The organism is Sphaerisporangium melleum (genome assembly GCF_014646695.1).
Classification (GTDB): Bacteria; Actinomycetota; Actinomycetes; order Streptosporangiales; family Streptosporangiaceae; genus Sphaerisporangium; species Sphaerisporangium melleum.
Genome location: NZ_BMNT01000025.1, coordinates 19,932 through 77,602, shown reverse-complemented (window position 1 = coordinate 77,602; position 57,671 = coordinate 19,932). Strand labels below are relative to the sequence as shown.

Genomic DNA, 57,671 nt, shown 5'->3' with positions numbered 1-57,671 from the left:
GGAGCCGAGCCCGCTGTTCGGCTTCGGAGTGGGCTCGGGCAACGGCAGGGGCGGCAACACGATCACCATCCCCGACCCGATCGCCAACCTGCGCGGCCAGCTCATCCAGCCGCGCGACTTCACCGTGCTGACCTACACCAACAACGACGGCGTCCCGCGCTACCTGCGGGTCTACTCGCTGGACACCTTCGACGGCGAACGCTGGACGATGTCACAGCCCAAGGGCCGTCCCGAGGACCGCGTGTCCCTGGGGCCGATGCCGCCGCCGCCCGGCCTGACCGAGCAGGTCCCGGTCAAGCAGGTGCGCACCGAGGTCAGGGTGAACGACGACGTGGAGGGGCTGAGCTTCCTGCCGCTGCCCTACCCGTCCACGACCGTGGAGATCGACGGCGACTGGCGCGCCGACCGCGGCACGCTCATGGTGTTCTCCACCCGGGACACCGCCGGCGGGCAGTCCTACACCGTCACCGGGCAGGATCCGCAGCCGGCCTACGACGATCTGCGCGCGCTGCCCAGCGCCACCGACCCGAGGTTCGACGCCCGCTACCTGGACCTGCCTCCCGACCTGCCGCCGATGATCAGGGGGATGGCCCGCGACGTGACCGCGGACGCCGGCTCGCCGTACGAGGCGGCGGTCAGGCTGCAGTCGTGGTTCACCGGAGGCGACTTCCTCTACAGCCTGCAGACCCAGGGCAACGGCAACCAGGCGCTGGCGGACTTCCTGCGCAACCGGACCGGCTACTGCGAGCAGTTCGCCGCGGCCATGGCGGTGATGGCCCGGGTCCTCGGCATCCCCGCGCGGGTGAGCATCGGCTACACCGGGGGCAGCTACGCCGACGGCGCCTGGCAGGTGCGCACCCATGACCTGCACGCCTGGCCCGAGCTGTACTTCCCGGGGGCCGGATGGCTGCGGTTCGAGCCCACTCCGGCGGGCGGCCTCGGCCAGGCCACGGCCCGGGTGCCGGACTACAGCCGGCCGCCGGTCACCGGTCCGACCGGGGACACCCCGAGCGCCGGGCCGAGCGAGGACCCCGCCACCAGTGACCCCACCGGCGACCCGGCCGCCACCCGGCGCGACCCGCGTGATCCCGACGCCGAGGGACTCGCCGGTACGCAGGAGCCGGCCGCGGGCACGTCACCGGCGCTGACGATCGCCGCCGGCGTGGGCGTCCTGCTGCTCATCGGGCTGATCCCCGCGGTGTGGCGGGCGGCGCTGCGCCACCGGCGCCGCCGGGCCTGGATGCGGGCCGGCGCCACCGGGCCCGCCGGGGCTCACACGGCGGCGGCCGACGCCCGGCCGGCGGCGCGGCTGGGCATGGCCGTGCACGCCTCCTGGCAGGAGCTGACCGACACGCTGTACGACCTGGGCCTCGGGTACGAGCCGAGCGAGACTCCGCGCGCGCTGGCCCGGCGGCTCGTGGCCCAGTGCGGGCTGGAGGGCGAGGCCGCCGCCTCGATCACCGCGATCGCGGCGGCCGAGGAGCGCATGCGGTACGCCCGGACGCCGGGCGCGGTCGGCGCGCTGGACGGCGACCTGCGGCGGGTGCGGGACACACTGCGCGGCCAGGCGCCGCGCGGGCGGCGGCTGCGCGCCACCCTGTTGCCGCCCTCCACGCTGCGCAGGCTGCGCGGGGCGGGTGAGAAGGTCCTGGACACCTTCGACCTGCTGGAGACGCTGCGGCCCTGGCCCGCGCGCCGCCGGGGCTCCGCCGAGCCTGTGGACCCGGAGCGGCGGGCCGACGGGCCGGTGCTCACCGGCTCCCGGCGCTGACCGCTCCCCTGCCCGGGCCCGCACCGGCCCGGGCAGGACGGGACGGGCGGAGGTGAGCGGTCACAGCGTTGAAGGCCCGCAGATATCTGCGGGCCTTCAACGCGTCGCGGTCGATCATGGATCGTCATGGTGGTGCCCGTGGGCCGTCAGGCGGGCACGCCGCGCCGCCGGGGAAGATGAGGTCTCGCCGTCACCGGAGGCGGGCGGTGCGCCGTGCGGGGCACGGCGGGACCCGCCGGACAATCAGCGTTCCTCGCCCCTGCGGCGCCAGCGCTCCTCCATGCGCTCCATGAAACCGGGCCGTGCGGCACGCCGGCGATCCTGCTTGCCGGTCGCGCCCGGCCTCGCCTCACCACCGAACCCGTTCATGCGTTTCCAGCTGGACAGGCCCCACAGACACGCGGCGAGCATGACCACAAAGCCGCCGACACCGAGTGGGATGATCGGTGCCACCACGCCGACCATCAACAGCACGACGCCCAGGACGAAGCCGATGGAGGCTTTGACCAGGCGGCGCTTGTAGTGGTTGCGTGGATCACTGATCCGAACGGTATTGGCCCACTTCGGGTCCTCGGCGTAGAGGGCCTGCTCGATCTGGTCGAGCAAGCGCTGCTCGTGCTCAGAGAGCGGCACGGCGCCTCCCAAGGACGGCCCCTAGTCGGGGAAGACGGCAACGGGCACCACAAGGTGTCCGGACCTCGCGGTCGGTTATCCCCAGAATACGAGGCTGTAGACGTAGGCGAAAGAAAACGTCCAACGTAGACCAAACCGGAGGTGACGTCATAGATCCATTCCATCAAACCTGGGGCGAACAAGCGAGGCCGGGCGGACGGCTTCCGGCCCGAATCTGCGAGCGGCCCTGTCCATCGCCATTTCGGCCTCCCGCCAGCCGGTTTCCCGCTCGCCGAGGCCGAGCTGGTGGGTCGCCGTGCCCGCGGGACGGAGGTTCTCGACCCGCACGCCGACCAGGCGAAGCCGCACCCGATCGAGCCCTGCGGCGTGGTACAGCTCACAGGCAGTGGCATATATCTCTTTCGCCACATCTGTGGCCTCCCGCAGAGTGCGGGCACGAGTGATCGTCGTGAAGTCGGCCCGGCGGAGCTTGACGCTCACCGTGCGGCCGATGTGCCCCCCGGCGCGCAGCCGGGCGGCCACCCGCTCCGACAGCCTCAGCAACTCGCGGCGGATGGCGTCGGGGTCGTCCACGTCGTAGGGGAAGGTCTCTTCGGCGCCGATGCTCTTGTCGGGGGCGTGCGGGGTGACCCGGCGCTCGTCGCGCCCCCAGGCGAGCTCGGCCAGATGGGCACCGACGGCCCCGAACTCGCGCTGGAGCGTCGAGGCGGGCACATGGGCGAGGTCGCCCACCGTCTTGATGCCGAGGCGCACCAGGGCCTGCTCGGTGCGCTCGCCGACGCCCCACAGGGCCGCGACGGGCAGCGGATGGAGGAACTCCACCACCCGGTCGGCGGGGACGACCAGCAGGCCGTCCGGCTTGCAGTGCCGGGAGGCGAGCTTGGCGACGAACTTGGTGCTCGCCACGCCCACCGAGCAGGTGATGCCGTGGCGCTCGGCGACCTCGGCCCGGATCAGCGCGGCGATGCGCGCCGGGGAGCCGAGCCGGCGCACGGCCCCGCGCACGTCGAGGAACGCCTCGTCGGAGGCGATCGGCTCGACCTCGGGGGTGATCGCGCGGAAGATCTCCATCACGCCTTTGGAGACCTCGGCGTACTTGCCGTGGCTGGGCGGGATGACGACCGCCTGCGGACACAGGCGGCGGGCGCGGGTCATCGGCATGGCCGAGTGGACCCCGAACCTCCTGGCCTCATAGGTGGCGCTCAGCACGACGCCCCGCGCGCCGGCCGCGCCGACGATGACCGGCGTGCCCCTCAGCTCGGGGCGGTCGAGCAGCTCGACGCCGGCGTAGAAGGCGTCCATGTCGACGTGCAGGATCGGGCAGCCGGTGTCGTCGGCCGGCGCCTGGCCGGGGACGGGGACCTGCCCGGGATCGGACCGCAGGACCTGCTTGCGCGACACGATGACATCCTAGCCGAACAGGCGTTCTAGCGGCCAGGCTCGGCACGGGGGCCGGGACGTCCCGGCCGGAGCGCTCACCGGTGGCCGAGGAGATGGAGCTGGGTGGCGATGTCACGCAGCACCGGGTGGGCGGCGGCGGCCTGCTCGAGCGCGATCAGGGCCCGGGCCGCCCTCGGCTCGCCGTCCAGCAGCCGGCCGGGCACCAGGTCGGCGAAGACCCGCACGCCGCTGGTCTCGCCGGGCACGAACCCGGCCGCCGTCAGCAGCCCGGCGAGTGCCTCGGCGCTGAAGCGGCGGGGCGTGGGATCCTGCTCGCCCCAGCGGCCGGCGGGGTCGGTGAGGACCTGCCTGGCCTCGTCGAAGTGGCCCGACAGCGAGCGGTGGATCGCCGTGGCGACCGGGTTGGCCGCCAGCACGCTGATCACCCCGCCCGGTCTGAGCAGCGCCGCGACGGCCGACAGGGCGCCCGCGGGGTCCTCGACGTACTCAAGGACGCTGTGGCACAAGACCAGGTCGGCGCAGCGGGGCTCCAGCAGGTCGCGCAGGTCGGAGGCGTCGCCCTGGATGCCCTTGACGCCGACCCCCGCCTCCGCGGCGCGGCGTTCCAGGGCCGCCAGCGAGTCGGGGCTGGGGTCGACGACGGTGACCGCGTGGCCGAGCTCGGCCAGCGGCACCGCGAACCCGCCGGTGCCGCCGCCGGCGTCGACGATGTCGAGCCGCTCACGCCCGGTGGCGCGCGCGCGAGCGGCCAGCGTGGCCCGGAGAACGTCCCACACCACGGCGGTGCGCACCGCCGGAGAGGTGGCCGCCTGGCGCGCGGCGCCTTCGGTGCGCAACTTCAGCTCGCCTCCTGCGAAAGCGTGTCGATCGGCCTCAAGCCTACGCCAGGCGGGCGGCGCGCCGGTCGCCTCAGAGGGCCAGTGACGGCTTCAGCTGCTTGAACCGGGCGAGCAGGCCGTTGACGAACTGCGGCGACTCGTCGGTGGACAGCTCGGCGGCCAGCTGGACCCACTCGCTGATCACCACGGCCTCCGGGACGTCGGTGACCCACAGCAGCTCGTACGTGCCGGCCCGCAGCAGGTTACGGTCGACGGCGGGCATGCGGTCGAGGGTCCACCCCTCGGCGTAGGTCGAGATGAGCTCGTCGATGCGCGGCCGATGCCGGCTCACGCCCTCCACCAGTGTGGCGGTGTACTCGTTGACGGGCGGTTCCGCCCGCTCCACTCGCTCGGCGAGCACGCTGACCGGAGGCTCCTCGCGCAGCTCCGCCTCGAAGAGGATGTCGAGAGCGCGCCTGCGAGCCTTTCCGCGAGCCGACACCTCAGGCCCGGCCGAGGTACTCGCCGGTGCGAGTGTCGACCTTGACCTTCTCACCCGTGGTGATGAACAGCGGCACCTTGATCTCGGCGCCGGTCTCGAGCGTCGCGGGCTTGGTGCCGCCGGTGGAGCGGTCGCCCTGCAGGCCCGGCTCGGTCTGGGAGATGGTCAGCTCGACGGCCGCCGGGAGCTCGACGTACAGGACGTTGCCCTCGTTGACGGCCACCGTGGCGAGGCCGTTCTCCAGCAGGTAGTTGGCGGCGTCGCCGACGGTCGCGCGGGCGACGTTCAGCATGTCGTAGGTCTCGGTGTCCATGAAGACGAAGTCGTCGCCGTCGAGGTAGGAGAACTGCATCTCGCGCTTGTCGACGTTGGCCACCTCGACCTTGACGCCGGCGTTGAAGGTCTTGTCCACGACCTTGCCGGAAAGCACGTTCTTCAGCTTGGTGCGGACGAACGCGCCGCCCTTACCCGGCTTGACGTGCTGAAACTCCACCACGCTCCAGAGCTCGCCGCCGTCGAGCTTGAGCACCAGGCCGGTCTTGAGGTCGTTGGTCGTCGCCACTCGTACTCTCCTGCATCGTCATGATCGCGCTTAGCCGCCCCTGCCTCACAGGACCAGCAACTCCTTGGTGGTGCGGGTGAGGAGCTCCGGGCCGCCGACGCGTGTCACGAGAGTGTCCTCGATCCGGACGCCGCCCCTGCCTGGCAGATAGACGCCGGGCTCAACGGTGATCGGAACCCGATCGTCAAGTCTACCGGTCCCGGCAGCACGCAGGAACGGGTCCTCGTGGATCTCCAGGCCGACGCCGTGGCCGAGCCCGTGCCCGAAATGCTCGGCGTGGCCGGCGGCGGCGATCACCTCACGCGCCGCGGCGTCCACCTCGGCGAGGCCGGCTCCGGGGGCGAGCGCGTGCCGTCCGGCGCGCTGCGCGGCCCGCACCAGGTCGTACAGCTCGCGCTGCCAGCCGGCGGCCGTGCCGACGGCGACGGTCCTGGTCATGTCGGCGTGGTAGCCGCCGTACAGAGCGCCGAAGTCCATGGTGACCAGGTCGCCGCGTTCGATGGGCCGCTCGCCGGGGACGTGGTGCGGGACGGCGCCGTTGGGGCCGCTCGCCACGATCGTCTCGAAGGCCGGGCGGTCGGCGCCCAGCTCCACCATGCGGGCCTCGAGCGCGCGGGCCAGCCGCCGCTCGGTCATGCCCGGCGCGACCGTCGCGACGACGTCGGCGAAGGCCTGGTCGGTGAGAGCGCAGGCGGTGCGCAGCGCCTCGATCTCGGTGTCGTCCTTGACGACCCGCACGCGCTCGACCAGTCCTTCGGTCACCGGCAGGTCGCCGCCGCCGAGCCTGCGGTAGCGGGCCACGGACATGTCGCGCGCCTCGACGGCCGGCCGCCCGGCGAGTTCCACCAGCGTGGCCTCGACGTCCCGCGCCTCGACGATCTCGACGCCGCCGATGTCGCGGCGGGCCGTCTCGATATAGCGGGAGTCGGTGGCCAGCACGGCCGAGCCGTCCACCCGCACCAGCATGGCGGCGTTGGAGCTGGCCAGGCCGGTCAGGTACCGGACGTTGACGCCGCGGGTGACGAGCAGTTCGCCGACACCCTCCTCGCCCAGCAGTGCGGCGACCCGGGCGCGGCGCGGCTGGTAGATATCGGTCATATCCCGAACTGTACGGTCAGCCGGCGTCGGCCGTCCCGCCACCGGCCGAGCGCAGCGGCAGCTCGCGCAGATAGACGACCGCGAAGAAGCCGACGGCCGCCAGCGGGACGCAGGCCAGGAAGACCGACTGCATGGCGTGGGTGAAGGACTCCACCACGACGTGCTGGAGTGCCGGTGACAGCTCCCTGACGGCCTCGGGGGTGCCGAGGGCCAGATCATGCGCGCCCTGGGGCACCCGCAGCCGCGCCGCCGCGAGCATGGCGGCGATCTCGCCCTCGACCCGGTTGGTGAGGATGGCCCCGAGCGCCGCGACCCCGACCGCCCCGCCGAGGTTGCGGAAGAAGGAGACACCGGAGGTGGCCACGGCCATGTCACGCCGCTGGGCGGCGTTCTGCGCGGCGAGGATGAGCATCTGCATGCTGAAGCCGAAGCCGGTGCCGAGCAGGGCGATGTCGAAGCCGATCATCCAGCCGCTGGAGTCGGGACGCATGAGCGACAGCAGCGCGCTGCCGGCGCAGATCAGCAGCAGCCCGGCGACCGGGAAGACCTTCCAGCGGCCGGTGCGCACGACGACCCGCCCGGAGGTCACCGCCGACAGCAGCAGGCTGAGCACCAGGGGGATGGTCATGACGCCCGACATGGTGGGGCTCATGCCCTTGACGATCTGGAAGTACTGCGGCAGGTAGGTCATCGCGCCGTACAGCGCGAGGCCGACCAGCAGCGACGCGCCACCGGCCAGGACGAAGGTGCGGTCGCGGAACAGCCGCGGCGGCAGGATCGGCTCGGCCACGTGCCGCTCGACCAGGACGGCGAAGGCCAGCAGCAGCACCGCGGCCCCGCCCAGGGCGTAGGTCCAGCCGGAGTTCCACGCGAACTCGTGGCCGCCGAACGACAGCAGCACCATGACCGCGCTGGCGCACCCGGTGATGGCGAAGGCCCCCCACCAGTCGATGCGGGCGTCGCGCGCCTCGTACTCGTAGCGCAACATCCGCTGGACGACGGCGAAGGCCGCGACGGCGAAGGGGACGCACATGTAGAAGGTCCAGCGCCAGCCGAGCAAGGGGGCGTCCACGATGAATCCGCCGAGCAGCGGGCCGCCGACGGTGGAGACGCCGAAGACGACGCCGATGTAGCCCGAGTAGCGGCCCCGCTCCCTCGGCATGACCACGTCGCCGAGGATGACCTGGGTGAGGGCGGAGATGCCGCCGGTGCCGACGCCCTGCAGCGCGCGGGCGAAGACCAGCATGCCGACGCTCTGCGACATCCCGGCCAGGATCGATCCGGCGATGAACACCAGCAGGGAGAGCTGGAACATCCACTTGCGGCCGAACAGGTCCGACAGCTTGCCCCACAGCGGGGTGGAGGCGGTCAGCGTGAGCAGCGACGCGCCGGTGACCCAGGCGAGCTGGTCCTGCGCGTTGAACTCGCCGACGACCGTGGGCAACGCGGTGCCGACCACGGACGTCGAGATCATCGAGGTCATCAGGGCCAGAAGCAGCCCGGACATGATCTTGAGGATCTCGCGATGGGTGTAGCTCCGGCGGTCCCCCGACTCGCCGTGTGCGTCCGCTCGGGTGTCCCCCTGCACCGCCACTACCGGCCCCCAGTTTTCTTCTTTTACCAACTATTTGTATTAGAGACCTGTTTACCTGTCAAACGGTAAGCCGATGTCATATAGCGGGAAATTAGTTGCGAACGTGCCCTAAGTCGGCACTGGTCAGCGGCCATGGGGCACGTGGGCGACCGGACACTCCCGAACGCCCCGGGTGCGGCGAGGAGATCGGGCCTGCGCGTGCCGCAGGGCCCGTCCCGGCCACGGCGGGGCCGCGGCCGGGAGGCGTGGCACCTCGGCGACGCGGTCAGGCGGCCATTTCCCTGACCTTCTCGATCAGGGCCAGGCGTTCCTTGTGCGAGCCGGCGAGCGGAGCGACGTTGATCGTGGTCACGCCCGACTCCCTCATGGCCGCGATGCGGTCGCGGACGAAACCCTCCGGGCCGACCAGCGACATCTTCTCCAGCAGCTCCATCGGCACCATCGCGGCCGCCTCGTCCTTTCGGCCCGACAGGTACAGCTCCTGGATCCGCTCGGCCTCTTTCTCGTAGCCGTAGCGGCGGGCCAGGTCGTTGTAGAAGTTCTTCCCCTTGGCGCCCATCCCGCCGATGTACAGCGCCGCCATCGGCCGCCCGAGCTCCAGCAGGCCCGACACGTCGTCGCCGATGGCCAGCGCCGCCTGGGCGATGACGTCCAGCTCCCCGAGCGCGGGGTCGCGCTTGGCCCTGCCCGCGGCCAGCGACGCGCCCCACACGTCGGCGGCCTTCTCGGGGACGTAGAAGATCGGCTCCCACCCCTCGGCCAGCTCGGCGGTCAGCTCGACGTTCTTCGGGCCGATGGCCGCGACCACGATGGGGATGCGCTCGCGGACCGGGTGGTTGATCAGCTTCAGCGGCTTGCCCAGTCCGGTGCCCTCACCGGCGGGCAGGGGCAGCCGGTAGTGCCGGCCGTCGTAGGTCAGCCGCTCGCGCCGCCACACCTTGCGGCAGATCTCGATCACTTCGCGGGTGCGGCCCAGCGGGGCGGTGTACGGCACCCCGTGGAAGCCCTCGATCACCTGCGGGCCCGAGGCGCCGAGGCCGAGGACGAAGCGCCCGTCGGAGACGTAGTCCATGCCGGCCGCCGTCATGGCGAGCAGGGCGGGAGTGCGCGAATAGATCGGCAGGATGCCGGAGGCGATCTGCAGACGGCTGGTCTTGGCCGCGATGTACCCCATCTGGCTCACCGCGTCGAAGCTGTAGGCCTCGGCGACGAACACGATGTCCAGCCCGGCGCTCTCGTAGTCGGCCAGCTCGGCCACGGTCTCCTTGAAACCCCCGGCGTAGTTCAGTGCCATGCCGATGCGCATCCCAGTCCTCCTACTCGTGGGTAACAGAAGGATGTTCCCCCATTTCGGCGGCCAAGGCCAACAGCGGTGCGGCCATCGCGGCACCCGCACGCCAGGGGACGCCAGGGGACGCTAGGGGACGCTAGGGGACACGGCCCACGCCGCCCAGCACCGGCAGGGACGCCCCGCGCAGCGGCAGCGCGTCGGGGGCGGGCCGCCACTCGTTGAGCGGGACGACGCCCGGATCGACGACCCGCAGCCCGTCGAACAGCCGCACGATGGACGCGCTCGGCCGGGCCTCCAGCATGGCGTTGGCCGCGCCGTAGACCTCGCGGCCCTGGGCCATCTCCGCAGGGAACGCGTCGGAGCCCAGATGTGAGATCACGATGTGGCTGCCGCTCGGCAGCGCCCGGGCGTAGGCGGCGACCAGGCCCCAGGGGTCCTCCTGGTCGGAGACGAAGTGCAGGCACGACACCATGAGCACGCCGACCGGCCGGTCGAGGGCGAAGGCGGCGGGCAGCGCCGAGATGACCTCGTCGGGGCGCCGCAGGTCGGCCTCCAGGAAGGACACCTGCGGCGTCGTGGCGAGCAGCGCCCTGCCGTGGGTGGCCACGACCGGGTCATTGTCGACGTAGACGACCTGGGCGTCCGGCGCGGCGGCCAGCGCCACCTCGTGCACGTTGCCCTGGGTCGGCAGGCCGGCGCCGAGATCGAGGAAGCCGCGCACGCCGGCCTCTCGGGCCAGGAACCTGACCGCCCTGCCGAGGAAGTCGCGGTTCTCGCGCACCGCCTCCCGCACGTGCCCCCGCGAGATCGCGATGACCTTCTCGGCGGCGGCGCGGTCGGCGGGGAAGTGGTTCTTGCCGCCGAGGTAGTAGTCGTACATCCGGGCGACATTCGGGCGGCTCACGTCGAACTCCCGGAGAGGATGCCGCTCGTCCACCATCACCCGTCCTCCTCTCCGCCGGTGACATGATCGTAGTGCCCGAGCGGGTGGCCGGGAAGGCGCAGGTCGCACCGGATCAGCCGTCGCGGGCGCCGAGTGCGTCCAGATCGCCCGGGGTGTCGACGTCCGCGGGGTCGCCGGCATCGTCGCAGGGCACCAGCGTGACCAGCTCGGGATGGGCCCGCAGGAACGGCCGGGCCCCGACGTCGCCCTCGGCCAGCGCCCCCACCAGCGCGAAGTGCTCGCGCCCGATCAGCACCGGGTTGCGCGGCACGCCGCCGTAGGCGGCCACCGCGACGGTGGCGCCGGCCCGGAAGGCGGCGACCAGGCGGCGTACGGCCTCCGGGCGGATCAGCGGCTGGTCGGCCAGGGCCACCACCACCGCCCCGGCCTCGCCGGGCACCGCCGCCAGCCCGGCGCGCAGGGACGACCCCATGCCCGTGGCCCAGTGCGGGTTGTGCACCTCGACCGCGCCGGGGACCCCCGTGGGCGCCGCGCCCAGCACCACCAGCACCGGATCGCACCCGCCGTCGCGCAGCAGCCGCACGCCGCGGTCGGCGAGCCGCTCCCCCGCGTACTCCACCAGGGCCTTCGGCGCGCCGAAGCGGCTGCCGCCGCCGGCGGCGAGCAGCAGGCCCGCCACCGGGGTCACGCGTGCTCCTCGTGGGGGCCGGCGCCGTGGATGCGGCCGGTGGTCTCGGTCAGCGCCCGCCCCGACCCGCCCCAGCGGAGCTGGATCAGCTCGGCGGCGATCGACACCGCGGTCTCCTCGGGGGTGCGCGCGCCGAGGTCCAGGCCGATCGGCGAGCGCAGCCGCGCCAGCTCCTCCTCCGGCAGTCCCGCCTCGCGCAGCCGCGCCAGGCGGTCCTCGTGGGTGCGGCGCGACCCCATGGCGCCGACGTACCCCGCGCGGGTGCGCAGCGCCACCTCAAGGAGCGGCACGTCGAACTTCGGGTCGTGGGTGAGCACGCAGATCACGGTCCTCTCGTCGACGTGGGCGGTGGACAGGTAGTCGTGCGGCCACTTCACCACCACCTCGTCGGCCTCGGGGAAGCGCTTGGCGGTGGCGAACACCGGGCGGGCGTCGCAGACCACGACGTGGTAGCCGAGGAACTTGCCGAGGCGGGCCACGGCGGCGGCGAAGTCGATCGCGCCGAAGACGAGCATGCGCGGCGGCGGGGCGAAGGAGTGGACGAACACCGCCAGGTCGTCCAGCCGCCGCTCGCCGTGCGGCCCGTACCGGCGCACGCCGGTCAGGCCCTGGGCGAGCATCCCCCGGGCGTCGTCGTCCACGGCGGCGTCCAGTCGCGGCACGCCGAGCGAGCCGGAGACGCGGTCGGGCCAGACGACCCGGCGCGCGCCGGTCCGCCCGGGGCCGGATATGACGGTGGCGACCGCGACCGGCTCGTGCCCGCGCACCGACGCGGCGATCTCCCCCAGCTCGGGGAAGTCCTGCGCGGACACCGGCTCGACGAGGATGTCGATGATGCCGCCGCAGGTCAGCCCGACCGCGAAGGCGTCGTCGTCGCTGACGCCGTACCGCTGGAGCACCGGGCGGCCCTCGGCGGCGACCTCGCGGGCCAGCTCGTACACCGCGCCCTCCACGCAGCCGCCGGACACGCTGCCGACGGCCTCCTCCCCGAGCACCGCCATGGCGGCGCCGGGCGGGCGTGGCGCGCTGCGGAAGGTGCCGACGACCGTCGCCAGCCCGAAACGCTCCCCCGCCTCCCACCACCGCACGATCTGCGACAGCACGTCACGCATGCGACAGCCTTTCCGCGAGCTCCTCGAAGGCCGCCAGGCTGTGCCCGGCGACGAACGCCCCGACGTGGGGCAGGGCCGCCCGCATGCCCCCGGTGAGCGGACGGTACCCCTCCCGTCCCTTGTGCGGGTTCACCCAGATCACCCTGCGGGCGAGCCGGGACAGCCGGGCCATCTGACGGCCGAGCAGGGACGGGTCGCCGCGCTCCCAGCCGTCGGAGGCGATCACCACGGCCGCGCCGCGGGCGCAGGACCACCGGTCGAGGAACTCCTTCAGCTCCTCCCCGAGCCGGGTGCCTCCGCTCCAGTCGGGAACGGCCGCCGACACCTCGCGCATGGCCGTCCCGGCCTCGGCGTGGCGCAGCGCGGGGGTGAGCCGGGTGAGCCGGGTGCCGACGCTGAACACCTCGGTGGCGCGCGGCTCGCACCGCACCAGCGCGTGGGCGAAGCGCAGCAGCGTGTCGGCGTACGGGGCCATGGATCCGCTCACGTCGACCAGCAGCACGACGCGGCGCGGCCGGGTGCGGCGGGCGCGGCGGAGCAGGCGGGCGGTCTCGCCGCCGGTGCGCAGCGCCTCGCGCATGGTGCGACGCGGGTCGGGCCGGCCGCGCGGGGCCGGGGTGTGCCTGCGGGAACGGCGCTGCTCGCGGCGGGCGCGCAGCAGGGCGAGCATGCGGTGGATCTCCTCGCGCTCGGCGGGGGTGAGCCGGGCGACGTCGCGCCGCCTGAGCACCTCGGCCTCGCCGGCGGTGGCGGGCACCGCCTCCCGGTCGCCGCGCTCACCAGTGGCCGCGCCGTCGGTGGTGGCGGTGTACCGGGTGCGGGTCACCACGGGCGGGGAGGAGCGGCGGGCGCGGGCGCGCTCGCCGCCGAAGTAGGCCGCGAAGCACCGGTCGTAGCGGGGCAGGTCGTCCGGGCCCGCGCAGAGGGTCAGCCGGCCGGCCCAGTAGACCGCTCCCGAAGCGCCGGCGCCGAGGTGGGCCGCCGCCCGCAGGAACGCCTGGGTGCGCTCGTGGCCGGCCGGCACTCCGGCCGCGCGCAGCGTCCGGGCGAACCCGGTCAGGGTCGCCGCGACCTCCCCTGCGGCCGCGGCGCCGCCGGTCCCGAAGAGGTGTCCGCGCCCGGCGCCGGAGAGATGTCCCGCGGGCCCGTCGTCCGGGATGTCCTCGGCCGGGCCGTGGTCCGGGACGTGCCGTGCGGGCCCCTCCTCCGGGACGTGCCGTGCGGGGTCGTCGTCCGGGACGTGTCCGGGGCCGCTCCCGTACGGCACGCGGCCACGGGCGGTGCCGGGGATGGGGAGCCCGCCCTCCCCGCCAGGGCGAGGTGGTTCAGGCATCGCGCAGCAGCCCGCCGGCGAGGGCCGTCTGCTGGTCCTCGCGGTACTTCAGCACCGCGCCCAGAGTGGCCGAGGCCAGCCCGGGATCGAGGTCGCGGGCGCCGAGGGTGAGCAGCGCCTCGGCCCAGTCGAGGGTCTCGGCGACCCCCGGCGGTTTGAGCAGCCCGGCGCCGCGCAGCCGCCCGGCGGCCGCGGCGACCTGGCGGGCGAGGGTCTCGGTGCACTCCGGCAGGCGGCGGCGCAGGATCGCGACCTCGCGCTCGAACGCCGGGTGCTCCAGCCAGTGGTACAGGCAGCGGCGCTTGAGCGCGTCGTGCACATCGCGGGTGCGGTTGGAGGTGAGGACCACGACGGGCGGGGTCGCCGCGCTGATGGTGCCGAACTCGGGGATGGAGATGCTGAAGTCGGACAGCACTTCCAGCAGGAACGCCTCGAACTCGTCGTCGGCCCGGTCGATCTCGTCCACCAGCAGCACGCTCGGCTGGGTCTCCAGGGCCCGGAGCAGGGGGCGGGCGATCAGGAAGCGCCGGTCGTACAGCTCTCCCTCCAGGCGGGCGGCCTCGCCCGCGCCGGTCGCTCCCGTGGCCTCGGCCGCCTTGAGGTGCAGGAGCTGGCGGGCGAAGTCCCAGTCGTACAGAGCCTGGGCGGCGTCCAGCCCTTCGTAGCACTGCAGGCGGATCAGCGGCGCGCCGAGGACGGTGGCGAGCGTCTTGGCCAGCTCGGTCTTGCCGACCCCCGCCTCCCCTTCCAGGAACAGGGGGCGGCCCATCTCCAGCGCCAGGAAGCACGCGGTCGCGAGCCCCTCGTCCGCCAGGTAGGCCCGTTCTTCCAGCAGTTCGGCCAGCCTCGCGGGGCCGCCGACGCCGGCCGCCCGGTATGTCTCGTGCCGCACCCCCTCAGCCTACGCGCATCCCCCGCCCGCGAGCCCGTACCACCGTGTCACGCGGATCATCGCGATTTCCCCATTGACTTGGTAGGAATTGCTGGCAATTATGAGAGGACACCACACCCCGGCAGACCGTCTTCGGCGACGTCATCGACCGCCACCGCACCCACATCGTCACGAAGGACGCCCGACCCATGACCCTGAAGTTCCACTGGTTCCTGCCCACCAACGGCGACGGCCGGTCGATCGTCGGAGGCGGCCACGGGCTCGCCCGCGCCCACGGCCACTCCACGGCGCACGCCTACCGGCCGCCGTCGATCGACTACCTCGCCCAGATCGCCCGCTCGGCCGAGCAACTCGGCTTCGAGGCCGTCCTGACCCCGACCGGCACCTGGTGCGAGGACGCCTGGCTGGTCACCGCGGCGCTCAGCCAGCAGACCACGCGGCTGAAGTTCCTGGTCGCCTTCCGGCCCGGCCTGCTGTCGCCCACCCTGGCCGCCCAGATGGCCGCCACCTACCAGCGCATCTCGGGCGGGCGGCTGCTGCTCAACGTGGTGACCGGCGGCGAGGGCCCCGAGCAGCGCCGCTTCGGCGACCACCTGTCCAAGGACGAGCGGTACGCGCGCACCGACGAGTTCCTGAGCGTCGTGCGGGGAGCGTGGAGCGGCCCGTTCGACTTCACCGGCACCTACTACCAGGTGGCGGGCGCCACGGTGTCCGAGCCGCCCGCCCCGCTGCCCGAGCTGTACTTCGGCGGGTCCTCCACCCCGGCCGGCGCGGTCGCGGCCCGGCACGTGCAGACCTACCTCACCTGGGGCGAGCCGCCCGCGCACGTCGCCGAGAAATCGAGTGGGTGCGCGCACTGGCCGCCGCCGAGGGACGGACCCTGCGCTTCGGCGTCCGGCTGCACGTCATCACCCGCGACACCTCCGAAGAAGCCTGGGCCGAGGCCGGGCGGCTGCTCGACGCGATCGACCCCGCCCACATCCGCACCGCCCAGAAGGTCCTGTCCCACAGCGAGTCGATCGGGCAGCGGCGCATGCTCGCCCTGCACGAGGGCTACCGCCGCGACGGCGGCACCGTGCACGACCTGGAGGTGTACCCGAACCTGTGGGCGGGCGTCGGGCTGGGGCGCGGCGGCGCCGGCACCGCGCTGGTCGGCAGCCACGCCGAGGTCGCCGACCTCATCGAGGAGTACGCCCGCCACGGCATCAGCGAGTTCGTCCTGTCCGGCTACCCGCACCTGGAGGAGGCGTACTGGTTCGGCGAAGGCGTCCTGCCCGAGCTGCGCCGCCGCGGCGCCCTGAGCACCCTCCCCGCCCCCATCCGCCTCACCGCCTGACCGCCCCGGGCACGGCACCGCACGACTCGGCGGCGCTCGATCGGTCACCAGAGAGCATCATCCTGCTCGCGGGCGACACTGCCGTTCCGCGACGGTCAGCGGGCCTCGGCGAAGAACACGCGAAGATCGGCCCGCCGCTCGTGAGGGTCACACCTTCAGGATCTGGAGGTCATAGTCGATAATGTGCCCATCTCTGGTGGCCAGGGCCGGTCCTTCGCGTCTGGCCTGGGCTACCAGCATGCGGCCGGAGGCACGCGCGGTGGACGAGGGCGGTCACGGGTGGTCGGGGGCCTCGCCGTGGGTGTGGATGAGGGCGCGCAGCTCGGCCACGGCCTGGCGGGAGCGGGCCTTCTCGGCGCCCTGGATGCCCATGGCGCCGACGCTGGAGCCGTCGGCCAGGTCGAGCTTGGGCCACGGCTCCCCCTCGGGCAGGGTCACGCCGAGCACCTGGGGCCAGGCGTACCGGTGGACGCGCAGCGCGTTGACGACGGTGACGCCGCGGTCGTCGGCCTCCACCCGCAGCCGGCCGAGCAGGTGGAGGATGGCGGCGACCAGGCAGCCGAAGACCACCACGCCGATCTTGTCGGGCAGCCGGAACGGCGGCGGGAGGAGCACCGCCAGCACGACCGACCCCACCACCATGACCGTGGCGAAGCCGTACGCCAGGGCGCGCGCCCGGCGCGGGCGCCAGGTCACCGGCAGGGGCGGCGGCGGGACGCTGTCAGGCACGGCGGCCCGCCCGGCGGGGACGGCAGGTGGATCGGCGCGGCAAAGCGGCTCATCCCTTCAGGTCACGCAGCACCAGTGCTGTCTCGATCGCCGCGACCGTGGCCTCGTACCCCTTGTCCTCGTGGCTTCCGGGCAGGCCCGCCCGGTCGACGGCCTGATCAAGGGTGTCACATGTCAGGACCCCGTTGCCCACGGGAGTGGACTCGTCCAGCGACACCCGGGTCAGTCCCGATGTGACCGAGTCGCAGACGTACTGGAAGTGCGCGGTGTCGCCGCGGATCACCACGCCGAGCCCGACGACCGCGTCGAACCGCCGGGCCATGGCCTGGGCGACGACCGGGATCTCCATCGAGCCGGCCACCCGGACGGTGACCCACTCGGCGCCGCACTCCTTGGCCGCCTGCTCGGCTCGGGCCACGAGCTGATCGGTGATCGTCTCGTGCCAGCGCGCCGCGACGATGCCGACCCGCACGCCCTCGGCGGCGACGGGGGCGGCCTCCGGCCGTCCGGTTCCGCTCACCGGTTCTCCTCTCTCGCCGCGGCCGGCACGCGCCGGCTCATCGGACTCCTTCGATCTGGTGGCCGAGGCGGTCGCGCTTGGCCGTCAGGTATTTGATGTTGTACTCGTTGGCGGCGGCCGGCATGGGCTCGCGGCCGACGACCGCGATGCCGTAGCCGTCCAGGCCGCGCACCTTGGCCGGGTTGTTGGTGAGCACACGCACCGACCTGACCCCGAGGTCGGCGAGCATCTGGCCGGCGTTGGAGAACTCCCGGGCGTCCACCGGCAGGCCGAGCTCCAGGTTGGCGTCCACGGTGTCGCTGCCGTTGTCCTGCAGTCCGTAGGCCTTGAGCTTGGCGAGCAGCCCGATGCCGCGCCCCTCGTGCCCGCGCAGGTAGACCACCACTCCCCTGCCCTCGGCGGCGATGGCGCGCATGGCGTGGTCGAGCTGCACGCCGCAGTCGCAGCGCAGCGAGCCGAGCACGTCACCGGTCAGGCATTCGCTGTGCGCGCGGACCAGGACGTTCTCCCCGTCGCCGATGTCGCCGTACACCAGGGCCAGGTGCTCGCCGCCGTCGATGCCGCTGGAGTAGCCGTAGGCGCGCCAGATGCCGTACCGGTTGGGGATCTCGGTGACGGCGACCCGCGAGACCACCCGCTCGGTGCGGCGGCGGTACTCGGCGAGCTGCTCGATGGACACCAGCGCCAGGTCGTGCCGGTCGGCGAACTCCCGCAGCTCAGGCAGGCGGGACATCGTGCCGTCGTCGTTGACGATCTCGGCGAGCACCCCGGCGGGGGCGAGCCCGGCCAGCCGCGCGAGGTCGACGGCCGCCTCGGTGTGCCCGCGGCGGGCGAGCACGCCGCCCTCGTGGTAGCGCAGCGGGAAGATGTGCCCGGGGCGGGCCAGCTCGAACGGCTCGGTGGCCGAGTCGACCAGGGTGCGGATGGTCTTGGCCCGGTCGGCGGCCGAGATGCCGGTGCTCACCCCGTCGCGGGCGTCCACGCTGATGGTGTACGCGGTGCGCAGCCGTTCGCGGTTCTGGTGGACCATGAGCGGCAGGCCGAGGCGGTCCAGGTCGCGGCCCAGCATGGGAACGCAGATCACGCCGCTGGTGTAGCGGATGGTGAAGGCCAGCAGCTCGGGGGTCGCCTTGGCCGCGGCGAAGATGATGTCGCCCTCGTTCTCGCGGTTCTCGTCGTCGACGACGACCACGGGGCGGCCTAGGCGGATGTCCTCGATGGCCCGCTCGATCGGGTCGAGCTTGATCTCCCCGGGGACGCCGTTCGCGACGCCCGTCCCGGTGCCGGCCATGTCGTTGGTACCGGACGCGCGTGCGATGTCCACGGTGTGCTCCAAGCCGGTCAGGTCGTGGGTCTCGGTCATATGGGGGCCACCTCCAGCCGGCGGGTGTTGCGGTACTGCCGCCGCCATTCGCGGATGCCGAGCAGGACCATGACGAAGAAGATCCCGTACACCACACCGGAGACGACGAGACCCGAGCTGAACGCGAGGGGGACGCCGACCAGGTCGACGGCGATCCAGATCCACCAGAAGTCGATCAGCGCCTTGCCCTGGGCGTAGGTGGCGACGGCGCTGCCCACGAAGATGTAGGCGTCCGGGAGCGGCGCCCACGACCATCCGGTGGCGACGAAGAACAGGGCGACCAGCGCCGTGCCCGCCACCATGACGGCGAGCAGCGCGCCACGCTCGCGGCCGCTGCCAGGACGCACCGGCAGCGTCTCGCCGTGCCGGGTGCCGCGCACCCAGCGGACCCAGCCGTAGACCGCGAGCAGGCCGAACATCGCCTGCTTGAGCGCGTTGCCGGTGATGTGCGCCTCGACGCTGGCGACGAACAGCAGCACCGAGCCGACCAGCTGCACCGGCCAGGTCCAGATGGTGCGTCTCATGGCCAGCACGACGGTGGACAGCGCGCAGATGTTGCCGATCAGGTCGGTCCACAGCACCCGCTGGCCGAGCAGCGTGAAGCCCGCCTGGGTCCAGTTCATGATGAGATGCCCTGTCCGCGGCCGGCGAGGAGCTTCTCGACGTACTTGGCGATCACATCGACCTCGAGGTTCACCGGGTCGCCCGGGCGCTTGTGGCCGAGCGTGGTGAGGCCGAGGGTGGTCGGGATCAGGCTGACGGCGAACTCCCCGGACCGCACGGCGGTGACGGTGAGGCTGACGCCGTCGACGGCGATCGAGCCCTTCTCGACCACGTAGCGCTCCAGCGCGGGCGGCAGTGAGATGGTGACGACCTCCCAGTGCTCGGCGGGCTCGCGCGAGATCAGGACGCCGGTGCCGTCGACGTGGCCCTGGACGATGTGGCCGCCGAGCCGCTGGTCGGCACGGACGGCGCGTTCGAGGTTGACCCGGTCACCGGGGGCGAGGGCGCCGAGCGAGCTGCGGTCGAGGGTCTCCTTCATCACGTCGGCGGTGAAGGTGTCGCCGTCGGCCTCGACGACGGTCAGGCAGACGCCGTTGACCGCGATCGACTCGCCGTGGCGGGCGCCCGGGGCGACGGCCGGGCCGCGGACGGAGAAGCGCGCGGCGTCGGCCAGTGCCTCGACCGCGGCGATCTCGCCGAGTTCCTCGACGATTCCTGTGAACATCAACGCTCCTTGTGCGACGCGGCCGGCGCGAAGCCGGTGCGCGGGAAGTTCGGTGACCTGCGAGAGGGAGCAACCCGTAAGGGCGCTCCCGTCTTCCGCACAGCACAGGAGGTCCACGCCGGACGGCACACGGCGGGAGATGACGAAGATGACGCGACACGCTCGGCGGCGCGGCGCGTGTGAAGCGACGGTCGGCCCACCCGGCCCCTCCTACTCGCCAGTAGCTCTTGCTGCCACGGCGGGCCCCGGGGTGTTCGGGTGCGGCGACGCACCACGACCGGCGCACGGCGACTGGTCGCCGTACGCCCGCGCGCTTCCTCCCATCCGGACTTTCACCGTCGGTCCTGGAGTTCCACCAGGTCAACCGGCCGATGGACTCGGCCGGGTCGCGGACTGTCACCGCCGGTTCGGAATTTCACCGACCCCGGAGCACGCTGCTCTGCCTCTCAGTGTGCCATGCCCGGCAAAGCGGACGTAACCCGCGAAGACCCCTACTACTACCTAGCGCTTGCTCGTCGGGGGAACCCCTGAAACGGCCGCCACGCGCATCAGCGGGGACACGGCCCCGCGGCGGCGGAGCGGTCCCGCGTGTTACCGCGGCATTGCCCTGGTTAATAATGCGTTACCCGGGCATTCGCGCGCGCGCACCGCCATCATCGAGGGGTGGACCCAAAAGCTGGGAGCCGCCGGGTGGTGTCATGGTCATGTCATGGTCGTGTCTCGATTTCGTGACACAACGGCAGAGAGACGCCCCATCGTTCCGTACGGCATCGCCGCAGGTCAATGGGTTACCGGACACAACCTGATCGACTTTCCGCAACAACTGCCGCAATTGGTCGTGAAAGCCGCAAGACGCATTGACCAACGGCTGATTAATTGCCAAAGTTCCCGTTGTCACGTTCACCGCGAAACGATCTATCGGGTGGCACCCGCACAATGGCTCTTCCATCTCCGGCCACCACCGAAGGCTCCGACCCTGTGGCCGCCGCCCAGGCGGCGACCGCGGGCACCGGCGAGCCCGCTCTGGTGGGCCGCTCCCCGGCACAGCTGATGTGGCGGCGCTTCCGCCGCGACCGCACCGGGGTGATCTCCGCCGTCATCGTGCTGTTCTTCGTCCTGGTGGCCCTCGCGGCGCCGCTGATCTCGGCGGTGTACGGCAAGGACCCCTACACGACCTACGGCCTGGACGACCCGGGGCTGCTCAACGCCTACGGGTTCCCCATCCTGCCCAACGGCGGCATCAGCTCGGAGTTCTGGTTCGGCATCGAACCCGGGCTCGGCCGCGACGTGTTCACACAGCTCGTGTACGGCATCCGCACCTCGCTGCTGATCGCGCTCGCGGCGACGGCGGTGACCACGGTGATCGGCATCGTGGTCGGCATCGTCGCCGGGTACACCGGCGGGCGCACCGACTACTTCATCGGCCGTGCCATCGACGTCCTGCTGTCGTTCCCCTCGACGCTGTTCATCATCGCGTTCATGCCCGTGCTGGAGAACCTGCTGGTGAAGCCGGACGAGGAGACCCCGGTCTGGCTGCGGGCGGCGGCGCTGATCACCTTCCTGACCGTCTTCGGCTGGGCCGGGCTGGCCCGCCTGCTGCGCGGCAACGTGCTGTCGCTGCGCGAGCGGGAGTTCGTCGAGGCCGCCCGGGTGACCGGCGCCTCCCCGGCCCGGATCATCTTCAAGGAGCTGCTGCCCAACCTGTGGACCCCGATCCTCATCCAGTCGACGCTGCTGCTGCCGGCGCTGGTGACCTCCGAGGCGGCGCTGTCGTTCCTCGGGGTCGGCATGATCGAGCCGGTGCCCGACTGGGGCCGCATGTTCCTGCGCGGCACCGAGGTCTACCAGTCCGACATCACCTACCTGATGTTCCCCGGGGTGGCCCTGCTCGTCTTCGTCGTCGCCTTCAACCTCCTGGGTGACTCGGTCCGGGACGCGTTCGATCCACGGATCAGGCGCTAGACCCGGCCACGCACCCTGCCCCCTCTTTAGCACCAGGCTCTAGCACCAGGAGTGACATGTCAGCACGAACGCGGTCCGCTCTGGCCGTCTTCGCCATCGGATCCCTCGCGCTCACCGCGGCGTGCTCCAAGGGGAACGCCGGCGCCCCGCCCGCCGGCGCCGGCCCCTCCGCCACCGCCTCGGCCACCAGCCTGACCGACCTGTTCGCCCCGCCGAAGGTGACGATCGGCACGGCCCAGGACTCCGCCGGCCCGGCCGTCGCGCCGGAGGGCGTCGTCAAGGGCGGCACGGTCAACATGATCGACCGCGACGACTACCCGCACCTGGACCCGGGCCGGGTGTACGACAACGTCACCGCCAACTTCCACCTGATGATCACCCGCGGCCTCACCGGCTACAAGCGGGTCGGCAAGGGCGACTACAAGGTGGTCGGCGACCTCGCCACCGACGCCGGGCAGGTGTCCGACGGCGGCAAGACCTGGACGTTCACCCTCAAGGACGGGGTGAAGTGGCAGGACGGCAGCCCGATCACCTCCGCCGACGTGAAGTGGTCGATGGAGCGGCTGTTCGCCCCGTTCATCACCGAAGGCCCGCCCTACATCCAGCAGTGGCTCACGCAGGACGACTTCAAGAAGGCCTACGGAGGCCCCTACGGCGGCAAGGAGCTCGACGCCGTCGAGACCCCCGACGACAAGACGGTCGTCTTCCACTTCACCTCCCCGCACGCCGACGCCAACTACGCGCTCGCGATGACCGGCTACGGCATCGTCCCCAAGGCCAAGGACACCAAGGAGAAGTACGACAAGGAGCCGTTCTCCAGCGGCCCGTACATCATCGCCAAGCACGTCGTCGACAAGTCGATGGACCTGGAGCGCAACCCCAACTGGGACCCGGCGACCGACCCGATCCGCGGCGCCTACCCCGACAAGTGGCACCTGGAGTTCGGCTACCAGTCGCTGCAGGTCACCGACCGGCTCGTCGCCGACACCGGGGACGACAAGAAGACCTTCAGCTTCTACAGCCACGTCGCCGCCGAGCGCACCCAGCAGGTGGTCGAGAACCCCGACCTGCAGTCGCGCCTGCTCAAGCAGCCCTCGCCCTACGGTGACTACTACTACTTCAACCTCGACCGGGTGAAGGACATCAAGGTCCGCCAGGCGATCAACTACGCCTGGCCGACCAAGCAGATCATGCAGATCAGCGGCGGCCCCGCCAGCTCGGTGATCAACACGACGATCCTCAACCCGAGCGTGTCGGGCTGGCTCGACTACGACGTGTTCGGCATGAAGCAGCACCCCGAGGGCGACATCGCCAAGGCCAAGGAGCTGCTCGCCCAGTCCGGGAACCCGACGCCGACCATCGTGTACGGCTACAACGACACCCCGACCGAAGAGCGCATCACGGTCGCCATCAAGAACCAGCTCGCCAAGGCCGGCATCAAGGTCGTGGCCAAGCCGATGAACACCAAGACCTGGTACGACGCGACCGGCAAGGTGGACAACGGGCTGGACATGTACTGGAGCGGCTGGGGCGCCGACTGGCCGACCGCGGCCACCGTGTTCCCGGTCATCTTCGGCGCGGTGCGCGACGGCGGCTACAACCAGTCCCACCTGAAGGACCCGGCGATCACCGCCGAGATCAAGCGCATCGAGGGCCTCGCGGACGCCGCCGAGGCCAACAAGGCGTGGGGCGAGCTCGACAAGAAGATCATGGAGACGGTCACCCCGCTGGTGCCGGCGCTGAACAACGTCGGTCTCCAGCTGCACGGCTCGCTGGTGGGCGGCGCGGAGATCGACCCGGTCAGCTGGGTCGTCTCGCCGAACACCATCTTCGTGAAGTCCTCCTGACCTCCGCACCTCCCGTCCCCGGGGCGCCCGCGCGGCGCCCCGGGGGCACCGCCTCCGAGATCGACAGGCCATGCTGCGATTCCTGACTCGCCGGACCCTCGGCGCAGCGGTCATCCTTGTGATCATCGCTGCAGTGACGTTCTTCCTCTTCTTCGCCGTACCCGCCGACCCCGCCCGGCTGGCCTGCGGAAAGGTGTGCCCACCCGAGACGCTCGCGCAGGCGCGGCACAATCTCGGCTTGGACCAGCCGCTCTTCGTGCAGTTCGTGACCTGGCTGGCGGGCATCTTCGCCGGGCGCGACTACGAAGGGCTCGGGCACTGCCCGGCGCCGTGCCTGGGGTTCTCGTTCGTGAACCACGCCCCGGTGTTCGACACCATCGTCGACCGCATGCCGGTCACGATCTCGCTGACCATCGGCTCGTCGGTCATCTTCCTGCTGTTCGGCGTGGGCGCCGGCATCATCGCCGCGCTCAACCAGGGCCGGCCGCTGGACAAGATCGCCAGCGTCGCCTCGCTGATCGGCGCCTCGGTGCAGATCTACTTCGTCGGCACCCTGGCCATGTACTTCCTGGTCTACCAGTGGAACGTCATCGAGCGCCCGAGGTACGTGCCGTTCACCGACAACCCGCTGCAGTGGGCGTACGGCCTGCTGCTGCCCTGGGTGGTGCTGGCGATCATCTTCACCGCCAACTACACCCGCATGGCGCGCTCCACCATGGTCGAGCAGCTCTCGGAGGACTACGTGCGCACGGCGCGGGCCAAGGGCATGTCCTCCCGCACGGTGATCCTGCGCTTCGCGCTTCGCGGCACGCTCACCCCGATCGCGACGATCTTCGGCGTCGACGTGGCGAGCCTCATCGGCGGGGCGATCATCACCGAGACGACGTTCAGCCTCCAGGGCATCGGCCGGCTGTCCATCCAGGCGGTGCTCAACTCCGATCTGCCCATGCTCATGGCGACGGTGCTGCTCGCCGCCGCCGCGATCGTCGTGTTCAACGTCATCGTGGACGCGCTCTACGCCGTGATCGACCCGCGCGTCCGCCTCAGCTAGGAGCCACCGCTTGACCGCCGTCACACTCTCCGACGCACGTCCCGGCCGCCGGGGCGACTCCTTCCTGTCCGTGCAGGACCTGCGCGTCTCGTTCCAGACCGAGGACGGCGTGGTACGGGCCGTCGACGGGCTGTCCTTCGAGGTGGAGAAGGGCACGACACTCGGCATCGTGGGCGAGTCGGGCTCGGGCAAGTCGGTGACCAATCTCGCCATCCTCGGCCTGCACGACCCCGATCGCACCGAGCTCGGCGGCGAGATCTGGTTCGAGGACCAGGAGCTGATCGGCGCGAGCCGCACGGCCATGGAGCGGCTGCGCGGCGACCGCATCGCGATGATCTTCCAGGATCCGCTGACCTCGCTGTCGCCGTACCACACCGTGGGCCGCCAGATCGGCGAGGTGTACCGCAAGCACAAGGGCGCGAGCAAGAAGGAGGCCCGCGACCGGGCCATCGAGATGCTGGAGCGGGTCGGCATCCCGCACGCCCGCACCCGCGTGGACGATTACCCGCACCACTTCTCCGGCGGCATGCGCCAGCGCGTCATGATCGCCATGGCGCTGGTGTGCGACCCCGACCTGCTCATCGCCGACGAGCCCACCACCGCGCTGGACGTCACGGTGCAGGCGCAGGTGCTCGACCTGCTCAAGGACCTGCAGCAGCAGACCGGTACCGCGATCATCCTGATCACCCACGATCTCGGGGTGATCGCCAGAGCGGCGCACCAGGTGCTGGTGATGTACGCCGGGCGGGCCGCCGAGCGGGGAACCGTCCGGGAGGTGCTGACCGAGCCGCGCCACCCGTACACCTGGGGTCTGCTGTCGTCGATCCCCCGGCTCGGCGCGCCGGTGGACGTGCCGCTCACGCCGATCAGGGGGACCCCGCCGAGCATGCTCGCCCCGCCGCCCGGCTGCCCGTTCCACCCGCGCTGCGACTACGTGGCCGCCGCAGGGCCGCAGTTGTGCACCGGCGAGCGGCCGGACCTGTCGCCCGCGACCGGGCACGGCGACGCGTGCTACCTCACCCGGGCGCAGAAGCAGGAATTCCTCGGACAGATCAAGGGACGACAGTGACGACGCCGCTGCTGCAACTCGAAGGGCTGACCAAGTACTTCCCGGTCATGGGCGGCTTCATCCTCAAGCACCAGGTCGGCAAGGTGCACGCCGTGGACGGCGTGGACCTGTCGGTGGAGGCCGGGCGGACCGTGGGCCTGGTCGGCGAGTCCGGGTGCGGCAAGTCGACGCTGGGCAGGCTGGTCGCCCGGCTGCACGAGCCGACCGGGGGCCGGGTGCTGTACGAGGGGCGCGACATCGGCCACAGCTCGCGGCGCGAGCTCAAGCCGATCCGCAGGGACATCCAGATGATCTTCCAGGACCCCTACAGCTCGCTCAACCCGCGCCAGACCGTGGGGACGATCGTCGGCGGGCCGATGGAGATCAACGACATCCGGCCCGAGGGCGGGGTGCAGAAGCGGGTCCAGGAGCTGCTGGAGATCGTCGGGCTGAACCCCGAGCACTACAACCGGTTCCCGCACGAGTTCTCCGGCGGCCAGCGCCAGCGCATCGGCATCGCCCGCGCGCTCGCGCTGTCCCCCAAGCTGATCGTCGCCGACGAGCCGGTCTCCGCGCTGGACGTGTCCATCCAGGCCCAGGTGGTCAACCTGCTGCAGCAACTGCAGCGCGACCTCGGCATCGCGTTCCTGTTCATCGCCCACGACCTCGCGGTGGTCCGCCACGTCTCGCAGCGGGTGGCCGTGATGTACCTCGGCAAGATCGTCGAGGTGGGCGACCGGGAGTCGATCTACGAGCGGCCCCGGCACCCGTACACGCACGCGCTGCTGTCGGCCGTGCCCGAGGTCGAGCTGCCCGAGGAGGGCGCCGCGCCGCCCGAGCGCATCCGGCTGGCCGGGGACGTCCCCTCGCCGATCGACCCGCCGTCGGGCTGCCGGTTCCGCACCCGCTGCTGGAAGGCCACCGACAAGTGCGCGGCCGAGGAGCCGCCGCTGCTGCAGATCGGTGGCAACCGGGATGGTCACCTCACCGCCTGCCACCACCCGGAGGACCCGACCACCCACGGCCGCGACGTCATCCTCGATCCCGCCCTCGCCTGATCCCGCAGCGCCCGGCCGTGCCGGCGCCGACCGGCCCACGGCGGCGTCGGAGTGGTCCGTGCGGATACCGGGCCACCCCCTTCGGCGCCCTGAGACCTCCGGCCGCCCTCTTCGCGAGGGCGGCCTTTTGGCGTGCGCCCAGGCCGCACCGCCGCCTCCGGTGGCCGGCCGGACATCGCTCCGCCCACAGGGCTCGATCTACGCGACTGACGACTTTGTCTCCGATAGAGGGCTATTTCGCATCAAGCGCCGAAAGTTCTTCCAAAAGCATCAAAAGCCGCGTAACTTCCTCGAAAGGATCTCCGCACAGCGCCAGAGGGGCGGGGTGAGCCGTGCGACGGCTCATGCCCTGAGGCGCCCCGCGGAGCCGCGGTACCGCGGCGGCCCGCACGCCGCCGCGGCGGAAAGGAGCGCACCAGAGGCGACAGCACTCGGGGGATCAGCACGTTCACCACCCAGGCAAGCCGGGAGCACAACGCCAATGAACGCACACGAAGAAGAGATCGAGATCACCGGTGCCCTGCGCCGCGGACTGGGCCTGAACCGGCGCCAGTTCCTCGCCGCCACCACCGGGATCGCCGCCGCGACCGCCGTGGCCGTGACCGGCGGTACGGGGCGGGCCGCCCACGCGGCCACCACCCCGAACGGCGTCCTCATCCCGCCGCCCAGGCGCGGCATCATCCTCTACACCGTCCGGGACGCGGTCTCCCGCGACCCGAACTCCACCAGCCTGCCCTCCGGGTTCCGCCGCGTCTTCGAGGAACTCGGCCGCATCGGCTACCGGCAGATCGAGTTCGCCGGGTACGGCCAGCACGCCAACGCCGAGGGCGGGGCGAGCCTGGAGAGCGTCGAGGGGGCCCGGCTGCTGCGCGGCTGGCTCGACGACAACGGGCTGCGGGCACAGGGCAACCACGGCTTCATCCCGGGCTCATGGCCGTTCACCCAGGCCGATCTGGACCGCTTCAAGCGGCACCTGGAGATCGCGAACATCCTGGGCATGGACCACATGGGCACCGGCAACGACCCGACCAGCAGCCCGTACAAGGCCGACTGGGACGTGGCCGCCGAGAAGTGGAACGCCCTCGGCGCGATCGCCCGGGACGCGGGGATCAAGCTCTACACCCACAACCACGACGTGGCCTACAGCTTCCTGCTGGACAGCGGCCCGCTGGACGCCCAAGGCCGCCCCACCCGCTCGTCCGGGGTCCGCCGGCTGGAGTACTTCCTGTCGATCAGCGACCCCAAGCTCGTCTACCTGGAGATGGACATCTTCTGGGCGCACGTCGCCCAGTTCAAGCACCGTACCTACACCGCCCCCGACGGCTCGGTGGCGACCGACGTCTTCGACCCGCTCGCGGTGGTTCGGCCCGACACCAAGCGCTTCCCGCTGTTCCACGCCAAGGACGGCCGGTCCAACCCCGCGACCGGCAACGGCTACGACATGGTGCCGTTCGGCACCGGCGACATCGACTACGCGGCGTTCTTCCGCGGCGTCGGCGCCAAGGGCTCGCACAACCCGATGTACGAGCAGGACAACGCGCCCGGCGGCACCGCCAACCCGGCGCAGTCGCTGCAGTACGCCGATGTGAGCTACGCCAACATGGCCGCCCTGCGCGGCTGACGCGCCGGCCCGGCCGCCCACCGCGGCCCGGTCCTTCTGCGGCGGACCGCCACGTGTCTCGTTGGCAGCGGCACGCGGCTGTCCGCGCCGTCCGGCGGGTGCGGGGGCGGGCCTTGAGCCCGTCCCCGCATTCCGCGCAGAGTCAGGGAGCCGGGGTGGCCCGGCCGGCCACGTCGCGCAGGTCACGCACGGCCTGGGCGGGGTCGCCGGAGCCGTAGACCGCGTTGCCGGCGACGAAGACGTCCGCTCCGGCCTCGGCGCAGCGCTCGATGGTCGCCGCCGAGACGCCGCCGTCCACCTGGAGCCATATCTCGCCGCCGTTCTTGCGGATCAGCTCACGAGCCCTGCGGATCTTGGGCAGCATGATCTCCAGGAACGACTGGCCGCCGAAACCGGGCTCCACGGTCATCACCAGCAGCATGTCGATCTCGCCGAGCAGGTCCTCGTAGTCCTGCACGGGCGTGGCCGGGTTGAGCGCGAAGCCCGCGCGGGCGCCCGCCTTGCGGATCTCGCGCAGCGTGCGCACCGGGGCCCTGGCCGCCTCGGCGTGGATGGTGACGCTGCCCGCCCCCGCCTCGACGAACGCGGGCGCCCACCGGTCGGGGTCCTCGATCATCAGGTGGCAGTCGAGCGGCAGCGTGGTCGCCTTGGCCAGCGACTCCACCACCGGCACGCCGATGGTGAGGTTCGGCACGAAGTGGTTGTCCATGACGTCGACGTGCAGCCAGTCGGCGGCGCCCTCGACCTGCGCGGCCACGTCGGCGAGCCGGGCGAAGTCGGCGTTCAGGATGCTGGGTGAGATCTGTACGGCCATGATGCCGCAAGTCTAGAACGCTCCCGGGCCCGGAACTCGCTCCGGGAACACCGGGCCCGGCCGATCTCCGGCCCGCTTTCGCAACGCCCGGCACGGCTTGAGGGGCGGGTCAGATGCGTTCGAGGTCGGTGAACGATGTCTCGATCTTCATGCCTTCGGGGAGCTCGGTGACCAGCATCCCCCTGTGCACGGCGGCCAGCTGGTAGTTGCGCCCGCTCCAGTCGAGGCGATACTCCTCGACCGAGCCGATGCGGTCGTCCTCCATGACGACGATGAGATAGACCGGTATGCCCTGGGCTGCGTACTCGGCACGCTTGTCGTTGAAATCAACCTCGTCGTCGGAAGAGGTGATCTCGATGGCCACCAGAACGTCACCGGACCACAGCCGCGCTCCGGGATCCAGACAGTGCAGCACACTGATGTCCGGCCTCCTGAGGGTGAACCTCTTCCCGGTACGGCTGACATGCGGATTGCGGTGCCGGTACCGCATGTCGGTGTTCTGCAGGACATCGATGCACGGATGCGAGGGGCGCGCGGCCAGCAGGGCGAAGGTCAGGTTGCGCGAGACCCGCTGGTGCCCGGGGGTCGGGGACTCGCAGAACACGACCCGCCCGTCCACGACCTCGATCGTCTTGCAGATCTCCTCGGGCAGCGCCTCGTACTCCTCCTCGGTGATGAGCAGGCTCGACGGATCGGTGGCCCAGGCCGGCAGGGGCATACAGGACTCCTTCGACGGAGCGCGCTTCGCCAGGTCGATCCTAGTGTCCAGGGGACACCTGCCCCGGCATGCCGACGGCGTGGGCCATCCGGCGGTGACCGCTCTGTTCACCTGCGCAGGCGACGCCGTACGGCATCGGCCGCCCGCTCTCGCCGGGCGTGGCGGGCCGGGGCTCGGTGTGGGGGCGTGGGTGTCAGGGGTGGCGGAGGGCTTCTATCCAGCCGGATTCGACGGCGATGCGGACGGCGTCGGTGCGGTTGCGGGCGCCGGTCTTGGTGATGACGCTGGAGATGTAGTTGCGCACGGTCGCCGCCGACAGGTGCAGCTCGGCGGCGATCTCCCCGGTGGTGGCGCCCGAGCCGACCAGGCCGAGCACGGCCGACTCGCGGTCGGTGAGCGGGGTGACGGTGGCGTGCATGGCCGCCAGGGCGAGGGAGGCGTCGATCACGCACTCGCCCTGGGCGACGCGGCGGATGCTCTCGGCCAGCCGCTCGGTGGGGGCGTCCTTGAGCAGGAATCCGGTCGCGCCCGCGTCCATCGCCCGCCGCAGCAGCCCCGTGCTGGCGAGGCCGGTGAGGATGAGCACCCGGCAGGCGGGCATGGCGCGCTTGAGCCGGGTGGTGGCGTCGATGCCGTCCACGCCCGGCATCTCGATGTCGATGACGGCCACGTCGGGGGCCGAGGCCAGGGCGTGCGGGACGACCTTGTCCCCGCGGTCGGTCTCGGCCACCACCTCGATGTCGCCGGTCAGGTTGAGCAGGGCGATCAGGGCGCCGCGGACGACGCCGTGGTCCTCTGCCAGCAGGACGCGAATCATAGGTGCCCACTTTCCCGGTCGTGTACGGCGGGCAGGTGAACCCGCACTTCGAACCCGCCTTCTCCCGTGCCGCCCGCCTCCAAGGAGCCGCCGAGCTTGTCGGCCCGCTGGCGCAGCCCGGTGAGCCCGGAGCCGAGCGTGAGGTCCGCCCGGCGGCGGGCGCCGTCGTTGCGGACCAGCAGGCGGACGGTCCCGTCCGACTCGTCCAGTTCGATCAGGCAGTGCCGGGCGTCGCCGTGCCTGACGATGTTGGTGGCCGCCTCCCGCACCATCCAGGCGAGCGCGTCGCCGGTCTCCTCGTCGATCTCCTTGATCCCCAGGCGCAGGTCGCAGCGCGCGCCGGTCAGCTCGATCAGCGCGACGGCCGCCGACAGCTCCGCGCCGAGGTCGAGCGAGCGCCGGGCCGCCACGACGTCGCCGATCTGCTCGCGGGCGTCGGTGGCGATGGCGACGGTGGCCTCGACCTCGGTGGCGGCCCGCCTGCGGTCCACGCCGACCAGGGCCATGGCCAGCTCGGTCTTCAGGGTGATCGAGGTGAGCGTCTGGCCGAGCAGGTCGTGCAGTTCGCCGGCGAGGCGCAGCCGGTCCTGGTCCACGGCCATCTCGGCGAGGGCGACCCGCAGCGCGCGCAGCTCCCGGACGAACCGGGCGTAGTGCGCGATGCCCGCGGCGACCACCGAGGCGACGAGCACTCCGGCGCTGCGCTGGAGCGCGGTCACCGTCACCGGCTCCCACTCGGCGAGCGAGAGCGGGTACTCGGCGACGGCAACGGCCAGCAGCACGCCGACCCCGTACCTGAAGCGCAGCAGGAGCAGCGCGGCGGTGGCGACGATGAGCGGCGTGTAGATCCAGACCGAGCCGAGGAACGGGATCGCTCCATAGACGACGACCACGAACGTCAGGAAGATGCGCGCCCGGTACGGCCCCTGGCTCGTGCCCGCGATGTGCCGCGCGACGATGCGCGCGTACACCACGAGCAGCCCGCCGAGCAGGACGAGCGCCAGCAGGGCCCGGCCGGGGTCGCCGGCGAGCAGGAAGGCGAGCGGGGTCAGCGCCCACAGGGCTCCGGTCGCGGCGACGACCGCCGTGGTCAGCCACCTGACCTGCGCTTCGCTTTCCTGGGCCAACGGTGGTCTCCCGCACATCGGAAAAGCATCAGATTCCGTACAGATCGTGACGCCTTCCGGCCCCGGGAATCAACCGCCGGCCGCGATCGGCCCTTCCGCCAGCCATCCGTTGGCCCGCGCGATGCGCACCGCCTCCTCGTCACTGCGGGCGCCGGTCTTCAGCCGGGCGGCGGCCAGATAGTTCCTGATGGTGTGGACCGACAGGCCAAGGGTGCTGCGCAGGTCGTTGCCGCTCCCGCCGGCCGCGAGGGCCGACAGCACGGTGACCTCCCGCGTGGTCAGCGGGTTGCCGTCGATCTTCTGCTCGCCGCCGTCGGCGGCGACGTCGAGATCGATGTATCTTTCACCCCTGGCCACCACGCGGATGGCGTCGGTGAGCCGGTGCGCGGGTGCGTCCTTGACCAGGAAGCCGCGTACGCCGGCGGCCATGGCCCGCTCGAAGTTCCCCGGCGAGCCCACGCTGGTGAGGATGAGCACCGGCGGCGGCTCCTCCAGCTCCTTGATCAGCCCGGCCGCCTCCAGGCCGTCGATGCCGGGCAGCCCGATGTCGAGCAGGGCCACGTCCGGCCTGCTGCCGACGACGGCGGGCACGATCTCGTCGCCCCTGGACACCTCTTCGACCACGCGGATGTCCCGCTCCTCCGACAGCAGGGCGATCAGCGCGCCTCTGATGAGGTCGTGGTCCTCGGCGATCAGTACTTTGATCATCTCCGGTCTCCTGTGGCAGAGGTCAGTGCGGCCGCCTGCGGGCGGCCGGGAACGTCCAGCGACAACGTGAACCAGCCGTCTTCGATGTGCCGCTCGCTGCGCCCGCCGACCTGCGCCAGGCGCTCGTCGAGGCCGGCCAGGCCGCTTCCGCCCACGCTGGTCTCGGCGGCCCCCTGACCGGCCAGGCCGTTGCCCTGGCGCACGCCGTCGTTGGCGACGGTGACCGTGATCCGGTCGTCCTCGGTCTCGACGCCGAGCAGGCAGACCGTGGCGTCGCTGTGCCGCAGCAGATTGGTGGCCGCCTCGCGCACCGCCCAGGCCAGCGCCACGCGGACCTCCGGCGACAGCGAGGGCGGCAGTTCGGCGAAGTCGCAGCGCACGCCGGCGGTCTCCAGCACCCGGCGCACCCCGCTCAGCTCTCTCTCCAGGGACATCTCGCGGTAGCCCTTGACCACCGCCCGCACGTCGTGCAGTGAGCGCCTGGCGATCTCGTTGACCTCGGTCAGCTCCCGGCGCAGCCTCCCGATCTCCTCGGCGGGGATGCGGGTGGCCAGCTCGGTGCGCATCGCGATGACCGACAGGTTGTGCCCGAGCACGTCGTGCAGCTCGCGGGCGAACCGGAGCCGCTCCTCGGTGACGGCCAGCTTGGCCGCCTCCTCGCGGGTGCGCTGCAGTTCGGCGAGCAGTGTGGCGAAGATGGTCAGGCCCGCCAGGGCGCCGGCCGTGAGCAGGTTCTGCAGCGAGCCGAACAGTACCCAGCTCAGCTCCTGCCCGGCCGACAGGACCAGACCGGCGGCCAGCGAGGCGAAGAACCCGGTCACCGCCCACCGGCCGTGCAGGGTGACCGCGAACGCCAGCGGCAGCATGAACCCCACGCTCAGCCAGGTGGGGCCGGCGGCGAACGGGACGGCCACCGCCACGGCGGACATCGCGGCCAGCACCGCGAGGTCGCGCCTGCCGCCGCGGTCGAGCACCGCCCGCACCGCCAGCCACAGGTAGCAGCCGGTGAGGCCGATGATGAGCAGCACCGCGGCCGCCGCCCGCAGCGGAGGATAGGCGCCGAGCGCCTCGGCCAGCGGCACGGCGGCGAAGGCCGCCATGCCGACCAGGAAGACACCGGCCCCGGCGCGGGCCAGCCGCACCACTCCCGGCCCGACGCCCCTCAGCCTCTGCGAGGTTCCCACTTGAACCACCTCTTCGCGGCGAGCAGGGACAGGGCGAGCCAGGCCAGCAGGACCAGCCAGCCGGGCCACATGACCAGGAAGCCGTCCAGCGTCCCGATCTCCGGCGGCACGCCGGCGCCCGCGTGGCCGACGTAGTCGCGTCCGAGGTAGGCCGTGGTGACCCCTTCGGCCACCCGGCCGAAGGGCAGGACGGCGGAGACGGCGCGCAGCCAGCCGGGGAACTCCGAGACCGGGTAGGCGAAGCCGGACAGGCCGATGGCCAGCAGCAGGAACGGCAGGCTCACCACGACGGTGGCGCCCTGCGCGGGGATCCGCCCGCTGACCGCGATGGCCATCGCGGCGAACACCGCGAGCCCGAGCAGGACGGTGACCACCAGCAGCGCGGGGTTGGCCGGCAGGGCGACGCCGTGCACGAACCTGGCCAGGGCGACGATGGCCGCGAGCTGGAACAGCCCGATCGCCGCGACGGTGAGGATCTCGCCGCCGAAGATCGCCAGGTCGGGCAGCTCGGTGCCGCGCAGCCGCTTGAGGACGAGCATCTGGCGCCGCATGACGAAGGACTCCACCAGCGTCATGAAGCCCAGGGTGGCCATGCCCATGACGATGACGCCGGTCATGACGGCGACCTCGACCGGGGCGCCGTCCCTGACCCCGCCGGGCAGTACCGCTGGCATGAGCCCGCCGAACACGATGGGGAAGCACAGGGCGATGCCCACCGACACCGGGGTGCGCCAGAAGAGCGTCTGGGTGAGCCGGAAGTGCGAGAGCGTGTAGGCGGTCACGTCCGGACCTCCCGCGCGCCGCGGTCGGCGATGTCGAGGAAGACCTCTTCGAGGGTGGCCTGGCGGACGTCCAGTCCGCTGAGCCGCAGGCCCTTGGTGTGCGCCCAGCCGAGCACGGCGTGCGCCACGGCCTCGGGCTCGGCGGTGACGATGACGCACCGCCGCCCGGTCACGGTGAGCGTGTCGTCCCCGCCCACCGGCAGCCCCTCGGGGCCGGCGCCGGCCGGCAGTTCGAACGCGACCCGGCCCGAGCCGCGGCCGAGCACCTCGGCCATCGTGCCCTGGGTGACGATCCGGCCCTTGTCCATGATGGCCACCCGGGCGGCCAACTCCTGGGCCTCCTCCAGGTAGTGGGTGGTGAGGACCACGGTCATGCCCTGGGCCGACAGCTCGCGTACCAGGTCGCGGACCCTGCGCCTGGCCTCGGCGTCCAGCCCGGTGGTGGGCTCGTCCAGGAACAGCAGGTCGGGGCGGCCGAGCGTGGCCAGCGCGATGTCGAGCTTGCGCCGCTCGCCGCCGGACATCCGCTTGACCCGGGTGCCGGCCTGGCCGGTCAGGCCGACCATCTCCAGCGCCTCGGCGACCGGCCGGGCATCGGAGGTGAACCTGCGCCAGGCGGTCACCGTCTCGGCCGCCGACAGCTCCCCGTACAGGCCGGACTCCTGCAGCACCACTCCCATGCGCGAGCGCAGCGCGCCACGCTCGGCCGGGTCGTGGCCGAACACCCGTACGGTGCCCTCGGTGGCCCGCAGGTAGCCTTCCAGGATCTCGATGGTGGTGGTCTTGCCCGCGCCGTTGGTGCCGAGGAGGGCGAACACCTCGCCGTGGCGGACGTCGAAGGAGATGCCGTCCACGGCGGTGAAGGCGCCGTAGCGCTTGCGCAGCCCCTCGACCTCGATCACCGCGCCGCTCATCCCGTCACCCCCCAGCAGGGCAGGCCGCCGCTGCCGGAACAGGCCGGCTCGTCCCCGGCGGAGACGCTGCTGACGCTGGCGACCACGCTCCCGGCGGCCGACTCCAGGTCGGCGACGTCGAACTCGCCGTCCGGCCTCGGCGGCAGCGGCGGGGTGGGGACGCCGTCGGGATAGACGATGCCGTACTGGTCGAGCACCGTCCGCGGGTCGCTCTGGTACCGGTCCCTGAGCGCGCCGTCGCCCCAGGCGGCGGCGATCAGCCGGGCGAACTTCTTGCGGTCCTGATCTCCGAGGATGTAGATGCTCTCCGCCATCAGGCGCTCCCTGCCTCTCCGTTCCACTGGGCCCCCTGTCCGCCACGATCCCGAACGGGGGCGGCCACCGGCAGATGCAGACGACACCGGCCGGGCATGACGGACATCACGAACCGGACGCCGCGGCGCGCGGGGGGCCGCCGATGAGGAAGTCGCCGACCGACGACTCGCGTTCCCAGTCGAGGCCGAAGGTGCGGGCGGCCAGGTCGGCGTCGCCGCTGCCCAGGCCGCAGGGCGACAGGCCCATCGCGGTGGCCACCAGGTAGAGGGTCTGGTAGAGCGCGCCGACGTTCTTCAGCGTGGCGCCGTAGGCCAGGCCGGAGTACTTCCACGACATCCGCTGGAAGCGGGAGGTCATGGTGATGAGCACGTCGGGCTCGGCCAGCCCGCCGGTGGCCAGGCGCGCCACCGAGAGCATCCCCTGGGCGTCCTCGGGCCGGGCGGGCAGCGCGTGGAGCCGGTGGCCGAGCGGGTCGTAGTGGTAGACGCCGGCCGCCAGCCCCTCGCACCGGGCGACGGTGAGGTACAGCTCCAGCTCGTAGACCGCGCCGCCGCCCGGGTAGGGCCTGCTGCTGGCCTCGTAGGGCATGCCGGGGGCCGGCGGGACGACCTTCCTGACCCGGGCGGCCCGGTAGAGCAGCTCGCCGAGCTGGCGCAGGGTCGGCGGCCCGGCGTACTCGCGGACGGACCTGCGGGTCTCCAGGACGGTGGTGAACGGCGGGTCGGCCGCGGCGGCCTCCTCCAGCGAGGGGCGGTACAGCTCCACGGCGGGCCCGTCGGGCGGCCGTTTGACCACCGGCTCGGGCGGCAGCTCCGACAGGAAGCGGAAGGTCGCGCCGAACGGCCGGTCGTGCCGTCCCGCCCTGCTGCGGGCGTGGAAGAGCAGGTCGTGGAAGTCCCAGGCGCGCAGCGCGGGGTCGCGTTCCTCGGTGTCGTCGGTGCGGGCCAGGCCGGCGGCGACCAGGTGGCCGAGCACCTCGGGGGCCTGTTTGACCATGACAGGGCGGCCGAGCGCCGCGATCAGCGGCACGGCCTCCTCGGTGAGGGTGACCACGTGCCGGGACAGCGGGGACTCCAGGATCAGCCCGTCATCGGACCTGCGCAGCAGGGCGAACCGCGACAGGCGCACGGTGTCGTCGGGGGCCAGGGCGGGCTGGTGGAACACGGCGTCGCGGGCGATGGGGACGACCCGCAGCAGCGGCTCGACCGCGTGCACCAGCACCGGGGCCAGCTTGGCGAGGGCCAGGTAGAGCACGGCGACGTCCCGGCTGGTCCCGCCCGCGGCGAGCACCCGCCCGGCGAGCTCGTCCTCGCCGGCCAGCGTGCCGGGCAGCTCGCCCAGCACGGTCTGGACGCCGGGCGGCAGGCCGCGTACGGCCGTCCTGCCGAACGGGTGGGTGATGGTCAGCACGCCGTCCGCGACCGTGACGACGGCGTCCTCGCGCAGGCCGACCATGGTCAGAGGGCGGGGCGCGTCCGGGCCGTTCACAGGAACATCGTGATGGGGTTCATCCGCTCCTCCGGGGTGGGCTCGGCGAGCCAGCCGAGCCGGACGGGCACGTCGTACAGGCGGCCGGGGGCCAGGCGGCGCCAGAAGTGGCGCATCCCCGGGACGATGACCTTGACGACCGGCAGGCCGATGTCGGGGCGGGTCTGGTCGAGCACGAGCATCTCCATGCCGTGCTCCTCGACCAGCGTGCGAGCGGCCTCGACGTCGTCGCGCAGGTCGGTGGTGGCCGGCCGGTCGTAGGCGCCGGCGGGCACGGGCGGCCCGGCGGGCAGCAGGTAGGGGTGGTCGGCGACGCGGGCGGTGGACCACCAGTTGATCTGGTCGCTGTCGGGGAAGCGGTAGCGGGTGTGGCCGTTCGGATCGACGTCGATGACCGCGGGGATGAACTGGTTCATCTCGGCCAGGGCGCGCTGGACGGCGATGCGCGGGTCGAAGTGGGCGCCGAAGGCCATGAGGATGTCCTCGGTCGGCCCGGACGTGCGGCGGCTGACCGCGGCGGCGACCGGGACGCCGAGGTCGTTGGTCAGGTCCAGCACGTGCAGGTCGCGGCCGAGACCGGCGTAGACCTCCTGGAACTCGTCCATCCACGGGTCGGCGAAGGCGCCGAGGTCGAAGGCCGGGCGGCGCACGCGGTTGTACCACCACACGGCCACGGCGTCGCGCTCGGCGAGTTCCATGAAGCCCTGCAGCACGGCGTCCTCCATCGAGGAGCCGGCGGCGTTGCCGTTGGAGTCGGACCAGGTGTAGAGCGCGCCGGTGACCTGCGGGTCGTTGTAGTAGTAGTACAGGTATCCGGTGGGGACGTACTTGTGCCGCCGCTCGGTCATCGACCACACGGGCGTCCACTCGATGGCGGCGTCCGGGTCCAGCGGGTCGTTGACGAAGGAGTAGCTGGAGGTGGCGGTGACCTCGCGGCGGGTGCGATATTGCTCCTCGCTGTACAGCGAGCAGGCGTTCGGGTGGACGGCGTCGGCGCCCAGCTCGCGGTAGGTCGCCCTGCGCTTGGCCTCGTCGCCCTGGAAGATGCCCGAGTAGCGTTCCATGGCCTCGCACATGGCGCTGACCTTGGCCTGCAGGTCGGTCATGCCCTTGCCGGCGCTCTGGCTGCGCAGTCCCTTGCGCAGCGAGCCCAGGTCGCGGACCTGCCGGGCGAAGTTGTGCCCGGCCACGTACGTCTTGACGAACGGCACGCCGGTGTCCAGGCGGGTGAGCTCGCGGACCACGCCGGTGACCGGGCTGACCAGGTGGGCGTACCGCTCGGCGGTGTCCTCGGGGTGGCGGGAGCGGTGGCCGCCGTCGGCGGTGAAGGTCTTGGGCCGCGAGGTGAGCTCGACCGGCGCGGCGGCCCGGGCCGCCATCAGGCCGGCGTCGCCGCAGTCGGGGCACTGCGGTCTGCGGCGCACCGGGTGGCGGGTGGCGCCGAGGTTCAGGGTGTCGATGGTGACGACGTCGCGCTGCTGGCCGGTACGCACCCCGGCCAGCCACTTGACGGCCTCGGCGGCCACCAGGCGGGCCCCGGCGTCGCGGGTGAGCGCCAGGTCGGCGTGCGGCAGGACCAGCGGCCTGGTGCCGCGCAGCCGGTTCTCCAGGTAGGTCAGCGACTGGCGGTGCCCCTCCAGCCGCTGGGTCAGGCAGCGCCAGCAGCCGGCGTCGTCCTGGCCGGGCTGGAAGACGGGGCCGAGCCACAGGACGGGGCCGGCCGTGCGGGCCAGCAGCCACGGCCGGCCGTCGGCCAGGTGCCGCCGGTTGATCTCGGCCAGCTCGCCCCGCAGGTAGTCGTCGGTCAGTACGACGGTGAGCGTGCCGGCGTCCGCGCCCTCCGCCGGGCCGGTGACCGTGACGCCCTCGGCGGCCAGCAGCCGCCGCAGCTCCTCGCCCGGTACGTCGCCGGCGGTCAGCAGCTCGGCCCGCCCGCCCCGTACCGCGCCCGCCGCCTCCTGCCCGTTGCGCCCGGCCATCTCCCAGTAGGCCGCCGACCTGCGCTCCAGGTCCTCGGTGACGTCGACCAGCAGGTCGCGCTGCCGGAGGGTGTGCAGGACGTAGTAGACGTTCTCCGGCGCGATGTCCGGCTCCACCGCGACGAGGATGTCCTCGACGGTGTGCTTGCCGTCGAGCAGGCTCGCCACCGCCTCGATCGACCGCCCGGTCAGGACGTGCGTGTCCCGCTCGGAGATCAGGTAGACCCCTTCCCTCTCGATGACCTCCACCCTGAAGTGACGGCGAAATGCTGGTCGGGCGTCCATGGCGTTCCTCTCGGGTCGGTGCGCGGAGCGGGAGGGAGGTGAGGCCCGGCGCCGGGCGTTCGCCGGGGCCGGAACGGGTCGAGGGGAGACGGGCGGCGGGGTGCGGGCAGGGGGTGGGTCAGTGGACGAGGCGGAGCGAGGCGACCTGGTCGTCGGCGAGCCGCAGCAGGGTGAGCCCGGCCGCGGCGAGCCCGTCGACCGCCGACAGGGTGAGGCGGTCGGCGCGCCGCCGGTCGGCGAACCAGCGCCCGGTGTGGTCGCGGCGGCGCAGCAGCTCGGCGGCCAGGGCGCGGGCGGAGCGGTCCAGTGCCTGGTCGCCGGTCAGCCGGGCGGTGTGCAGCGCCACCTCGGCGTCCACGACCAGCCGCGCGCAGGAGCGTCCCGCGTCGGGTGCGCAGTAGCGGGTGACCCGCTCGCGCAGTTCGGCGGGGACCTCGCCGGTGAGCAGGTGCGCGGTGCCGACGGCGGCCAGCAGCGAGCCCGGGGTGTCCAGGGCGAACCGGTGGGCCAGCAGCGGGGCGGCGGCCGGGCCGGTCTCGCCGAGCGCGGCGGCGCCGGTGGCCAGCGCCCACACCAGCCCGTCCGTACCGGTGGGCAGCCCTTCCAGGATGGGCACGCCGGGCGGGTGCGGTGGCCGGGCGGCGGCTCCCCCGGTGAACTCGGCCATCAGGTCGGCGTGCAGCCGCGCGGTGAGCGCGTCGGCCGCCGGGACCGCGACGGGGGACGCCTCGCGGAGCTTGCACAGGGCGAGCAGCAGCCCCGCGCGGCCGAGCACGGGCTCGGCCGAGGTGGCCAGTGCCAGCTCCGACTCGGCCAGCGGCAGCAGCGCGGCCGCCCGCTCGGCCAGCCGGGCGTCGCCGAGGGTGGCGCCGCAGCGGCTGAGCGCGTAGATGGCCGCGCCGATCCCGACGAAGGCGCCGACCGGGGCGGGGGTCCCGCACATGCGGCGGTACAGACCCGACTTGGTGGACAGCGTGACGAACTCCTCCGAGGCATCCAGGGCGTCCTGCGCGGCCGTCCAGTGGCCGGGGGCTCCGGTGTTGGCGTACAGCTCGGCGAGGAAGACGGCCAGACCCGCGGTGCCGGTCAGCAGGTCGCCGTGCAGCGGCTCGACCTGGTCCAGGCCGTGCGCCGGATAGGTCACCACGCCGATCCATCCGGACCGCTCGCCGAGGGCGCCGTCCGGGGGCGCACCGAGCGGCACGGCGGTGGCGAGCACCTGGTCGGCCAGCTCGCCGGCGCGGGCGAGCAGCACCTCGGTCTGCGGCTCCTCCCGCCGACCGGACACGTCGAACGCGTGCAGGCCGATCTCGCGGATGGTGCGCGGGCGGGGGCCCGCGCCGGGGAAGGCGGTGGGCAGTTCGCCGGCGCCGGTGAAGTCCAGGCAGGTCTCCAGCACGGCCAGGTGCTCCTCGACCGGGAATCCGGCCAGGTCGGCGATGCGGTCCTGCAGGCGCTGCCAGGCGGTGCCGGTGAAGTGCCCGGGGATCTCCACGCCGTCGGGGGTGAACACCGAGTCCGACCCGGGCCTGGAGAGGAACAGCGGCACGTCCATGCGGCGGAAGGCGTCGATCTCCTGCTCGACGAGTTCCAGGATGTCCTCGCGCGCGGGGTCGGCCCGCAGGGTCTCCCTGGCGCTACGGAACAGGTGGGCCAGGCAGACCTCTCTGGCCACCCCGTCGATCAGCGCGCCGGGGGTGAGGCTCTTGGTGAGCAGGTCCACGCAGTCCCAGGTGCTGCGCCAGATGTAGCGGACGGGGGCGTCCTTGAGCAGGGCCAGCGGGCCGCGCGGGTCGGCCAGAAGTTCCTGGTTGCGCGCCAGGCACTCCTGCATCTGCCGGTAGCCCTCGGTGACCTCGTCGGCGTACCGGCTGGGCTTGGCCAGCTCGCCCGCGCCCCAGGTGGGACGGTACGGGGGCGCCTCCCAGCCGACCGGGTAGCCCTGCGGGTTCTCGGCGATCTGCTCCTGCAGCCCGGCCATGCAGCCGATGTCCTGCGACTGGACGCCGCCCGCGATCAGCCGGGGGAAGCTGATGACGGCGGTCTTGACGACGGTCTCCTCGACCTTGCCCCACAGCGCCTTGATCCGGTCGCCGATGAGGGCGGGCTTGCCGATGCGGGCCTGCAGGACGTTCTCCAGGTCGATGAAGACCGGCGTGTCCCCGCGGGCGACCAGGTTGTCGGCCCACAGGTCGCGGCACTCCAGGAACTGGGCGAGGCGGGCCAGCATCCCCAGGCGCGTGTAGTAGCGGCGGACGCTGTCCTCGTCGGTGCCGGGCTCGGCGGTGACGTACTCCTCCCAGCCGTAGTCGTCGCGCAGGACGACCTTGCGGGTGTGCAGCGGCAGGGAGAGCCCGTGGTTGTTGAGCAGGGTGCACACGTCCATCAGGCCGACCACCGAGCGCAGGTCCTTGGGCTTGTAGACCACCCGCTCGCCGGAGGCGAAGGTGAGCAGCGTGACGACCCTGCCGTGGTTGTGCGGGTCGCCGGAGTCGCCGGAGTAGCCGGTCACCGGCCCGGGTGAGGCCCAGCCCCACAGCGTCCTGCGCAGCTCGGGCAGGTCGGCGCCCAGCCGGTCGAACAGCTCGTGCACCACCCGCCGCCACTGCAGGCAGGTCACGCCCATCACGTACGCCAGGCCGGGCAGCGTCTCCAGCCGGTCCAGCCAGCCCGCCTGGCTGACGTCCAGGCCTGGACTGGCCAGCCAGGCGGACACGTCGTTGGCGGTGCCGGCGAGCTGGGCCTCGAAGGCGAAGCCGGAGAAGCACACCTGGGTGAGCCGCTCGACGAGCTGCCCGGCGATGTCCTCGCACGCCTCGGGGGTGACGGGCACGCCGCGCACCGTCCCGTCCTTGATGTCGACCAGCCGGTTCACCGCGCGCCGGAAGGCCACGAACGGCGAGCCGGGCCGCCCGGAGGCGGGGTCGGCGGCGGCCGTGGGCGGCTGGGCGAGCAGGAAGTCCACCAGGGCGTATCCCCAGTCGGGCAGCCGGCGCGGGTCGGCCAGCCGGACGTCGACCAGCCCGGCGCCGAGGTCGCGGCCGTGGCGCCTGCGGTGGTGCAGCAGGGAGCGCTTGGTGTCCTCGTCGTCACCCACGGCCGCCTTGAGCCAGCGTTTGGTGCGCTCGGACGCCTGGCGCGGGCCGCGCCCGGTCACCGGGACGAAGTACTCGCCCGAAACGCGCTCGGGGAAGGGCGCGGCGGCGGCCAGCACCGCGATCAGCCGCTCGTCCCCGCCGGGCACGGCGAGCAGCCCTTCGCCCTGCGCCTCGGCGAATTGGATCGGGATCGTCATCTAGACCTCCTGTCGGCGGACCATGCGGGCGAAGAGCGCGTTCGTCTCCATCAGCTCCTCGAACGGGCCGTCGGCGACGACCCCGCCCTGGTCGAGTACGTAGATCCGATCCGCCGACCTGATGGTGCTGAGCCGGTGCGCGATCACGATCCGGGTGATGTCCAGCTCGGCGATCCGCCGGCTGACCAGCGCCTGCGTGTGGTTGTCCAGCGCGCTGGTCGCCTCGTCCAGGATGAGGATGCGCGGGCGCTTCACCAGCGCCCTGGCGATGAGCAGCCGCTGGAGCTGGCCCCCGGAGAAGGAGGCGTTGTCCTCTCCGACGATGGTGTGCATGCCCATGGGCATCGCGGCGATGTCGCCGTCCAGGTCGGCCAGGCGGGCCGCCCGCCAGGCGTCCTGCTCGGTCGCGCCGGGGACGTCTCCGACGATGTTCTCCAGGATCGAGCCGTGCAGCACCCTGGCCTGCTGCATGACGACGCCCACCTGGGAGCGCACCCGGCGCAGGTCGAGGTCGCGCAGGTCGCCGCCGTCGTAGAGCACCTGGCCGGTGCGGGGCGGTTCGAAGCCCAGCAGCAGCCGCACCAGGGTGGACTTGCCGGCGCCCGACGGGCCGACGACGGCGACGAACTCGCCCGGCCGGAACACCATGGACACGTCGTCGAGGATGCGCGTCGCGGTGCCGGGGTAGGCGAAGGAGACCCCACTGAGCCGCACCAGGCCGGTCAGCTCGCCGGGGTCCTTGGCGCCCGGCGGGGTCTCGGCGGGGCGCTCCAGTACCGGGCGCAGCCGCTCGAACCGGGGCAGCAGGGCGAAACCCGCCTCGACCGCGCGGTTCATCTGGCCGAGCGCGAGCACGAACTGGCCGAGCGCGACGGCGGCGGCCACGAACGACGCGGCGGGCACCTGGAGGGCGAGCCCGGTGACCGCCACGACCAGCAGCAGCGCGGGCTGCGCGGACGCGCCGATCGCCGCCGAGACCGCCCGCTCGCGCTGCGCCGCCGCGGCGGCGCGCTGCTGGGTGGCGAACAGCCGTGACCACAGGCCGAACACCTGGGCCTCCCGGCCGGCCACATGGATCTTGTCGATCGCGCCGAGGCAGGCGTACAGCAGCGAGTAGACCTTGCCGTACTGCTCGTGCATGACCAGCTCATGCCGTTGCTGGCGGACCGCGCGCCCGGCCAGCACGGCGAGCAGCAGGGCGACGCCTCCGAGCGCGGCCAGCGCCACCCGCCAGTCCACCGCGAGCAGCACCAGCAGGCCGAGCAGGGAGAACAGGCCGCCGAACAGCGAGTTGACCGCGGCCTCGCCCAGCGACTTGCGCATGTCGGAGATGGCGTTGGCCCGCTGGACCAGCTCGCCGGTGGAGTACTGCGCGAAGAACGGCAGGTCCAGGGAGACCAGATGGCTCCAGACGGCGGGTTCGAGCCGTTCCTGCAGCCGGCCGTGCACGCGGACGAGCACCGCGTTGCGCACGGCCAGCAGCAGCGCGCCCGCGCACACCACGCCCGCGACGAACATCGCGGTCCAGATCATGCCCGGCCGGTCGGCGGGGTTGGTGGCGGCGTTGAGCAGCCCGAAGGTCGCCAGGGGGACGGCGAGTGCGAGCAGGGCCGCGCCGGCGCCGGACGCCAGCAGCCAGGCCATCTCCCGGCCGGCGCCGCGCAGGCCGAACCGCAGCAGGGCGAGCGGGGAGCCGGCGCCCTCGGGGAGCGGCGGGTAGACCTGCCAGGCGTCGGCGGCGAGGCCGGCGGCCACGGCCTCGGTCACCGGGCGGGGCTCGGCGGCCGGGTCGGCCAGGCGGTAGCCGCCGCGGCGCGGCAGCAGCGCGACCGGGCGGCCGCCGTCCCGGGTGAAGCCGATCATGGGAACGGTGGCCGTGCGCCACCAGCGGCCGGACAGGCGGACGCGGCGGTGCCTGACCCGGGCGGCGTCCAGTGCCGCGCCGAGCGGGTCGGCGGGCGTCTCGCCTTCGCCGGCCTCGGTTTCGGCGGTGTCGGCGCCGGTGTCCCGGGCCTGGAAGCCGCAGTGCTCGCCGAGCAGCCTGACGACCTTGACGGCGTGCTCGGCGCTCGTGCGCGGCCGGTCGGGGGACGGGATCGCCCCGCCCGCCACCGCGACGTCGGCGAACGACCGGCGCAGCGTCTCGGTGGTGGCGGCGACCCGGGCCGCGCGCCAGTTGTCCCGGTCGGCCTCCTCGGCCTCGGCCAGCAGCAGCGTGCGCGACAGCGCCTCGCGGTGCAGGGCGCGCAGCTCCCGGTGGCCCGGCGCCTGCTCCCCCGTGCCGGTACGGCCCGGCGGGACGGCGCCGCGTCCCGCGCCCCCGGCCAGGGCGACCCGTCCCACGCCACCGGCCAGGGCATCCGGTCCCGCGCCTCCGGCGGGGCCGTTCTCGCCCGTGCCGTCGTGGGGGTGCCACCCCGTGCCGCCGGCCAGGAGCTCCTGGCGGGTGCCGTGCGGGCGCAGGCGGCGCGCCCAGGCCGTCAGCGCGGCGGCGTCCCTGCGGACGCGGCGCACCGAGGTGCCCTCGGCCGGGGAGGCGGTCACGGTGTAACCGCGCGGCGGGTCGGTCGCGGCGAACCCGTGCATGAGCTGCCCGCTCTCCACCCGCAGCACCCGGCGGCGCGGCCCCCGGCCGTCGAGGGGGGTGAGCAGCACGTCCACCGAGCCGCTGACCACCCGCCAGCAGGCGTAGGGGTCGATCAGCTCGATCTCGCTGACCGGGTAACCGGGCTCGGCCGCACCGGCCCCGCGCCCGCCGGTACCCCCCTCCCGGGCACCGTGCTCTGAGGGACGGTTCTCCCCGGCCCCGGCCCCGTGCCCGCCGTCGTCCTGAACCCCGGTCCGGCGCGTACCGCCGTCCTGGACCCCGGTCCCGTGCGTACTGACGTCCTGGACTCCGGTCCGGCGCGACGCGCCGCCGTCCCGGTCGCCGGCGAGGCGCGGGTTCGCGCCGTTCTCAGGGGGATGTCCGTTCATGCGGCTTCCTCGACGAGCGTGCGGTAATGGCCGTCTTCGGCGATGAGCTCGGCGTGCGTACCGCGCTGGACGACCTTGCCCCGGTCGAGCACCAGGATCAGGTCGCTGTCGCGCACGGTGCTGAGGCGGTGCGCGATCACCACGCACGTGCAGCCCCTGGCCTTGAGGTTGGCGTCCACCAGGGCCTCGGTATCGGCGTCCAGCGCGCTGGTGGCCTCGTCCAGCACGAGCACCGAGGGCGACAGCGCGAGCGCCCGCGCGATCTCCAGGCGCTGCCGCTCCCCGCCCGACAGGTTGCGGCCGCGTTCCTGGATCCAGCCGCCGGACAGCCCGCCCCGGTGGTGGACGACCTCGGCGATGCCGGCGTCGGCCATCGCCCGGTGCAGCCGGTACCCCGGGACGGTGGGGTCCCACAGGGTGAGGTTGTCGGCCACCGTCCCCTCGAAGACCTGCAGGTTCTGCTCGACGTAGCCGACGGAGGTGGTGAGGGTCTCCCTGGGGGTCTCGTCTCTGGCCGTGCCGTCGAGCCTGACCTCGCCGGACCACGGCCGCACGGCCCCGGTGAGCAGGCGGGCGACAGTCGACTTGCCGCTGCCGGTGCGGCCGACGATGGCCACACGCTGGCCCGGCTCGGCCCGGAAGGACAGCCCTTCGATGACCGGCCCGCGCTGCAGGTCGTAGCCGAAGGTGACCTCGCGGAACTCCACCTCGCCGCGCAGGCCGCCCGCGCCGGAGGGGGCGGCGGGCGGCTCGGCGTGCCGGGGGTCGACCGCGGCGCACAGGGTGTCGTCCAGCATGCTGGTCTGCGCGACCACGACCTGGGACTCGGCGCCGATGCCGACCAGCGAGGACACCGGCACCAGGAAGGCGCCGACCAGGAGCTGGGCCGCGATGACGGTCTCCATGCTCACCTCGCCGCGGGCGACCAGCACCCCGCCGGTGATCACCATGGCGGTACCGGCGAGCGAGCCGAGCGCGGCCGGCACCACCATGAGCGCCTGGGTGACCCGCATCAGGTCCTGGGCGGCCGACATGGCGCGGGCCGACAGGCCCGCCCATTTGGCGAAGAACCAGTTCTCCGCGCCGTCGGCCTTCAGCGACTCGGCCATCGAGACGCCGTTGAAGGCCATGTTGTCGCGGCGGTGCTCGTCGAACAGCAGGCGCTGCTGGTGCGGGGCCGCGCGGCGGGCGACCGCGCGCATCGCCAGCAGGTTGACCGCCGCCAGCAGCGCGGCGACCGCGGCGAAGGCCGGGTGGAAGGCGAACAGGATCGAGGAGTGCACCACCATGGTGAGCACGGCCGCGATGACCGCGGTCACCCGGTCCGACAGCAGCAGGGCCAGGCCCGCGCCGAAGGACGTCCGGGTCACCAGGCCGCCGATCCCCCGCCGGTGGAAGTGGTCGCCCGGCAGCCGCAGCAGCCGCCACACGTACCGGCCGGACAGGTCGGCGGCCATGGCCATCTGCACGGCCGTGAGCAGCCGTTGCTGGGCCCATGTGCCGGCCAGGGTGAACCCGACGCAGCCGAGCAGCCCGAGCAGGGCGGGCGCCGACCAGGCGGTGTCCCCCGCCACCAGCACCCTGCCCAGCAGCAGCCGGGTGAGCAGTGCGGTGGCCGCGGCGGGCAGGGCCAGCATGAAGGCCATGACGGCGATGGCCAGCAGCGCGGTCAGGTACGGCCGCACCTTCGCCAGCGCCGAGCGGGCGATGGGGAAGCGCGCGCCTCCCGGGGTGAAGTCCTCGCCCGGGCGGGGCACCAGCGCGATCCCGCTGTAGCGCCGCCGGAACTCCTCCCGGCTCAGCCGGATGCGGCCCACGGCGGGGTCGTTGATGTACGCCCAGCGCTTGCGCATGCCCTCCAGCACCACGTAGTGCCGGCGGTCCACGAAGATCATCGAGGGGACGGGGTAGGTTTCCAGGTCGTCGGCCTCCACCCGGAAGGCCGCGACGGTGAAGCCGTACTCCTCGGCCGCCCGCTTGATCCCGACGCCGGTCAGCCCGTCCCGGCCGACTCCGGTGCGTTCCCTGATCTCGTGCAGCGGGACGCGCAGGCCGTGGTGGGCGAAGATCATGCTGAGGCAGGCGGGACCGCAGTCCGCGTCCTCCATCTGCGGGCGGCGCTCGGTGCGCACCGGGCGCGGCCGCTTCGCCGCCGGGGTCTGCTCCCGTGTCGCGGTCCGGTCAGCCACGGCCGCCACCCCGGCTCAGCAGGACGTCGACCGGGCGGACGACCGCGACGGTGATCTCCCCGGTGACCGAGGTGAGCGTGGCGCCGGGCCAGGCCGGCCGGTCGAGGTCCACGGTCACCAGGTGACGCCCGCCGGCCTGCAGCGCGTCGCCGAACGCCGGCCGCAGCAGGTCGGCGGAGGCGGGGTAGGGATCGACGGCGAGGACCCGTCCGGTCACCGTGCCGCCGGGGCCGAACGCCACGGGCTGGCCGGGTCTGAGCGCGCCGGCCCGTTCCCGGCCGACCGCGAGCACCGCGCGCAGCGGCCCGGCGCCCGGGCCGAGGGCCGCGACGGCCCCGCCGGCGGCCAGGGTGGCGCCGGGGGCCGCCGTACGCAGCACCCGGCCGGCCGCCGGGGCGGTGACGACCTGCCTGCGGCCCTTCGCGTCGGCGAGCACCGCCAGCGGCGCCGCCGGGGCGACGTCCTGGCCGGGCCGGACCAGGACCTCCGCCACACTGCCGGAGACGGGGGCGGCGACCGGCACCGGCCCGCCGCCCGCGACCAGCACGCCCGTGGCCACGACCACGTCGCGTACCTGCCCGAACCAGGCCCATCCGGCCGCGCAGGCCGCCACCAGGATGAGCGCGACCGCGGCGAGCCACGCCTTGGTCCGGACCGTGGCGACGAGCTCGTCGATCCGCTCGGCGCCGGGTGCCTCCACCGCGGTCATCGTCATCGTCGATCTCTCCCTATTGGACTGCCAGGCAGAAGCAGAGGCTGAGCATGCACGGAGGCGGCGGCGGGGCCTCGGTCCCGGTGAGGAGCTCGACCTCCAGCTCGCCGCGGGGCTCCGGCGGCAGCACCGGCGGACAGGCGCCGTCCGCGAGCCGGATGTCGTACTCGGCCAGCACCGAACGAGGCTCGCGCTCGTAGCGCAGCCGCAGCCCGGCGTCGAACCAGGCCTTCGCCGTCAGCTCACCGAACGCTCTGCGCTGAGCGGTGTCCCAGCCGATCGTGTCCACAGTCATCACAAGTCCTCCCGCCACGGTTTATGAGATGCTTTTTTGCGGACGGGGTGGTGGGCATCTGGACTGCCCACCATCCCGCCTTGGATCGAGGGGTTTACGTCAGGCGGTCTGGCCGCCGGAGAAGCAGCCGGTGGGGCAGCTCACGGTGCCGATCGTGCCGAGGGCGCCACCCGCGGACGATTCCAGGCTTTCCAGGTCGATGGCCTGGCCGGGCTGGATGGGCAGGCCGGGCGGCGGCAGCTCGTTCGGCCATTCGACGCCGGCCTCGGCCAGCGCGGCGCGCGGGTCGTTCTCGAACGCCCGCCTGATCGAGTCGTCGGCCCACGCCAGGGCGACGAATCGGGCGAATCGCGTACGCAGTTCGGGGGTAAGGGTGGGATCTTCCGGCATGAGGTCACCTCGTTGGTGAGGCTCCGGGTCAACGGTCGGGGGGGCCGTCCGCGATTTCCGGGGAGGTCAGGGGGTCTGCCGCCTACGAGGTCCAGATTCGCCATCGGTGACCTGCGTCACCAGAGCCGACTAACACCGGCGGACCATGATGTTCGTCATGGGTACCGGTCCGTCGTTCCCGATGGGAGCCGCTGCTCGCGATGCGCGAACCCGCGCATCTCCTTCTGCGCCTCGCGGGCCATGTCGAGCATGTGGGCCAGCTCTTTCTTGACGGTCTCGGCGTCGCCGTCCACACCGGCGACGACCCTGCGGCCCTGGTCGGCGATGGCGTCCAGCCGGTTGCCGAGGATGCCCTCCAGCTCGCGCATCGCCCGCGCGCGCTGAGCCGCCACCTCCACCGTCACGAGTTCGGCCCTGGTGGCGTACAACTCCCGGGCCGTCTCGGCGAAGTGGGTGAGACCGGCGAGCGGGACGGCGGCCACCAGAACGGTCAGCGTCCAGGTCACACCCCCCGGCAGTCCGTCGCCGAGCGCCATCGATTTCAGCGTCTCCGCGGCGCACACCAGCACGAAGACGGGCAGGGACAGCCGCCAGGGCAACAGGCCCAGCACCATGGCGACGAGGAAGACGCCGGACGCCGCCCACCACTCGCCCAGCAGAGGCAGCGGCAGGTAGACGAGGAGCGCCATCACCCCCACCGACCAGCGATGCCAGGACCGGCGCGGGCCGGTGCAACCGGCGGCGATGTAGAGGGCGACGACGGCCGTCGCCAGCACGACGGCCGGCACGCTGGCGAGGCGTGCCTGTTCGATGTAGTGGAAGAGGGTGGGACTGATCAGGTACAGGGCGAACGTCACGATCGCCGCGCGGCCGACCCGCACCTCCACAGGTGCACGGGCGGGCCGGTTCGTTCCGGGAACCCCAGTCTGGGTCACAAACGGATCATGGCAACCCATTCCGGGTAAGGCAACGCATCATGCCATTCCGGCCAGTCTTCCCACCCAGATCGTCATATGACGTATTTAGCCACCCCGATACGCGGCGGCCGTCCGCGGGCACCCTCGCGGCCCGCGGACGGCCTCGCGCGATCCGCCGAGATCAGCGGACGGCGGCATCCGGCAGGCGGCGGGCCTGCCGGATGCCACGTCGTACGTCCTGGGGGCGCTCACGGGCGGGACCACGCCCCCAGGACGGGTCAGCGGGAGGTCTCGGCGACGCCGCAGCCGTAGGTGGACGCGGTGCCCAGGCAGCCGCCGATGGTGCTGATGGAGCTGGCCGAACCGAGGCAGCCGTCGGCCGGGGCCTCCACACCGGCCGCGACCTCGAGCTCCTCGACGCTGAACTCGCCGGCCGGCTTCGGGGGGAGCGGCGGGGTGGCGATCCCCTCGGGGTAGGCGATGCCGTACTCGGCGAGCATCAGGCGCGGCTCGCGGCCGTAGCGGCTCTTGACCTCACCCTCCGACCACGCGGCGGCGACCAGCCGGGCGAACTTCTTGCGGTCATCGTCACCGAGAATGTAGACGCTTTCGGCCATCGGGCCACTCTCCTTCCGCCCCGGCTACGCGGGCCGGGATCCGACGGGAGTGGCAGCGGGCATCTGGACTGCTCGCTGCCCCTTTGTGCAGCTCAAGCCTCGCCCGTGACGCCGCCGGACGGTAGAGACAACTCACACCAGCCACCTGTGATAACCGTCATGGGCCATCTGCGCGCCCCTCGGCGCCGGCGCCGGGGCGGCCCCTCCCCTGGTGGGAGGCCACGACACCGTCCGCTCGGCACCGGTGGACCGGCACCACGGCCCGGCCACGCGAATCGCAGGCGCGATCCGCCCGGAAGGCCGGGTACGACGGCCGCCCGGTGCAGCCGTGTGGCCGGCGCTGGTCCTGAGTCGGAACGCCCACCTCGACCTCGGGCGAGCCGGCGGGCAAGCTTGACGGTGCGATGTTCTCGGGTGATACGGCGACAGGGTTCGGAGGCGCAGTGCCGGTGGTGGACGCTTCAGGACCGGCCCGGCCGAAGACGGCCGATGCGATCGAGGCGGTGACCGAGGAACTCGCCGAGGTGGTGTTCGCGTCGTTCCCCCGCCGCGACCAGCGGACCAAGGGCATGCGGTACCTCCGGGGACTGCTGAGCGCACGAGGGCGCAAATCGATCCGCAACATCGCCGCGCAGGTGGGCGGACCGGGCGCCGAGCAGAGCCTGCACCACTTCATCAGCAGTTCGACATGGGACTGGAAACCGGTCCGTGCGGCGCTGGCCGGGCACCTGGCGCAGCTCAGCCCGCCGGAGGTGTGGGTCGTCCAGCCGATGACCATCCCCAAGGCGGGACACCGGTCGGTCGGTGTCGACCAGTCCTTCGACGCCTATCTGGGGCGTCCCTTCCGCGGGCAGCGCGCCTTCGGCGTCTGGTCGTCGTCGCAGCGGCTCGCCTCCCCGATCGAGTGGCGCCTGTTCCTGCCCGACACCTGGGTACGCGACGGCTCGCGCAGACGCCGGGCGGAGGTCCCCGAGTCGGTGACCAAGGAGACGATGGAGGAGTGCGCCATCGCGGCCCTGGAATCGGTGCGCTCGTGGCACCTGCCGAGCCGCCCCGTCGTGCTGAACACCCACGTCTGTGACGTCGCCTCCACCATCGGCCGGTTCCGCGACGCGGGCCTGCAGGTGGTCGCCAGAGTGTGCCGCGCCGCCCGGCTGACCGTCCGCGATCCCGCCCTGCCCGGGTACGGCGAGGGCACGCTCAGCGCCCTGCAGATCTTGGGCTCGGCCAGGGACCTGCGCCGTCCGGCCGAGTCGCCCGCCCCGGCCACCGGCTCCGCGCCCCTGGTGGCCGCCGTCCGCGTCGGGCTCGCCGGTGCGCCGAGCCGCTCGCCCGCGGCCGAGCAGGGGCTGGTGCTGCTCGGCGAGTGGGACGATCCGCTGGGCCCTCCCCGGTCGATGTGGATCACCACCATGGACACCGCGCCGCTCGGGACCCTGCTCCGGCTGACCAGGCACGCCACGCTCACCGAGGCCTCGCTCAGAGGGCTCGGCGAGGCGGTCGGCCTCAAAGACTTCGAGGGCCGCTCGTTCCGCGGCTGGCACCGGCACGTGACCATGGCCTCGGCGGCGTACGCCGTGGCCGCCCTGACGGGCGCGGCCGCCGCCGGCCACCGGCCTCGCTCCGCGTGACCTGGGCGAGGCCGCGGGCGACGCACCGGACCTGACATAGTCGTCCGACGCCCATTGCCGCGTCTCTCGGCATCCGAGCAGACTTTTCCTCGGAATTTCCGGCGGATTCCGCCGGCCGTGCTCCGCCGCAGCGCTTCCGGTAAACGGCACGGCTAGCTTTTAGCCGGACATTCCACGACTTGTCATAAAGGATGCCCGCGACCGGGATCGCCATTTCGAAAGAAATTCGAAATATCGGGCCCGCGCCCGCGACGACGACCGGCGGCCGATCCACGTCGGGTCGCCGGACGAGCACGGCCCGCACCGGGCCACGTCCCGGCCCGGCAGCTCACGCCCCCGGCCATCCCGGCGTCCGCCTGCCCCTCCGGGACCGAAGGCCGGCGCCCGGTTGACGCGTTCTCCGCCAGACGCGTTTCCTGCCAGAGAGGATATGGATGACCCAGGTCAGCAGCGAAAGGACGTCAGGCACGGTGATCGCCTGGATGTCGTTCGCCACCATGTTCGTGATCGGCACCGACACGTTCCTCGTCGCGCCGATGCTCCCCACCCTCGCCGCCACCTTCGACGTCTCCACCGGCGTCTCCGGCTGGATGGTCAGCGCCTACGCCCTCGGCTTCGCCTTGTTCGGCCTGATCGTCGGCCCGTTCTCCGACGGCCGCGACCGCCGTACCGTACTGCTCACCGGATTCGCGGGGTTCGCCATCGCGACCGCGCTGTGCGGCGTCGCCCAGAACTTCTGGATGATGATCGCCTTCCGGCTGCTGGCCGGGGTGTTCGCGGCGTTCGTCACCCCGCAGATCTGGGCGTCCATCCCGGTGCTGGTCAAGCCGGACCAGGTCGTCCGGACGATGGGGTTCGCGGGCGCGGGCATGTCGGTGTCGCAGGTGGTGGGCGTTCCGCTCGGCGGCTGGCTGGCCGCCGTGTCGTGGCACACCCCGTTCTGGTGCATCGGCGGCCTGTCCGCCCTGGCCTGGCTCGTCCTGTTCCGCGTCTTCCCGTCGGTGCCGGGCACCCGCGCCGCCGGCAATGGCTTCTTCTCCATCTACAGCGACCTGTTCTCCTCGGCCACCTTCCGGCTCTACATCCTGGCCTACCTCGTGTACCAGACCGGCGTGTTCGAGGCGTTCTCCTTCATCGGCACCTGGCTGTCGCGCGACTTCGGGCTCGGCGTCGCGGCCATCGGCGCCTGCGTCGCAGCGCTCGGCCTCGCCATGGCCCTCACCTCGATCTTCGGCAGCCACGTCATCAGGCGCCTCGGTGAGCGCCGCACGCTCGCCATCGGCATCATCGGCCTGATCATCGCCTACGGGGCGACCCCGTTCGCCCCGAACGTGGCCGTCGCGGTCGGCCTGCTGGCACTCGGCTCGGCGTTCCTGGGCATCAACTACCCGCTGCTGATGTCCGGCCTCATCGCCCACACCACGGCCGCGCGGGGAACGGTCTCCTCGCTGGCCACCACCGCGCTGTACGCGGGCACCACCATCGGCGGCCTGGTGGGCGGCGTGCTGCTCGTCAGGTTCGACGGCTTCCTCGGCGTGGCCGGCTTCAGCGTCGTGACCCTGGTGCTGGCGCTCACCCTCTACGCCCTCGCGGGCGCCTTCCGCGCACCGAAGGCCGAACGCGCCCCCGCCCCCACGGCGGCCTGACCTCCCCCTTCTCGCGACCCTCGCGGATGTTCGCGTACGAACGCGGTGACCCGCCTCCTCGGGTCACCGCGTTCGCCGTCCGTATCCGCGGCGCGGCCGCCCACCGTCCGGGCCGGCCTTCGGACGCTCCTTGCGGAGATCCCCTGACGCGGGGACGGTCACGCGGTCGCGGGGGCGCTCAGCCAGTCGAGGGTGAACTCCCCGTCGTGGCGTGCGCCCGCCTCGAAGGCCCGCCACTCGTCCAGGGTGAACGCCACCTCCGGGCCACCGCCGTCTGCTCGCACGGCCACCCGCCGCCCGTCGCAGGACACCAGGAGACCCGGGACCGGAAGCCACTCCCCCGCCGGCGCGAGCGCGCCCAGCCGCTCCAGGGCCAGCTCACCCGCCCGCACCCGCGCGAGGAACGCCACCCATCGCTCGGCCCCGACTCCGATCACCGGATGGTCCGGCGCGACGTCGTTCGAGTTGCGCACCCACACCGTCCCCCCGTCGAACCAGGCCTCCACGCAGTTGCTCTGGACACCACTTCGAGCACTCTTACGCCAGACACCATCGTGCCGCTGCTCGCGCATTGTGAATCGGCGCCCTTTCCATCAGGAATGTGCCGATTACAGGCTAGCCGCACTCTCTGCGAGTATCGCGATAGTTTCTTCTGGCGTGAGCGCAAGGTCGCAAAGACGATCAAAGCCGGCCAGATACTGGGCGACGCTCCGCTCATCCTCGAAGTACGCGTCGTTGTTCATGGCCTCCACATGCACGACGTCCAGGCTCGGCAGGCGCAGCAGCGTGAAGGCTCCGAAGAATCCGGGATTGGGTTCGCTCATGAACGGAACCATCCGCAGGGACACGTTGGGCCAGGCGGCCAGCTTCCTCAGGTGGTCGAGCTGCTCGCGGAACACCTCCGGCCCGCCGATGGGATGGTGGAGCACGGCCTGGTTGATCACGGCTTTCATGGTCACCGGTTCGTCGCCTTCGAGGATGTTCCTGCGGTTCATCCGCACGGCGACGAACTCGTCGGGTTCGGCGACACTGCCCAGATCGGCCAAGGCGGACACGAATGTCCGGGCGTACGCCTCGGTCTGCAGCAGACCCGGCACGAGGCAGGTCTCGTACGTCCAGATCGCGTTCGCGGTCGCTTCGAGCCGGATCCGGTCGACGTAGGAAGGCGCCAGCACGTCTCCATGCTCGACCCACCAGCCGCGCCGCTCCTGTTGCACCTCCGCCGCGACCACCATCAACCTCTCGCGCACCGCAGGGTCGGTGACGCGATATGCGTCCAGAATCGGCGGTATGTCGCGGGGCGGGATGCCGACCAGCCCGTTCTCGATCCGACTGAGCGAAGCCGTCGAACGCCTGCACGCCTCCGCCGCCACGGCGAGCGACGAGATGCCCGCCGCCAGGCGAAGCTCCGCCAGCTTGGCACCGAGCCATCGCTGCCGAAGCGACGGGTTATCCGAGATCAATGCGCACCTCTCAATGGATAATTCGGACGAATAACACAGCAAGCTCCGCTCGCCGTAACCATTTCGCTCAACCAGCTTGCACCCGGCAAGCCCAGGGCTCACTATAAACGCACATGGCGATTACGGAAAGCGGTCGACCAATAGCTTTCCGCTACTTCGGCCAGGTGGGGCCGATACATCGGAACCGGACGATGATCCTTCCGGTCCGGCGGAAGCAAGGAACGTCGCATCAAACTGCCTTCGTTCCTTAATCACCGATGCCCTACAAATCCCGACATAAGGCATAAGCAAAAGGATGGCACTGAATGACCGCGATGCGGCTACGGTTGACGGCTTCGTGGCGCGACCGGCTCACCGGGAGCCTGCGCTCGAAGTGGCGCGGAAAGGGGCAGGGAGACGGGGCTCCCACGCCGATCTCACCTGTGACGCCAACTGACCCGCTGGACTTCCCCACGTTCAGTCAGCCGTTCTCGGCCGTTCCCTCCGAGGTGCGGGCCGCGCGGGCCTTCGTCACGGCGCTCCTCGGGCCCGAGCACCCCTGCCACGACGACGCGATCCTGCTCACCAGCGAGCTGGCCGGCAACGTCATCCGGCACGCGCTCCACGGCGAGTTCGCCGTCTCGGTGGCGCTGCTGCCCGGCGGGGTGAAGATCACGGTGGGCGACCGGGGCTCCACCACGATCCCGCGCCCCCGTGCCGCCGATGACGACGACACCTCCGGACGCGGCCTCGCCATGGTCGACGCCCTTGCCACCCGCTGGGGTCTTAGCTGTCAGCTTAATCATCAGCCTTACTCGGTTCTCCTTTGGGAGCATCGGTGTGTGAGGCTCTCCGATTGGGCGCGGCGGAGCGGCATGCGTTATCAGACGGCTTGGCAGTGGGCGCGGGATGGGAAGATGCCGGTACCTGTCGTCAAGACCGCCGCGGGCCGGTGTCCGGTGCTCGGGCAGACCGCTGAGATGCCGGGCCGGACGGTGGCGTACTGCCGGGTCTGGAGTGCCGGCCAAGAGGGCGACCTCGAGCGGCAGGCGGGACGGGTGGTCACTGCCGCCACCGGTATGGGATCGTCGTTTGCCGAAGTCGTGGCCGAGGTCGGCTCCGGGCTGAACGGCACGAGGCCGAAGCCGGCCCGTCTGCTGGGCGATGCGCAGGTGAGCTCGATCGTGGTCGAGCACCGCGACCGGCTGGCCAGGTTCGGGCTGGAACATCTGACGGCCGCGCTGGAGGCGGCCGGTCGCCGGATCGTCATCATCGATGATGCGCAGGTTGACGATGATCTGGCGGCGGATGCGACCGGGGTCCTCATCTCGTGGGGTGCTCGCCTGTACGGCCGCCGTTCGGTTGCGCGCCGGGCCAGGGCCGCTGTGCGTGCCGCGTGGGAGGCGGCGTGACCGATCGGCAGGGCTACCGTGTTGAACTTGCGCCGACGCTCGAGCAGCGCGCCCGGCTCGGCCGGCACGCAGGGCTCTCGCGTGTGGTGGAGAATTTCTGCCTCGAGAAGGTGAAGGCCGCGTTCGAGCAGCGGGAGGCGGAGAAGACCTATGGCATCGCCGGCAAGGACCTGACTCCGGTTCCCTGGTCGGCTCCGGCGCTCGAGCGTATGTGGAGGCTCGAGCACCGAGGGCGATATCCGTGGTTCAGCGAGGACGGCTTGTCCTCCAGAGTGCCGAAGGAGGCGTGCCGGGTCCGGGCGGCCGGGTTCAAGAACTTCTTCGACTCCCGGTCCGGCAAACGCAAGGGCCGCAAGGTCGGCTTCCCGGACTGGCGTAAGCGCAAGCACGGATCGAGGTTCCGCTACGACGCCGACCGTGCCCGGCCCGTGACCACTCGAGCGGTCAGGCTTCCGGGCGTGGGAACCGTGCGCGTGCTCGAGGACATGTCCTGGCTGACCGGCCGCATCGCTGACGGTCGTGCTCGAGTCATCGGCTCGACGGTCCGGGAACAGGCCGGGCGCTGGTGGCTGTCGTTTCAGCTCCAGATCGACCGGTCCGAGGTCAACGAGCGGCGCGCGGTCTCGGGCGGCGCGCCCTGGTGTGGGATCGACGTG

Annotated in this window: 50 protein-coding genes, 2 pseudogenes and 1 riboswitch (1 of these 53 only partly in view); of the genes and pseudogenes, 13 read left to right on the top strand and 39 right to left on the bottom strand. The window is 72.4% G+C overall.

The window, feature by feature from the left end; genetic code table 11:
* A protein-coding gene (locus IEY93_RS22255; RefSeq protein ID WP_189165041.1) for a transglutaminase TgpA family protein crosses the window boundary here: on the top strand, window positions 1–1,771 show its 3' portion. Its footprint begins 707 nt before the window's first position; only the last 1,771 of its 2,478 coding nucleotides appear in the window; the start codon falls outside the window, past its left edge; it ends in the stop codon at window positions 1,769–1,771.
* 243 nt (window positions 1,772–2,014) lie between these two features.
* On the opposite strand, the gene IEY93_RS22250 is transcribed toward IEY93_RS22255, so the two are convergent.
* The 13 genes from IEY93_RS22250 to IEY93_RS22190 form a co-directional block, all read right to left on the bottom strand.
* Complete coding sequence (locus IEY93_RS22250) at window positions 2,015–2,404, bottom strand: SCO2097 family morphological protein (RefSeq protein ID WP_189165040.1); 390 nt, start codon at window positions 2,402–2,404, stop codon at window positions 2,015–2,017.
* A 147-nt stretch (window positions 2,405–2,551) separates the two neighbouring features.
* Entirely contained in the window at window positions 2,552–3,805 is a 1,254-nt protein-coding gene (locus IEY93_RS22245; protein WP_189165039.1) for a DNA polymerase IV, read from the bottom strand.
* A gap of 74 nt (window positions 3,806–3,879) precedes the next feature.
* Window positions 3,880–4,641, bottom strand: a complete 762-nt coding sequence (locus IEY93_RS22240; RefSeq protein ID WP_189165038.1) for a methyltransferase domain-containing protein — start codon at window positions 4,639–4,641, stop codon at window positions 3,880–3,882.
* Between the two features lie 73 nt (window positions 4,642–4,714).
* Window positions 4,715–5,125 carry a transcription antitermination factor NusB gene (nusB, locus tag IEY93_RS22235; RefSeq protein WP_189165037.1) on the bottom strand — a complete coding sequence of 137 codons (411 nt, stop codon included), beginning with the start codon at window positions 5,123–5,125 and terminating at the stop codon, window positions 4,715–4,717.
* A 1-nt stretch (window position 5,126) separates the two neighbouring features.
* On the bottom strand, window positions 5,127–5,687 hold the full coding sequence (gene efp / locus IEY93_RS22230) for an elongation factor P (protein WP_189165036.1): 561 nt from the start codon (window positions 5,685–5,687) through the stop codon (window positions 5,127–5,129).
* Window positions 5,688–5,732: 45 nt separating this feature from the next.
* Complete coding sequence (locus tag IEY93_RS22225) at window positions 5,733–6,785, bottom strand: M24 family metallopeptidase (RefSeq protein WP_189165035.1); 1,053 nt, start codon at window positions 6,783–6,785, stop codon at window positions 5,733–5,735.
* Between the two features lie 16 nt (window positions 6,786–6,801).
* Window positions 6,802–8,373, bottom strand: coding sequence for an MDR family MFS transporter (locus IEY93_RS22220; protein ID WP_268241576.1), 1,572 nt, complete (start codon window positions 8,371–8,373; stop codon window positions 6,802–6,804).
* Between the two features lie 271 nt (window positions 8,374–8,644).
* The gene (locus IEY93_RS22215) at window positions 8,645–9,685 is read right to left on the bottom strand and encodes an LLM class F420-dependent oxidoreductase (RefSeq protein WP_189165034.1); all 1,041 of its coding nucleotides are present in this window, start codon (window positions 9,683–9,685) and stop codon (window positions 8,645–8,647) included.
* Window positions 9,686–9,806: 121 nt separating this feature from the next.
* Window positions 9,807–10,610 (bottom strand): SAM-dependent methyltransferase, encoded by an 804-nt coding sequence (locus IEY93_RS22210; protein ID WP_189165033.1) that lies wholly within the window; start codon window positions 10,608–10,610, stop codon window positions 9,807–9,809.
* Window positions 10,611–10,686: 76 nt separating this feature from the next.
* Entirely contained in the window at window positions 10,687–11,262 is a 576-nt protein-coding gene (locus IEY93_RS22205) for a nucleotidyltransferase family protein (protein ID WP_189165032.1), read from the bottom strand.
* A complete protein-coding gene (locus tag IEY93_RS22200; protein ID WP_189165031.1) occupies window positions 11,259–12,374 on the bottom strand; it encodes an XdhC family protein in 1,116 nt (371 codons plus the stop codon). The genes IEY93_RS22205 and IEY93_RS22200 overlap by 4 nt, the downstream gene beginning before the upstream one ends.
* A complete protein-coding gene (locus IEY93_RS22195) occupies window positions 12,367–13,707 on the bottom strand; it encodes a vWA domain-containing protein (RefSeq protein WP_189165030.1) in 1,341 nt (446 codons plus the stop codon). Before IEY93_RS22195 ends, IEY93_RS22200 begins: the two co-directional genes overlap by 8 nt.
* A complete protein-coding gene (locus tag IEY93_RS22190) occupies window positions 13,700–14,599 on the bottom strand; it encodes an AAA family ATPase (RefSeq protein WP_189165029.1) in 900 nt (299 codons plus the stop codon). Before IEY93_RS22190 ends, IEY93_RS22195 begins: the two co-directional genes overlap by 8 nt.
* Before the next feature lie 188 nt (window positions 14,600–14,787).
* Between IEY93_RS22190 and IEY93_RS22185 the strand changes: the two are divergent.
* Window positions 14,788–15,935: pseudogene (locus IEY93_RS22185) on the top strand (LLM class flavin-dependent oxidoreductase).
* A gap of 273 nt (window positions 15,936–16,208) precedes the next feature.
* On the opposite strand, the gene IEY93_RS22180 reads toward IEY93_RS22185, so the two are convergent.
* The 5 genes from IEY93_RS22180 to IEY93_RS22160 form a co-directional block, all read right to left on the bottom strand.
* Window positions 16,209–16,664: a PH domain-containing protein gene (locus tag IEY93_RS22180; RefSeq protein ID WP_229691360.1), complete on the bottom strand. Its 456-nt coding sequence runs from the start codon at window positions 16,662–16,664 to the stop codon at window positions 16,209–16,211.
* A gap of 49 nt (window positions 16,665–16,713) precedes the next feature.
* Entirely contained in the window at window positions 16,714–17,184 is a 471-nt protein-coding gene (gene ribH, locus IEY93_RS22175; RefSeq protein ID WP_189165028.1) for a 6,7-dimethyl-8-ribityllumazine synthase, read from the bottom strand.
* A 37-nt stretch (window positions 17,185–17,221) separates the two neighbouring features.
* Window positions 17,222–18,475 (bottom strand): bifunctional 3,4-dihydroxy-2-butanone-4-phosphate synthase/GTP cyclohydrolase II, encoded by a 1,254-nt coding sequence (locus IEY93_RS22170; RefSeq protein ID WP_189165095.1) that lies wholly within the window; start codon window positions 18,473–18,475, stop codon window positions 17,222–17,224.
* 68 nt (window positions 18,476–18,543) lie between these two features.
* Window positions 18,544–19,170, bottom strand: a complete 627-nt coding sequence (locus IEY93_RS22165) for a nicotinamide mononucleotide transporter family protein (protein ID WP_189165027.1) — start codon at window positions 19,168–19,170, stop codon at window positions 18,544–18,546.
* The gene (locus IEY93_RS22160; RefSeq protein WP_189165026.1) at window positions 19,167–19,775 is read right to left on the bottom strand and encodes a riboflavin synthase; all 609 of its coding nucleotides are present in this window, start codon (window positions 19,773–19,775) and stop codon (window positions 19,167–19,169) included. Before IEY93_RS22160 ends, IEY93_RS22165 begins: the two co-directional genes overlap by 4 nt.
* 306 nt (window positions 19,776–20,081) lie before the next feature.
* Window positions 20,082–20,212, bottom strand: a riboswitch (FMN riboswitch).
* Between the two features lie 499 nt (window positions 20,213–20,711).
* Here IEY93_RS22160 and IEY93_RS22155 point away from each other — a divergent pair.
* The 6 genes from IEY93_RS22155 (at window position 20,712) to IEY93_RS22130 (ending at window position 28,362) form a co-directional block, all read left to right on the top strand.
* A complete protein-coding gene (locus IEY93_RS22155; protein WP_189165025.1) occupies window positions 20,712–21,737 on the top strand; it encodes an ABC transporter permease in 1,026 nt (341 codons plus the stop codon).
* Between the two features lie 56 nt (window positions 21,738–21,793).
* Entirely contained in the window at window positions 21,794–23,584 is a 1,791-nt protein-coding gene (locus tag IEY93_RS22150; RefSeq protein WP_189165024.1) for an ABC transporter substrate-binding protein, read from the top strand.
* Between the two features lie 70 nt (window positions 23,585–23,654).
* Window positions 23,655–24,635, top strand: coding sequence for an ABC transporter permease (locus IEY93_RS22145; RefSeq protein ID WP_189165023.1), 981 nt, complete (start codon window positions 23,655–23,657; stop codon window positions 24,633–24,635).
* Between the two features lie 10 nt (window positions 24,636–24,645).
* Window positions 24,646–25,704, top strand: a complete 1,059-nt coding sequence (locus IEY93_RS22140; protein ID WP_189165022.1) for an ABC transporter ATP-binding protein — start codon at window positions 24,646–24,648, stop codon at window positions 25,702–25,704.
* Window positions 25,701–26,741 (top strand): ABC transporter ATP-binding protein, encoded by a 1,041-nt coding sequence (locus IEY93_RS22135; RefSeq protein WP_203968782.1) that lies wholly within the window; start codon window positions 25,701–25,703, stop codon window positions 26,739–26,741. Before IEY93_RS22140 ends, IEY93_RS22135 begins: the two co-directional genes overlap by 4 nt.
* 481 nt (window positions 26,742–27,222) lie before the next feature.
* Window positions 27,223–28,362 carry a sugar phosphate isomerase/epimerase family protein gene (locus IEY93_RS22130; RefSeq protein ID WP_189165021.1) on the top strand — a complete coding sequence of 380 codons (1,140 nt, stop codon included), beginning with the start codon at window positions 27,223–27,225 and terminating at the stop codon, window positions 28,360–28,362.
* Window positions 28,363–28,504: 142 nt separating this feature from the next.
* On the opposite strand, the gene rpe is transcribed toward IEY93_RS22130, so the two are convergent.
* The 19 genes from rpe to IEY93_RS22035 form a co-directional block, all read right to left on the bottom strand.
* Window positions 28,505–29,176, bottom strand: coding sequence for a ribulose-phosphate 3-epimerase (gene rpe / locus IEY93_RS22125; protein ID WP_189165020.1), 672 nt, complete (start codon window positions 29,174–29,176; stop codon window positions 28,505–28,507).
* A 109-nt stretch (window positions 29,177–29,285) separates the two neighbouring features.
* Window positions 29,286–29,894: a Uma2 family endonuclease gene (locus IEY93_RS22120; protein ID WP_189165019.1), complete on the bottom strand. Its 609-nt coding sequence runs from the start codon at window positions 29,892–29,894 to the stop codon at window positions 29,286–29,288.
* Between the two features lie 193 nt (window positions 29,895–30,087).
* Entirely contained in the window at window positions 30,088–30,711 is a 624-nt protein-coding gene (locus IEY93_RS22115; RefSeq protein ID WP_189165018.1) for a response regulator transcription factor, read from the bottom strand.
* Window positions 30,708–31,838 carry a sensor histidine kinase gene (locus IEY93_RS22110; protein ID WP_189165017.1) on the bottom strand — a complete coding sequence of 377 codons (1,131 nt, stop codon included), beginning with the start codon at window positions 31,836–31,838 and terminating at the stop codon, window positions 30,708–30,710. The genes IEY93_RS22115 and IEY93_RS22110 overlap by 4 nt, the downstream gene beginning before the upstream one ends.
* Before the next feature lie 69 nt (window positions 31,839–31,907).
* Entirely contained in the window at window positions 31,908–32,546 is a 639-nt protein-coding gene (locus IEY93_RS22105; RefSeq protein ID WP_189165016.1) for a response regulator transcription factor, read from the bottom strand.
* A complete protein-coding gene (locus IEY93_RS22100; RefSeq protein WP_189165015.1) occupies window positions 32,543–33,730 on the bottom strand; it encodes a sensor histidine kinase in 1,188 nt (395 codons plus the stop codon). The genes IEY93_RS22105 and IEY93_RS22100 overlap by 4 nt, the downstream gene beginning before the upstream one ends.
* Complete coding sequence (locus tag IEY93_RS22095; RefSeq protein ID WP_189165014.1) at window positions 33,709–34,512, bottom strand: ABC transporter permease; 804 nt, start codon at window positions 34,510–34,512, stop codon at window positions 33,709–33,711. The genes IEY93_RS22100 and IEY93_RS22095 overlap by 22 nt, the downstream gene beginning before the upstream one ends.
* Window positions 34,509–35,426: an ABC transporter ATP-binding protein gene (locus tag IEY93_RS22090; protein ID WP_189165013.1), complete on the bottom strand. Its 918-nt coding sequence runs from the start codon at window positions 35,424–35,426 to the stop codon at window positions 34,509–34,511. Before IEY93_RS22090 ends, IEY93_RS22095 begins: the two co-directional genes overlap by 4 nt.
* Window positions 35,423–35,740, bottom strand: coding sequence for a TIGR04351 family putative TOMM peptide (locus IEY93_RS22085; RefSeq protein WP_189165012.1), 318 nt, complete (start codon window positions 35,738–35,740; stop codon window positions 35,423–35,425). Before IEY93_RS22085 ends, IEY93_RS22090 begins: the two co-directional genes overlap by 4 nt.
* Before the next feature lie 106 nt (window positions 35,741–35,846).
* Window positions 35,847–37,229, bottom strand: coding sequence for a SagB/ThcOx family dehydrogenase (locus IEY93_RS22080; RefSeq protein WP_189165011.1), 1,383 nt, complete (start codon window positions 37,227–37,229; stop codon window positions 35,847–35,849).
* The gene (locus IEY93_RS22075) at window positions 37,226–39,493 is read right to left on the bottom strand and encodes a TOMM precursor leader peptide-binding protein (protein ID WP_189165010.1); all 2,268 of its coding nucleotides are present in this window, start codon (window positions 39,491–39,493) and stop codon (window positions 37,226–37,228) included. The genes IEY93_RS22080 and IEY93_RS22075 overlap by 4 nt, the downstream gene beginning before the upstream one ends.
* A 118-nt stretch (window positions 39,494–39,611) precedes the next feature.
* Window positions 39,612–42,788, bottom strand: coding sequence for a type 2 lanthipeptide synthetase LanM (gene lanM, locus IEY93_RS22070; RefSeq protein WP_189165009.1), 3,177 nt, complete (start codon window positions 42,786–42,788; stop codon window positions 39,612–39,614).
* Window positions 42,789–45,764: an ATP-binding cassette domain-containing protein gene (locus IEY93_RS22065; RefSeq protein ID WP_189165008.1), complete on the bottom strand. Its 2,976-nt coding sequence runs from the start codon at window positions 45,762–45,764 to the stop codon at window positions 42,789–42,791. It lies immediately after the preceding gene.
* Entirely contained in the window at window positions 45,761–47,953 is a 2,193-nt protein-coding gene (locus IEY93_RS22060) for a cysteine peptidase family C39 domain-containing protein (RefSeq protein ID WP_189165007.1), read from the bottom strand. Before IEY93_RS22060 ends, IEY93_RS22065 begins: the two co-directional genes overlap by 4 nt.
* Entirely contained in the window at window positions 47,946–48,668 is a 723-nt protein-coding gene (locus tag IEY93_RS22055; protein ID WP_189165006.1) for a hypothetical protein, read from the bottom strand. Before IEY93_RS22055 ends, IEY93_RS22060 begins: the two co-directional genes overlap by 8 nt.
* A 13-nt stretch (window positions 48,669–48,681) precedes the next feature.
* A complete protein-coding gene (locus IEY93_RS22050) occupies window positions 48,682–48,960 on the bottom strand; it encodes a putative TOMM peptide (protein WP_189165005.1) in 279 nt (92 codons plus the stop codon).
* Window positions 48,961–49,059: 99 nt separating this feature from the next.
* Entirely contained in the window at window positions 49,060–49,350 is a 291-nt protein-coding gene (locus IEY93_RS22045; RefSeq protein WP_189165004.1) for a hypothetical protein, read from the bottom strand.
* A 155-nt stretch (window positions 49,351–49,505) separates the two neighbouring features.
* On the bottom strand, window positions 49,506–50,285 hold the full coding sequence (locus tag IEY93_RS22040; protein ID WP_189165003.1) for a sensor histidine kinase: 780 nt from the start codon (window positions 50,283–50,285) through the stop codon (window positions 49,506–49,508).
* A gap of 260 nt (window positions 50,286–50,545) precedes the next feature.
* A complete protein-coding gene (locus IEY93_RS22035) occupies window positions 50,546–50,884 on the bottom strand; it encodes a thiocillin family RiPP (protein ID WP_189165002.1) in 339 nt (112 codons plus the stop codon).
* Window positions 50,885–51,336: 452 nt separating this feature from the next.
* On the opposite strand from IEY93_RS22035, the gene IEY93_RS22030 reads away from it, so the two are divergent.
* A complete protein-coding gene (locus IEY93_RS22030) occupies window positions 51,337–52,515 on the top strand; it encodes an IS701 family transposase (RefSeq protein ID WP_203968781.1) in 1,179 nt (392 codons plus the stop codon).
* Window positions 52,516–52,949: 434 nt separating this feature from the next.
* The gene (locus IEY93_RS22025) at window positions 52,950–54,161 is read left to right on the top strand and encodes an MFS transporter (protein WP_189165001.1); all 1,212 of its coding nucleotides are present in this window, start codon (window positions 52,950–52,952) and stop codon (window positions 54,159–54,161) included.
* A 158-nt stretch (window positions 54,162–54,319) separates the two neighbouring features.
* On the opposite strand, the gene IEY93_RS22020 is transcribed toward IEY93_RS22025, so the two are convergent.
* Window positions 54,320–54,733: a DUF397 domain-containing protein gene (locus tag IEY93_RS22020; RefSeq protein ID WP_189165000.1), complete on the bottom strand. Its 414-nt coding sequence runs from the start codon at window positions 54,731–54,733 to the stop codon at window positions 54,320–54,322.
* Window positions 54,734–54,769: 36 nt separating this feature from the next.
* Window positions 54,770–55,624, bottom strand: coding sequence for a helix-turn-helix domain-containing protein (locus IEY93_RS22015; protein WP_189164999.1), 855 nt, complete (start codon window positions 55,622–55,624; stop codon window positions 54,770–54,772).
* A gap of 305 nt (window positions 55,625–55,929) precedes the next feature.
* Here IEY93_RS22015 and IEY93_RS39780 point away from each other — a divergent pair.
* The 3 genes and pseudogenes from IEY93_RS39780 to IEY93_RS38475 form a co-directional block, all read left to right on the top strand.
* Window positions 55,930–56,367: pseudogene (locus tag IEY93_RS39780) on the top strand (ATP-binding protein); the annotation flags it as partial.
* Between the two features lie 78 nt (window positions 56,368–56,445).
* Window positions 56,446–57,015: an IS607 family transposase gene (locus tag IEY93_RS39775; protein ID WP_372444517.1), complete on the top strand. Its 570-nt coding sequence runs from the start codon at window positions 56,446–56,448 to the stop codon at window positions 57,013–57,015.
* A partial coding sequence (locus IEY93_RS38475; RefSeq protein ID WP_229691358.1) for a helix-turn-helix domain-containing protein occupies window positions 57,012–57,671 on the top strand: 660 nt, incomplete at its 3' end. The genes IEY93_RS39775 and IEY93_RS38475, both read left to right, overlap by 4 nt.

Coding starts and splice junctions, on each gene's coding strand:
- lanM (WP_189165009.1), bottom strand. CDS start 42,788: ATGACGATCCCGATCCAATTCGCCGAGGCGCAGGGCGAAGGGCTGCTC.
- IEY93_RS22020 (WP_189165000.1), bottom strand. CDS start 54,733: ATGCGCGAGCAGCGGCACGATGGTGTCTGGCGTAAGAGTGCTCGAAGT.
- IEY93_RS22215 (WP_189165034.1), bottom strand. CDS start 9,685: ATGCGCATCGGCATGGCACTGAACTACGCCGGGGGTTTCAAGGAGACC.
- IEY93_RS22145 (WP_189165023.1), top strand. CDS start 23,655: ATGCTGCGATTCCTGACTCGCCGGACCCTCGGCGCAGCGGTCATCCTT.
- IEY93_RS22085 (WP_189165012.1), bottom strand. CDS start 35,740: ATGGCGGAGAGCATCTACATCCTCGGAGATCAGGACCGCAAGAAGTTC.
- IEY93_RS22090 (WP_189165013.1), bottom strand. CDS start 35,426: ATGAGCGGCGCGGTGATCGAGGTCGAGGGGCTGCGCAAGCGCTACGGC.
- IEY93_RS22160 (WP_189165026.1), bottom strand. CDS start 19,775: ATGTTCACAGGAATCGTCGAGGAACTCGGCGAGATCGCCGCGGTCGAG.
- rpe (WP_189165020.1), bottom strand. CDS start 29,176: ATGGCCGTACAGATCTCACCCAGCATCCTGAACGCCGACTTCGCCCGG.
- IEY93_RS22120 (WP_189165019.1), bottom strand. CDS start 29,894: ATGCCCCTGCCGGCCTGGGCCACCGATCCGTCGAGCCTGCTCATCACC.
- IEY93_RS22105 (WP_189165016.1), bottom strand. CDS start 32,546: ATGATCAAAGTACTGATCGCCGAGGACCACGACCTCATCAGAGGCGCG.
- IEY93_RS22210 (WP_189165033.1), bottom strand. CDS start 10,610: ATGGTGGACGAGCGGCATCCTCTCCGGGAGTTCGACGTGAGCCGCCCG.
- IEY93_RS22075 (WP_189165010.1), bottom strand. CDS start 39,493: ATGGACGCCCGACCAGCATTTCGCCGTCACTTCAGGGTGGAGGTCATC.
- IEY93_RS22045 (WP_189165004.1), bottom strand. CDS start 49,350: ATGCCGGAAGATCCCACCCTTACCCCCGAACTGCGTACGCGATTCGCC.
- IEY93_RS22025 (WP_189165001.1), top strand. CDS start 52,950: ATGACCCAGGTCAGCAGCGAAAGGACGTCAGGCACGGTGATCGCCTGG.
- IEY93_RS22200 (WP_189165031.1), bottom strand. CDS start 12,374: ATGCGTGACGTGCTGTCGCAGATCGTGCGGTGGTGGGAGGCGGGGGAG.
- IEY93_RS22065 (WP_189165008.1), bottom strand. CDS start 45,764: ATGAACGGACATCCCCCTGAGAACGGCGCGAACCCGCGCCTCGCCGGC.
- IEY93_RS22130 (WP_189165021.1), top strand. CDS start 27,223: ATGAACGCACACGAAGAAGAGATCGAGATCACCGGTGCCCTGCGCCGC.
- IEY93_RS22050 (WP_189165005.1), bottom strand. CDS start 48,960: ATGACTGTGGACACGATCGGCTGGGACACCGCTCAGCGCAGAGCGTTC.
- IEY93_RS22195 (WP_189165030.1), bottom strand. CDS start 13,707: ATGCCTGAACCACCTCGCCCTGGCGGGGAGGGCGGGCTCCCCATCCCC.
- IEY93_RS22155 (WP_189165025.1), top strand. CDS start 20,712: ATGGCTCTTCCATCTCCGGCCACCACCGAAGGCTCCGACCCTGTGGCC.
- IEY93_RS22115 (WP_189165018.1), bottom strand. CDS start 30,711: ATGATTCGCGTCCTGCTGGCAGAGGACCACGGCGTCGTCCGCGGCGCC.
- IEY93_RS22225 (WP_189165035.1), bottom strand. CDS start 6,785: ATGACCGATATCTACCAGCCGCGCCGCGCCCGGGTCGCCGCACTGCTG.
- IEY93_RS22170 (WP_189165095.1), bottom strand. CDS start 18,475: ATGGCCGGCACCGGGACGGGCGTCGCGAACGGCGTCCCCGGGGAGATC.
- IEY93_RS22150 (WP_189165024.1), top strand. CDS start 21,794: ATGTCAGCACGAACGCGGTCCGCTCTGGCCGTCTTCGCCATCGGATCC.
- IEY93_RS22035 (WP_189165002.1), bottom strand. CDS start 50,884: ATGGCCGAAAGCGTCTACATTCTCGGTGACGATGACCGCAAGAAGTTC.
- IEY93_RS22165 (WP_189165027.1), bottom strand. CDS start 19,170: ATGAACTGGACCCAGGCGGGCTTCACGCTGCTCGGCCAGCGGGTGCTG.
- IEY93_RS22055 (WP_189165006.1), bottom strand. CDS start 48,668: ATGACGATGACCGCGGTGGAGGCACCCGGCGCCGAGCGGATCGACGAG.